This is a genomic window from Aeromonas sp. 600276 (assembly GCF_049175815.1).
GTDB lineage: Bacteria > Pseudomonadota > Gammaproteobacteria > Enterobacterales > Aeromonadaceae > Aeromonas > Aeromonas dhakensis.
Genome location: NZ_JAAKVU010000010.1, coordinates 1 through 57671, shown reverse-complemented (window position 1 = coordinate 57671; position 57671 = coordinate 1). Strand labels below are relative to the sequence as shown.

Below are 57671 nucleotides of genomic sequence, written 5' to 3'. Positions count from 1 at the left end.
CCAGACGTCAAGTGTAAAAAGAGAAGAGGGGAGTGGATTTCCGCTTCTCGCAGGGCTGCGAGCATGCGGCAGAGGATGACCTGCGGCTAGCTCGCGACCCGGGTACCGACGACGAGGGTCGGTCTACAACTGTCACTTGATGAGTTGCCCACTGATGGTCTCCGCTGTTGATGGACGGCCTGATGGTACTCATCCAGAGCGGTGGGGTAAAGCCTCATCGCCCATTTAGCAACATTTAGATACAAGTTCGTCAATAGTCGGGGCCGGCTGGCTACCTCCATGGCCATAAGAGGGCGGCGAGATGCCCCGCCCTCCTTATTTCGCCCCAGATGGCAGGTTTTTCTCTACCTTGGCGCGCCGCTATTTCAGCCCCAGCCGTTTGAGGATCATTGCGGCCGGGCAGAAGCCGGTGAAGGCGCTCTGGATCAGGTTGACCCCGACAAAGACGCTCAGCCAGACAAAGCCCGGGTGTACCCAGGCGGTGAGCAGCAGCGACAGCAGCAACATGCAGCCCGCGACCACTCTTACTCCGTTTTCTACTGTCATGACCTTCTCCTTATTTAATTTAGATATTGCTAATTTAGTGTCACTTTATACAATAGAACCAAATATCAGCAATTGCTAATTTACTCCCATGAGCCAATTCGACGAGATGAACAGACACGCGACGGCCGCCGCCTCCCTGCTCAAGGCGCTGGCTCATCCCGAACGCCTGATGGTGCTCTGTCAGCTGGTGGAGGGGGAGAAGGGAGTCGGGGAGCTGCTGGCCCGCAGCCAGCTCGGCCAGTCGGCCTTCTCCCAGCAACTGTCGGTATTGAAGCGCCAGGGTCTTGTTCGCTCGCGCAAGGTCTCCCAGCAGATCTACTACTCGCTGGTGAGCGAGGCGGCCGCCGATGTGCTGGCGGCGCTGCAAACCCATTTTTGTCACTCAGAAAATAAGGAATCTTGATGATGGAAAGCCAATGGCTGCTCTCCCTGGGGGGCGGCATGCTGGTGGGGCTCGCGGCCCTGATCCTGATGCTGTGCAACGGCCGGGTGGCCGGGATCAGCGGCATTCTGGCCGGTGCGCTGCAACACAGGGCGCCGTGGCGACTGCTCTTCCTGCTGGGGTTGGGAGCGGGAGCCTGGCTGGCACTGACGCTGGGTTGGGCCAGCATGCCTGCATTCACCGCGCTGCCCGCCTGGCCGCTGGTGCTGCTGGCCGGTCTGCTGGTGGGCATCGGCACGCGTTTTGGCAATGGCTGTACCAGCGGCCACGGCATCTGCGGCATGGGGCGGCTCTCCGTGCGCTCCATAGTAGCGACCCTCACCTTCATGGCAACCGGTGTGCTGACCGTGTTTCTGACTCATCATCTCTTCTAGGAGGCTATTGCGATGACCTTGCTGACAAGTCTGCTCGCCGGTTTGCTGTTTGGTCTGGGTCTGGCCATCTCCGGCATGATAGATCCCGCCCGGGTCACCGGCTTTCTCGATCTGGCCGGCGCCTGGGATCCCAGCCTGGGATTCGTGATGGGGGGCGCCCTGCTGGTCTTCATGCCGGGTTATTTCTTGCTGGTGAAGCCGCGGCGTCTGAGCCTGCTGGGAGAGCCCATGGCTGTGGTGCCTGCCCCCAAGCTGGATCGCCGCCTCATCGGGGGATCTGCCCTGTTCGGCATAGGTTGGGGATTGGTCGGTATCTGCCCGGGGCCTGCCTTGAGTCTCATTTCCAGCGGCCAGCCCATGATATTGTTGTTCGTAGCCGCCATGGTGGCCGGGATCTTGCTGGTTGATTGGGTCCTGGTGAAGGTGCGGGAGAAGCGCTGCCACGCCCGCTCCGCCTGAATGGATTGCCCCCGCAGCCGGGGAAGGAGGACTATCATGGAACCGATCCGCTTGCCGGGGGCCATTCTGCTGGCCGTGACCTCTGCGCTTGTCTCTCCCATGACGCTGTCGACGGCATGGTCTGCCGAGACGAATGGCGAGGCGGCCCTGATTCTGGCTCCCCGTCAGGTGACTGACTGGCTCACCCTGGATGGCACCGTCAGTGCCATCCATCAGGGGACGGTGGCGGCCCAGACTGGCGGTCGGGTCTCCCGCATGCTGGTGGATGTGAACGATGAGGTGGTGGCCGGGCAACCCCTGCTGGAGATCAGCGGCAAGGAGCAGTTTGCCGCCGTGACCGGCGCCGAGGCGCGACTGGCCCGGGCTCAGGCCCAGCAGGTGGAAGCCGAGCGCCAGCTCGCCCGCTTCCAGGCGCTGATAGCCAAGGGGGTGATCACCCGCGCCCAGCTCGACAGCGCCCTGTCGAGCGACAGATCTGCCCGCGCCGAGGTGAACGCCGCCGAGGCCGCCCTCACCCAGGCTCGGGAGGCCTACGGCTATACCCGCATCCTCGCCCCCTACGCCGGGGTGGTCACCAAGCGGCTGGTGGAGCTGGGGGAGACGGTGGCCCCCGGCACCCCGCTGCTCTCGGGCTTCTCCCTCGATGCCCTGCGGGTAGAGGTGGAGCTGCCCCAGTCCGCGCTGGCCCTCGCCGGCCAGCCGTCGGATGCGCAGGTGTTGCTGCCGGATGGCAAGGCCGTTACCCCCCTCAAACTGACCCGCTTCAACTATGCCGACAGCCAGAGCCACGCCTTTCGGCTGCGCCTCGACTTGCCGCCGCAAACCGCCGGGGTATTGCCCGGTATGTGGCTCAAGGTGCAGCTCAAGCAGGGCGAACGTCAGTTGCTGCAGGTGCCGGAGCAGGCCCTGCTCCGGCAGGGTGAGTTCAGCGGTCTCTACCTGAAGGAGGGGGATGGCTGGGTGCTGACGCCGGTGCGGGTCGGCCATTGCCAGGCAGGGCAGTGCGAGATCCTCGCGGGCGTCCAGAGCGGCGATCGGGTGGCACCGGATGGCTGGGCGCGCCAGCAGGCGGTGGCCCATGAGTAACGACGCTCACGACAACAAGAACAAACTGGGGCCGGCCGGCCGGTTGGCGGCCCTGTTTCAGGGCTCGGCCATCACCCCGCTGCTGGCGCTGGTGGGGCTCTTGCTCGGCCTGTTTGCGGTGCTGGTAACCCCCAAGGAGGAGGAGCCCCAGATCGATGTCACCTTCGCCGACGTCTATATCCCCTTCCCGGGGGCCAGCCCGGCCGAGGTCGAATCCCTCGTCACCACCCCTGCCGAGCAGGTGGTCTCCCAGATAAAGGGTATTGATACCCTCTACTCCTTCTCTCGCCCCGATGGCGCCCTGCTGGTGGTGGTGTTCAAGGTCGGGGTGAGCCGCGAGCAGGCCATCGTCGACCTCAACAACCAGCTCGACTCGAACCGGGACTGGCTGCCCCAGGGGCTTGGCGTCGGTCAGCCGCTGGTCAAACCCAGGGGGATCGACGATGTGCCCATCGTCAGCCTGACCTTATGGAGCAAAGAGGGGAGCAAGCAGCTGGGGGCCGCCGAGCTGACCCGGGTCGCCCACGAGCTGGAGACCGAGCTCAAGCGATTGCCCGGCACCCGCGATATCTACAGCCTGGGCGGCCAGCGCGCCGTGCTGCGGGTGATGCCGGATCCGGCGGCCCTCAGCGCCCACGGCATCAGCTGGGGTGAGTTCAACCAGCGGCTCGCCGCCGCCAACCAGGCGGGCAACGAGCAGGCCGTGGTGCAGGACAATCGGGAGATCAAGGTGCAGGTGGGGCAGTTCCTGCAGAGCGAGCAGGAGGCCCGCGAGCTGGTGGTGGGCCTGCACGATGGCAAGCCGGTCTACCTCGGCGAGGTGGCCCAGGTGTCCCTTGGGGAGGAGACCCCGGTGCAGCGCAGCTGGATGGGGCAGGGGGAGCAGAGCTATCCGGCAGTGACCCTGGCTATCGGCAAGCAGCCGGGGCAGAACGCGGTGGAAGTGGCCAAGCGGGTGGAGGCCCGGGTCGAGAGTCTCAAGAACCGGCTCATCCCGGGCGGCGTCGAGGTGACGGTGACCCGTGACTATGGCGTCACCGCCGAGACCAAATCCAACACCCTCATCGGCAAGCTCATCTTCGCCACCACCGCGGTGGTGCTGCTGGTGCTGGTGAGCATGGGGTGGCGCGAGGCGCTGGTGGTGGGCATCGCCATCGTCATCACCCTGGCACTGACCCTGTTTGCCAGCTGGGCGTGGGGCTTTACCCTCAACCGGGTGTCCCTCTTTGCCCTTATCTTCTCCATCGGCATCCTGGTGGATGACGCCATCGTGGTGGTGGAGAACATCCACCGCCATCGCGGCCTTGGCAAGGGTTCCCTCAAGGATCTCATTCCGGGCGCGGTGGACGAGGTGGGTGGCCCCACCATACTCGCCACCCTGACCGTGATCGCGGCCCTGTTGCCGATGGCGTTTGTAAGCGGCCTGATGGGCCCCTACATGAGCCCCATCCCCATCAATGCCAGTATGGGGATGCTTATCTCGCTGCTGGTGGCCTTTATCTTCTCCCCCTGGCTGGCGGGCCATCTGCTCAAGAGCGAGGGGCATGTCGCCCACGGCGAGGCCAAGGCTGGCCTCTTCCAGCGGCTGATGACCCCTTTCCTGATTGGCGCTGGCGCCAGGAGGGCCAGGCGCAAGCTCTGGCTGGTCATCCTGCTGCTGGTGGCGGGCGCCGCCGCCATGCCCATGGTGCAGTGGGTGGTGCTCAAGATGCTCCCCTTCGACAACAAGTCGGAATTCCAGCTGGTGCTCGACATGCCGGAGGGGGCGACCCTGGAGCAGACCGAGCGCACCCTGCTGGAGGTGGGGCGCGAGCTTGCCAGGGTGCCCGAGGTGAAGGATTACCAGATCTACGCCGGCAGCGCCGCCCCCATCAACTTCAACGGGTTGGTGCGCCACTACTTCATCCGCAGCGGCGCCAACGTGGGGGATATCCAGGTCAATCTGGTGAACAAGCATGAACGGGATCGCAGCAGCCACCAGATTGCCCAGTCGGTGCGGGCGCCGCTGCAGGCCATCGCCAGCGCGGCAGGAGGCAATCTCAAGGTGGTAGAAGTGCCCCCCGGCCCGCCGGTCTGGTCACCCATCGTCGCCGAAGTGTATGGCCCCACGCCTGCTGCCCGTGAAGCGGCGGCGCGCGCCGTAGAGGCCCGCTTCGTGGCGACGGCGGATCTGGTGGATGTGGACATCTATCTGATCGACCCCCAGCCCAAGTGGCGGCTGGTGGTGGATCGCAGCAAGGCGGCCCGCTTCGGGGTCGATCTCAGGGGTCTGGTGGCCACCCTCAATGGCGGCGTGGGCTATCAGGATGCCAGTTGGCTGCATGGTCAGGGCGCCAAGTACCCGGTACCGATCCGTGTCGAGCTCGCCCCCGGCGACAAGCGAGATCTGGCCGGCATCCTGGCCCTCAAGGTGCGCAGCCAGAGCGGCCAGCTCATCCGGGTCTCCGAGCTGGTGAGCCGCCGTGACGAGGTGGCTCCCAGCTATATCATGCACAAGAACATGCGGCCCATGGTGATGGTGGTGGCCGACATGGGGGGCCATGCCGACAGCCCCCTCTACGGCATGTTTGCCGCCGGGGAGGGCATCGAGTTGCCCCAGTACTATGTGCAGCAGCCCGATAAATTGGGGGAGGTGGCCCTCTTGTGGGACGGGGAGTGGAAGATCACTTATGAGACCTTCCGCGACATGGGGATCGCCTACGGAGTGGGGATGATCCTTATCTATCTGCTGGTGGTGGCCCAGTTCCGCTCCTATCTGGTGCCGCTCATCATCATGGCGCCCATCCCGCTCACCCTGATCGGAGTGATGCCGGGCCACGCCCTGCTGGGGGCCCAGTTCACCGCCACCTCGATGATCGGCATGATAGCCCTGGCCGGGATCATAGTGCGCAACAGCATACTGCTGGTGGATTTCATCGAGCAGCAGCGCAGCGCCGGCATGGCGTTCGAGCAGGCGGTGATCGGCGCCGCCCAGGTGCGGGCCAAGCCCATCCTGCTGACGGCGCTGGCGGCCATGGTCGGTGCCCTGTTCATCCTCGATGACCCCATCTTCAACGGCCTGGCCATCAGCCTCATCTTCGGCATTCTGGTCTCCACCTTGCTCACCCTGGTGGTGATCCCGCTGCTCTACTACAGCCTGATGTCGCGCCGGGCGGAGGGGGGCACGGCAGATGTGCCGGGCGCACAATGACAGAAGGGCCACCCGGGTGGCCCTTCTCGTTTCACACGTTCAGGGAGGAGATATGCCGGCTGGCGGGGCTCAGCGCCCCTTCATCAGCGGGAAGTAGCGCCGGTCGGCCTGGCTCATGTGGCCGACCACCAGCTCCTGAATGATGAAGTTGAGCAACTCGTCGTTGCCAAGGGTACCCGCCCTGGCGGCGGTCATCAGCTGGTCAGCCTTTTGCAGCAGCAGCTGGTGGTCTTGCTGGTGGCTGGTGAACTCGGGGTAACCCAGCTCGGCCAGCACCTGCTCTTCGAAGGTGAAGTGGTGGCGTGCCACGTCGAACAGATTCTCCATGCACTCCAGGAACAGGGCGGGGTGCTCCTGGTGATCCTTCATGTGCTCCAGCAGCCGGTTGGTCAGCACGAACAGCTGGCGATGCTCGGCATCGATGCGCGGGTGGCCACACTCGTGGCTGCTCTGCCACACCAGCGAGCCCTGTTCCGGATCCAGCCCGGCGGTATAGAGACAGACCCGGCCGCGCCCTCGTCCCTTGGCCTGATACATGGCCTGATCGGCGTGGTGCATCAGGGTCTTGGGGTCGGTGCCGTGCTCCGGGTAGAGGGCCACTCCTATGCTGCTGGAGATGCGCAGCTCCTGCTCCTCGTCGATGCGAAACGGGTGGCGCAGGCGCTGGTGCAGGTGGTCGGCCACCGTCAGCGCCTCGTCACCAGTATCGGGCAGCAGGATCACGAACTCGTCCCCACCCAAGCGGGCCACCAGATCCCGCTCCCGCACGCAGTGGCGCATCCGCTCGGCCACCATGTTGAGCAGCACGTCACCTGTCTCGTGGCCGAAGGTGTCGTTGATCGGCTTGAAGTGGTCGAGATCGATGAACAGCAGGGCGAGCTGGGCCACCTTGCCCTCCATGACCTCCTTCAGCCGCTGCTGCAGCAGGCGGCGGTTGGGCAGGTTGGTGAGCGGGTCGTAGAAGGCGAGCCGGCGCATCATCTCCTCGCGGGCAGCCCGCTCGGTGATGTCGCGGGTGACCCCGAGGATCGCATCGGGCTGGCCCTGCTCGTTGCCGTGCAGGGTGGTGATGGTCTCGGTGGCCACCAGATGTCCCTCCTTGTGACGCAGCTGGGTACGAATGACACAGCGGGTCTGCTCGTGATCGCCCCGTTGCCAAGCGGCGAGGGAGCCGCTCAGCTCGGCGCGCAGCTGCTTTCTGGATGTCTCCGGAATAAGCTGCCTGAGGGGGAGGGTGAGCACATCGGTGGGGTCGTAACCGCTGAGCGGCTGGATGGCGGGGCTGACATAGCGAAAGCGCAGGGTGGTGGTGTCCATGGTCCAGATGACGTCGGCACTGTTCTCCGCCACGAAACGGTAGTGCTGCTCGCTCTGGGCCAGCTCGCGGGTCAGTCGCTGTCGGCCACGCGCCTCCTGGCGCAGGCGCAGATAGAGGTAGCAGAAGATACCGAGCAGGGTCAGCAGGGAGAGGGTGATCAGCATGGCCACCGCCACGCTCTTGTCGAGCAGCTGGCGCTGCTGGCGGATCCGCTCCCGATCCGGGTTGTAGAGAAAGTGCTCCAGGTCGGGCAGGGCCGACAGCAGACCGGCATCGAGGTAGTTCCTGGCGATCTGCTGCCAGCGCTCCGGCTGCATGTAACCGGGCTCGACCAGATCGGGCTGCATCAGCTCCCGGGTGGTGTCGGCCTCGAACTGCAGCAGATCACGGCCGGCGCCGCTCGGGTACTTGGTCACGATCCAGTCGATCATCTCGGCCGGGTTGTCCATGGCGTAGCGCCACCCCTTGAGGGTCGCCTGCTGGAAGGCATAGACCCGCTCCGGCCGGCTGTTCAGCTCGCGCTCCGAGGTGAACAGGTTGTCACCATAGAAGTCGAAGTCGATGCTGCGGGGGGAGAACACCCGGTAGGGGATGCCCATCTTGGCCAGATAGAAGGGCTCTGTGGTGCTGTAGGCGCTGATGGCGTCGGTCTTGCCCGCCAGCAATGCCTTCAAGCCTTGCCGGTAGGGCTGCTTTATCCAGCTCTCCGGTGGCGTGTGGCGATTGAGGTAGATCTGCAGCTCCTGGGAGCCGGGCTCCAGCATCAGCCGCTTGCCCGCCAGATCCGCCGGCTGGCGAATGTCGGGTCGCTCCAGGGTGAGCAGCACCAGTGGCGAGTGCTGCAACATGGAGGCCAGCACCACGATGGGCTGGCCGCTGGCGCGGGCCAGCAGCAGATCACTGCCGCTGATCCCGAACTGGGCATTGCCCGACATCACCTCGTTGACCACATCGGTGCCGGTCATGGCGGGTCGCAGCGTGACATCCAGACCGGCGGCTCGATAGAAACCCTTGGCCTGGGCCGCGTAATAGCCGGCAAACTGGAACTGGTGTTGCCAGGGCAACTGCACTGTCACCTTGTCAATCACCGCCTTCGACGGCGGTGAAAAAAAGGCGCAAAACATCGCCGAGCCAAGCATTGGCAGGTACCAGAGCAGGCGATGAAGGGAGGAATTTACGACGCTCATACTCATTCCTCTCGGGAGACGATGGTCCGTCCTAGAGTCAAACAATTCCTTGTTGCCCGCAAGGGGGCGAAAGGGCGCTATAACAGGGGATGCGTAACAGAAAAAATGATTTCTGTGTCATTCATCACATTTGGCCTTCCTGCTCGTTATTTTTGGCAATTAAGCGAAGAATTACGGAGCCATATGACCTATAAAAATGGTCGCATTTTAGTCGTATTTGATTGTCGATTACCTCAATAAGCGCGAGTGTTTGGGCTCTTTTTAGCGCAATGCGTCAGTCTGTGTCGCCGTATCACGGGATACTTTCAACTTGCTGTCGAAATGTGTCGAAACTGCGATTATTACGTTATGAGTCAATTATTGGCGGGAGGGGGGAAGCGGATCCTTGCTGCCCGGGTGGTATGATAGCGGTTCTCCCATCCCGATGAGGCCTTCTCATGTCCCGATTGCGTCTGTTGTTGTCCGACTCCCACGATCCTTTGTTCAATCTGGCGGTGGAAGAGTGCATTTTTCGCCAGATGGACCCGCACCAGCGGGTGCTGTTTCTGTGGCGCAACGCCAATACCGTGGTGATCGGCCGGGCCCAGAACCCGTGGAAGGAGTGCAATACCCGCCGCATGGAAGAGGACGGGGTGACCCTGGCTCGCCGCAGCAGCGGTGGTGGCGCCGTGTTTCACGATCTTGGCAACAGCTGCTTCACCTTCATGGCGGGCAAGCCGGAGTATGACAAGAGTATTTCCACCGCCATCGTGCTGGACGCGCTCAAGCGGCTCGGGGTGAGCGCCTTTGCCTCCGGTCGCAACGATCTGCTGGTGGCGACCCCGGACGGGGAGCGCAAGGTGTCGGGCTCGGCCTATCGGGAGACCCATGATCGCGGCTTTCACCACGGCACCCTGCTGCTGGACGCCGATCTTGGCCGGCTCGCCAATTACCTCAATCCCGATCCCAAGAAGCTGGCGGCCAAGGGGATCAGCTCGGTGCGCAGCCGGGTGGCCAACCTCGGCGAACTGCTGCCGGGCATCGACCATGGCCAGGTGAGTCAGGCCCTGTGCGAGGCCTTCTTCAGTCACTACGGCGAGCAGGTACAGCCCGAGCACATCTCCCCCGAGCGGCTGCCAGACTTGCCCGGCTTTGCCGAGACCTTCGCCCGCCAGCGTAGCTGGGAGTGGAACTTCGGCCATGCCCCGGCGTTTACCCATCAGCTGGACGAGCGTTTCGGCTGGGGCGGGGTGGAACTGCACTTCGATGTGGAGAAGGGGGTGATAGGGCGGGCGCAGATCTTCAGCGACAGCCTGGAGCCGGCCCCGCTGGATGCGCTGGCCGCGCGCTTGCCCGGGGTGGCTTATCAGGTGGAGGCCATCGACGAGCTGCTGCGCCAGTGGCGCGGCGAGTTCCCGGCCCTGCAGACCGAGCTGGAGGCATTCTCGCGCTGGTTGCTGGCATCGCTGCGCTGACGCTTTTCTCGCCGCTGGGGCGGGTGGATCACAAAATCAAAAGAGGCGCTCGAAAGGCGCCTTTTTGCCAGCCGTTGTCCGCCCTCATGCATGACAAAAAGTAGGGGAGGCCATTAGTTATTGTCGCTGTTTCAAACGGCGACCCAGGGGTATAAGGGCAGCACATTTGCTGTACTAATGGTATAAAAATGAGTGACTTGGTCTATTTGAAAGATGAAGGCGTCAACGCCATCCACCCCGAATTCAAACGTCGTTTTGCCACAGTCAAAGCCAACTTTTTCTCGCGCAACCCCGATCTCTGGCCGGTCTTTCGTGAACCCGGTTTTGCCACCCTCAACGAGTTTCGCGCCCGCGGCCTGGCCCCGTCGGCGCGGCTGAACGCCTGGCCCGATGGTCGCGCCCGTCTCGCCGACTTGTGTGAGACCATGCCGGTGCCGCAAGCCATGCGTACGCCGGACGAGCCCATGGCGGAACTGCTGTTTGCCGGCGCCCTCTCCAAAGACTGGGAGAACCCCTCCAGCGTCGAGAACGTGGTCACCATGTCGGCGGATCCCGCCATCTACGGCGCCCAGATGGGGATCCTCGCCAACCCCAACCTGGTCTACTCCGAGTATGCCGGGGTGGCCGAGGAGCTGGAGAAGAAGGTGGTGCGCCAGATTGCCCTGCTGGCGGGTTACGACCCGGCCCGCGCCACCGGCATCTTCACCCAGGGGGGGACGTTTTGTAACCTCTATGGCTACCTGCTCGGCATCCGCAAGAGCCTGCCCGAGGCCAAGCACAAGGGGCTCGGTCACTATCAGGACTACCGCATCATCAACTCCCAGGGCGGCCACTACTCCAACATCACCAACCTCTCCCTGCTCGGGGTGGACATCGAGAACAAGACCATCCGCATCCAGGTGGGCGAGAACAACGACATCGATCTCGACCACCTGGAGCGCACCCTGACCGCCTGCTTTGCCTTGAAACACGTGGTACCCACCATCATGCTCACCATGGGCACCACCGACACCTTCGGGGTGGATCGGGTGAAACCCGTGGTCGAGCTGCGGGATCGCCTCTGCGAGCGCTTTGAGGTGGCGGTCAAGCCCCACATCCACGTGGACGCCGCCATCGGCTGGTCGATGATCTTCTTCCTGGACTACGACTTTGCCGCCAACCCGCTCGCCATCAACGCCGCCACCTTGGCTGGCATAGAGCGCAACGTGAGTCGCTTTGCCGAGCTCAGATATGCCGACTCCTTTACCGTCGACTTCCAGAAGTGGGGCTATGTGCCCTACACCTCCAGCCTGGTGATGATAAAAGAACAGGACGATCTCAAGGCGATGGAGAACGACCCGGAGAACTTCTCCTATTTTGAGCGGGACATCCAGGGTCAGACCCACCTGCAGTCCACCATCGAGTGTTCCCGCGGGGCGAGCGGCCTGTTCGGTGCCTATGCGGCCCTCAACTACCTGGGGGTCGAGGGGTATCGCACCGTGCTGGCCCACTGCCTGCAAAACGCCAACTACTTCCGCTTCCGGTTAAGCCAGCTCGGCAACGTCAAGCTGGTGGCGCAGGAGAACCAGGGGCCGAGCGTGGGCTTCAAGATCTACAACCCCGAGTGGGTAAGCGATCCGGAGGCCGAGTTCGCCTTCGAGCTGGCGCGCAGCACGGACCCCGCCTACAAGGCGCGCCTGCAGCGCAACACCGACTATCACCGCAGCCTGTTTACCGGGCGTGGCAAGGTGGGGCTCTATACCAACTGGGTGGAGGCCATCGCCCACTCCGACTACGACGCCCGCGGCAAGTACTCCTATATCGCCGGTGAGAAGGCGGTCTTCATGAACCCGGCCTGCGGCCGCGAGCAGATCGACGCCTTTATCGACCATATCCGCGGCTGAGTGGCGAACGGTATTTAAAGAGAACCGGACAGCAAAACGGCGGGATGATCCCGCCGTTTTTTATTGGTTCCGGTTACTGCTTCTGAAGAACCGTCACCGTCAGCTTGCCAGCCGGGCTTTCGGCGTGGAAGCGCACCGCATCCCCCACCTGCAGATCCTTGAGCAGGGCCGGGTCGGCTACTTGGAACACCATGGTCATGGCGGGCATCTTGAGGTTCGCGATGGCCTCGTGCTTGATGCCGACCTTGCCATTTGCCGCGTCGATGCGGCTGATGACTCCCTTGGTCATCACCCTCTCCTGCATTCCCTCCATCTGCTGCATGTCACCCATCTGGCTCATGTCATGGCCTTCGTGGTTCATCATCTCCTCGGCCTGCAGGCCGGTGTGGGTAGCAAGGCCTAGCAGCAGGGTCAGGGTCAGCGTCTTGTAGTTCATCTTGGTTTCCTTGTTTGGGTTGTCCGGTTGATCAGGGCGCAGTCGGGGTATCCGTCTGCGCAGTCGTGTGGTCGAGGGTCTTCAGGGTGCGGCTGCGCCAGAGGTAATAGGCTGCGGGCAGCACCAGCAGGGTCAGCACCAGCGCCGTCACCATGCCGCCGATCATGGGGGCGGCGATTCGCTGCATCACCTCTGAGCCGGTGCCCTGGCTCCACATGATGGGCAACAGGCCTGCGATGATGGTGACCACCGTCATCATTTTGGGGCGCAGGCGCAGGGCGGCGCCGTGGACCACCGCCCGGTGCAGGCCGGCCTGGTCCGGTTTGCCGCTGGCCACCAGATCGTCCCAGGCGTGGTTGAGGTAGACCAGCATCAGGACGCCCGTCTCCACCGCCACCCCGGCCAGGGCGATAAAGCCCACCCCCACCGCCACCGAGAGGTTGAAGTCGAGCAGCCAGAGGGTCCAGATCCCGCCCACGACCGCCAGCGGCAGAGTGGTGAGAATGAGCAGCACCTCCTGGAAGCGGCGAAACGCCAGATAGAGCAGCAGCACGATAATGGCGACGGTGAGCGGCACCACGTAGGTTAGTCGCTCCATGGCCCGCTCCATGTATTCGTACTGACCGGACCAGCTGAGGGCGTAGCCCGCCGGCAGCACCAGCTGCTTGCCCACCTCGGCCTTGGCCTCTGCCACAAAGGAGCCGATGTCGCGGCCGCGGATGTCCACGTAGACCCAGCCGTTGAGGCGCGCGTTTTCACTGCGCAGCATGGGCGCCTCGTCGCTGATGTAGACCCGGGCCACGTCCGCCAGGGCGATCCTCTCCCCCTTGGGGGTAACCAGGGGCAGCAATTCGAGGCTGGCCACCGAGTCGCGATAGCTCTGGGGATAGCGCAGGTTGATGGGGTAGCGCTCTCGCCCCTCTATGGTCTGACCCACGTCCATGCCGCCCACCGCGGTGGCGAGCACCGCCTGCACGTCGGCGATGTTGAGGCCATAGCGGGCCGCCTTGAGCCGGTCGATGTCCACCTTCACATAGCGGCCGCCCGCCACCCGCTCGGCGTAGACGGATGAGGCCCCCTCAACCTTGCCAACGATCTGCTCAAGTTGCTGGCCAAGTTGTTGAATGACCTTGAGGTCAGGCCCGGCAATCTTGATCCCCACCGGGGTCTTGATGCCGGTGGCCAGCATGTCGATGCGGGTCTTGATGGGGGGCACCCAGGCGTTGGTGAGGCCGGGGAAGCGGATGAGGGAGTCGAGCTCCTCTTTCAGCTTCTCCGGGGTCATGCCGGGGCGCCACTGATCCCGGGGCTTGAGCTGGATGCTGGTCTCCATCATCACCAGATCCGCCGGGTCGGTGGCCGAGTCGGCGCGCCCCGCCTTGCCGAACACGTTCTGTACCTCGGGCACGGTGCGGATGAGCTTGTCGGTTTGCTGCAAAATTTCCCGCGCCTTGCCCACCGAGATGTTGGCCGCGGTGGTGGGCATGTACATGATGTCCCCCTCATCGAGCGGCGGTATAAACTCGGAGCCCAGGTGCTGGAGCGGCCAGAAGCCCGCGATCGTGACCACCAGGGCGGCGGCGAGGGTGGTTTTGGGGTGAGCCAGCACGGCGTTGAGCAGCGGGATATAACCCTGGCTCAGGCCACGGTTGAGGGGATTGGCCTGCTCGGGCAACACCTTGCCGCGGATGAAATAGCCCATGATCACCGGCACCAGCGTGATGGCGAGCGCGGCGGCGGCGGCCATGGCGTAGGTCTTGGTGAAGGCCAGCGGATGGAACATGCGCCCCTCCTGCGCCTCCAGCGCAAACACCGGCAGGAAGCTCATGGTGATGATGAGCAGGGAGAAGAAAATCGCCGGCCCGACCTCTATGCTCGCCTCCGTGATGATGCGCCAGCGGTTCTTGTCGGTGAGCGCCTCCCGCTCCATGTGCTTGTGGACGTTCTCTATCATTACGATGGCCCCGTCCACCATGGCGCCAATGGCGATGGCGATGCCCCCCAGCGACATGATGTTGGCGTTGATCCCCTGCAGATGCATCACGATAAAGGCGGTCAAAATCGCGATGGGCAGGGTGATGACCACCACCAGCGACGAGCGCAGGTGGAACAGGAAGGCGAGACAGACCAGCACCACCACGGCGAACTCCTCCACCAGCTTGCCGGAGAGGTTGTCGATGGCGCGCTGGATAAGGTCGGAGCGATCGTAGACGGTAACGATCTCCACCCCCTCCGGCAGGCTGGATTTGAGCTCGGCCAGCCGCGCCTTGACCCCGTCTATGGTGTGTTGGGCATTCTCGCCGTAACGCATGACGATGATGCCGCCCACCACTTCCCCTTCGCCGTTGAGCTCGGCGATGCCGCGCCGCATCTGGGGGCCGGTGACTACGTCCGCCACGTCACCCAGCAGCAGGGGGGCGCCGCGCACATTGGTGCCAAGCGGAATCTGCTTCAGATCCTCCACGCTCTTCAAATAGCCATTCGAGCGCACCATGTACTCCGCCTCCGCCATCTCGATGACGGAGGCACCGGTCTCCTGGTTGCCCTGCTTGATGGCGGTCTCGATGAGGGAGAGCGGGATGCCGTAGGCGCGCAGCTTGTCCGGATCGACTCGCACCTGGTACTGGCGCACCATGCCGCCGACGGTGGCCACTTCGGAGACGCCGTTCACCGTCTGCAACTCGTATTTCAGGAACCAGTTCTGCAGCGAGGTAAGCTCGCTGAGATCGTGCTTGCCGGTTTTGTCCACCAGGGCGTACTGGTAGACCCAGCCCACCCCGGTGGCGTCCGGCCCGAGCTGGGGTTGGGCCCCGGCGGGCAGATTGGGGGCAACCTGACTCAGGTACTCCAGCACCCGGGCGCGGGCCCAGTAGAGGTCCGTGCTGTCGTCAAACAGCACATAGACGAAGGAGTCGCCGAAGAAGGAGTAGCCGCGCACCGTGGTGGCGCCCGGCACCGCCAGCATGGCGGTGGTGAGGGGGTAGGTGACCTGATCCTCCACCACCTGGGGCGCCTGGCCCGGGTAGGAAGTCTTGATGATCACCTGGACGTCGGAGAGGTCCGGCAGGGCGTCCACCGGGGTCTGCTTGACCGACCAGAGCCCCCAGGCGGTGAGCATGACAGTCAGCAGCAACACCAAAAAGCGGTTGCCGACGGACCAGCGAATGATGGAAGGGATCATGACTGGGCTCCTCTCATTCGGTGGGCTGGCAGCAGGTTGGGTTTGTACTCAACGCAGCGAAGCATGGCCGGGATCATGACTTATCCCCCATCTGGTGCTGGCTGTGATCCATGCCCTCCATGCCTGGCATCTCACCCTTGGCCTCTTTCATTGCGTCGCCCGCGGCCGGTTTATCTTCCACATGGATCTGGATGATGCGGTACTCGTCCCCCTCCTGCTCTACCTGCAGATGCAGGGCCTGGTTCGGTTTCAGCTGGCTGAGGTCCACATCGTCGGCCACGGTGAAGTCCATCTCCATGGCAGGCCACTGCCACTCGGGGATGGGCTGGTGGGCGACGCCGAGGGTACGCCCGGCGAGATCGATGTTCTGCACCTGGCCCTGGGTCCACACCTGCATGGGACGCACCGCCGTCATGCGCTGGAAGTCCGAATCGATGGCCGATTCGGAGTCGAGCAGGAACTGGGCCGAGCTGACGATGCTGTCACCGGCTTCGACCCCCTCGTCGATGGCGACCTTGTCACCAAACTGGGGGCCCAGGGTGACGGCCACCGACTTGAAGTTGCCATCCCCCAGCGCCAGTACAAGCCTGTCCTGGCTGCCGGTGCGGATCACCGCTTCGCTTGGCACCACCAGGCGGGGTTCCCCCTTGCCGGTGCCGATGCTCACCTTGGCGAACATATTGGGTTTCAAAAACTCGTCCGGGTTGTCAAAGCGCAGGCGTACCCGCAGGGTGCGGGTGCTGGCATCGAGCGTCGGGTAGAGGTAGTCCACCCGTCCCTGCCAGCGGCGGCCCGGGGCATAGTCCAGGGTCATGGTGACCGGATCGCCGACCCTGATCTGGGCGGCCTGGCGCTCGAACACCTCGGCGCTCACCCACACCTGCTTGAGGGTGCTGATGTTGAACAGGGGCGCGGCGGGTTCCACATACTGGCCTTCACGCACCTTGAGCTCGGAGACATAGCCGCTGCTGGGGGCGTAGATGCGCACCGTCTCCTGCACCTTGCGAGTGCGCTTGAGCGCCGCTATCTGATCCGCCGGTACCTGCAGCGACTTGAGCTTGCCCTCGGCGGCACGCAGCAGCAGGGGATTGGTGGTGCCCAGCGCCAGCAGGTATTCGTGCTGGGCGTTCACCAGATCCGGGGCGTAGAGATCGTAGATAAAGCTGCCCTTGGTCACCTGCTGCCCCTCGTTCTTGATGGCGAGGTTGCGGATCCAGCCCGCCATCCGGGAGTTGATGGCTTCGAGGCGCTCTTCGTCATAACCCACATAGCCCACCGTCTCGATCTGCTGGTGGATGGGGAGTTTTTCCACCTTGGCCAGCCGCACCCCCAGGTTCTGCTGGATCTCGGGGCTGATGGTGACGGTGCCGGGGGAGCCGCCCTGCTTCTCTTCATAGACGGGGATGAAGTCCATCCCCATGTTGTCCTTGGCGGGGGCATCGCGCTTGTCGCGGGGATCCATGGGGTTGACCCAGTAGAGCGGTGTCTTCTCCTTGGCAACCGCGGTGACTGTCTGTTTGGCCGCCCAGTAACCGCCGCCGGCCCCGAGGGCGAGCAGCAGGGTGGATAGCAGCAGGGTCCGGCTCATCGCACACCTCCTGTCCGGGACGGGTGGGGCAGGTAGGCGCAGTGGGCAAGAGGCGCGGGGCGGCCGTGTTCGGCCACGGGGCCGGGGATCGGGGCAAATGACATGATACTTCTTCTCTTCTGTCAAAGCGCCGGAGGGGGTGTGCAGGCAAGGCATCACCAGAGTCCGGGCGGCAAACGGGGCGCAGCTGAATGGTCAGCGTGCGCACGGCTCCCTGTGCCATGGCTTGGTCAGCCGGCGACACAGGGTCAGGCAAGGTGGGCGGCAACGGGCAAGGGCCGCCCCGAGAGAAGTGCTTTCTAGTGGCGCAGCACCGACAGCATCAGGTGTCGGCGCGGCCAGGAGGGAGGGTGGGTGCCGCGGGATCGCAGGAAGGGATCCCGCAGCCAGTTGTCCAGCCCGCTGCTGGCGGTCCCGAGGGGCAGCAGCAACAGCGGCAGGGCGAGCAGGGTCAGCAGGGCGGCCAGCAGCGGCAAGCCAGGGCTGCTGCTCGAGGTGAGCCCGCCGTGCATCTGGCACTCTTGGCTGGCGGCATCTGGTGCCCCGGCATCCTGGGATGCCCCGTGGCAGGAGAGTCCCTGCATGGGGCTGCTGCTCATGGCCTGATGCTCTTGCGCCATGGCGGCGTTGAGGGCATCCAGCCCGTGCCAGCCGATGCAGAGGGTGAGATTGCAGACGAGCATCAGCCCCAGCAGCAGCCGGGCAATGCGTTCTGTAGGCAATCTCGATGAGAGCATGGGGAAAATCCTGACAATAACTGGGGACACTGTAAACCTTGCCTTGAGGAGAAGGTCAATGGCCCCGGCCGTGCCAGAGATGGGCCTGATGAATCGTTAAGCGTCACTTAACGATGGCGTATAGCCAACCCTAATGAAGCCGGCTTCTTCTCTCGTTAGGATGCGTACCGGTCAGAGGTTGCCAGGGCGTCAAACCGGGTGTTTGAGCTGTCTCTCTGGCGAGTCTCCATCCAGTTCATTGTTCGGGAGTAACGATATGCAGCAACGACGGCTGTCGCTGATGCTTGCAGCCTTGCTGAGTCCCTCTGCCATGGCCGGCGGCCTTGCCTTGTATGAAACCAGCGCGGCCAACAGTGCCCTGGCCAACGCAGGGGCAGCCGCCCGCGCCCAGGGGGCGGAGACCATCGCCAGCAATCCGGCCGGCATGACCAGGCTGGCAGGTACCCAGTTGCAGGTCAATGGCGGCGCTGTATACGGCGACCTCGAGCTGGATCTGGACCAGGGGGGCAACAACGGTGGCAATGCCCTGCAGACCGCCCCGCTTGGCAGCCTCTATCTGACCCACGCCCTCGATGAGCAGTGGGTCGCCGGCCTCGGGCTCTTCGGCAGTCACGGGCTGGGGATCGATTATGGTGAGGGGTGGCAGGGGCGTGGCTATGTGCAGTCCGCCAAACTGACCGGGATCGCCTTTGCCCCCAGCCTGGCCTATCGCGTCGATGACCACTGGTCGGTGGGGGCCAGCCTGATCGCCATGCATGGGGCGCTGGAGGCCTCACTGGACATGATGCCGAACGGTTCAACCAGTCAGGTATTTTCCGACAGCGACTGGGCGTACGGTGCCTCCTTCGGGGTGCTCTACGAGCTGGATCACGACTCCCGCATCGGGTTGAGTTACTTCTCCGAATTGAAGTGGGAGCTGGACGATCAGCCGTTGCGCCGGCTGAATGGGGCCGGGCTGGGGGTGAAGATGATGATCCCGCAGACCCTGACCCTGAGTGGCTATCACCAGCTCAACCCGCAGTGGGCCCTGCTGGCCAGTGCCAATTGGCAGCAGTGGTCCCGCTTTGGCGAGGTGGATCTCGCGTCGGGACAGCAGAGCCGAACCCTTGATATGCAATACCAGGACACCTGGCACCTGAGCCTGGGTGCCCAGTTCGATGTGACGCCGGCCCTGCGCCTGAGCAGCGGCATCGGCTATGACAGCAGCGCCGTGGACGACGTGCACCGCACTGTTACCCTCCCGCTTGGCGAGAGCTGGCGCTGGGGTCTGGGGGCCAGCTATCAGCTGACACCAGCCACCAGGCTGGAAGCCAGCTATACCCTGGCCTGGCTGGGGGATATGGCAGTGGAGCAGGATGGGATCGGTCGCCCCCAGCTGTCAGGTACCTACCACAACAGCTACCTGAACTTCTTGAGCATCGGGGTGCAACACCAGTTCTGAGGCCTGACTTGTCACGTTGGGAGGTGGCCGGCTATGTGTTCTCTTGCCGGCGAACGTTGACGATAAAAAAAGCCCCTCCATGAAGGAGGGGCCGGGGCAGCGTGACTTGAGTGGTCAGGCCCGTTTTTCCGAGCTCCGCATGATGAGGCGGAAGAAGAGCGGGATGAAGAAGATGGCGATGAAGGTCGCCGCCAGCATGCCGCCGATGACCGGCCAGCCGAGGGCGTGGCGGCTCGCGGCGCCGGCGCCGCTGGAGGTGACCAGGGGCACACAGCCGAGGATAAACGCCAGCGAGGTCATCACGATGGGGCGAAAACGCAGGCGCGCCGCCTCCAGGGCCGACTCGATGAGGGTCATCCCTTCTTCATGCTTCATCACCGCGAACTCCACGATCAGGATGGCGTTCTTGGCCGCCAACCCCACCAGCGTCACCAGACCTATCTGGAAGTAGACGTTGTTGGTGAGCCCCACGGCCCAGGTGGCGAGCAGGGCGCCGAACAGGGCGAACGGCACGGCGGTGATCACCGCAAACGGCAGGCTCCAGCGCTCATACTGGGCGGCCAGGATGAGGAAGATCATCACGATGCCAAAGCCAAACGCCGTGGCGGCGCTGCCGGCGGCCGCTTTCTCCTGGTAGGCGGCGCCGGTCCACTCCAGCTTGGCGTCGTTGCCAAGGGTCTGGGCGGCGATCTCCTCCAGGGCGGCAATGGCCTGACCCGAGCTCACCCCAGGCGCCGGCTGGGCCATGATCTTGGCGGCCGGGAAGATGTTGAAACGCTCCACCAGTTCGGGGCCGGTGGCATCGCGCACCGTTACCAGGCTGGTGAGGGGGATCATCTCGCCGCTGTTGGAGCGGACATAGACGTTGCGGATGTCATCCTTCTTGGCACGGTAGTCCGCCTCGGACTGCAACTGGACCCGGTAGGTACGACCGAACTGGTTGAAGTCGTTGACGTAGACCTGGCCGAAAGTGGCCTGCATGGTGTCGAACACGGCGTTGATGGGCAGCCCCAGCGCCTTGGCCTTCTCGCGGTCGAGATCCAGGTAGACCTGGGGCACGTTGGCGCGGAAGGTGGTGCTCACGCTGGCGAACTCAGGGCGCTGCTTGGCGGCATCGATCAGGCGTTGCACCTCGCCCGCGAAGGCGTGCACGTCGCCGGTGCCGCGGTTCTGCAGATAGCCTTCGAGGCCGCCGGTGGTGGACATGCCCTGGATGGGAGGCGGGTTGAAGGTGGCGGTGAAGCCATCGGCCAGCCCCATCAGGCTCATCCCCTGGAAGGTCTTGGCCAGGGAGAAGGAGTCCTGCCCCTCGCCCTGACGCTCTTTCCAGTCTTTCAGGGTGATGAAGGTGAGGCCGCGGTTGCTGATGATGGAGCCGGACAGGATGTCAAAGCCCGAGAAGGTGACCACGTCCTTCACGCTGGGGTTGGCCATGGCCATCTTGTCAAAATCATTGGCAACCGCCTGGGTACGGGTCAGGGCGGCGGCATCGGGCAGCATCACGGAGCCGATGAGATAGCCCTGATCCTCGTCCGGCACCAGGGCGCCCGGCACCTTGTGGAACAGCACATAGCTGCTGGCGAGGATGATGGCGATGATGCCAAAGGCCACGCCGACCCGGCGGTTGAGGAAGGCCACCCCGCGCACATAGCGGCGGGTCAGTTGATCAAAGGCATTGTTGAACCAGACGAAGAAGCGGGCCGGCTGGTGGTGGCCCTCTTTGAGCAGGATGGCGCACAGGGCAGGCGACAGGGTGAGCGCCACCAGGCCGGAGATGGCCACCGACACGGCGATGGTGATGGCGAACTGCTTGTACATCACCCCGGTCATGCCGCCCATGAAGGCGACCGGCAGGAACACGGCGCAGAGCACCAGCACGATGGCGACCACGGGGCCGGAGACCTCCTGCATGGCGAGGATGGCGGCCTCCTTGGCGGAGCACTTCTTCTCGCTCATGATCCGCTCGACGTTCTCCAGCACCACGATGGCGTCATCCACCACGATACCGATGGCGAGCACCATGCCAAACAGGGTCAACAGGTTGATGGAGAAGCCCAGCATCAGCATGCCGGCGAAGGTACCGATGAGTGATACCGGCACCGCGATACAGGGGATCAGGGTGGCGCGCAAATTCTGCAGGAACAGGTAGACCACCACGAACACCAGCACGATCGCCTCGAGCAGGGTCTTGACCACCTCCTCGATGGAGATCTTCACGAACTCTGTGGTGTCGTAGGGGATCTGGTACTCCACGTCCTGCGGGAAACGGCCCTGCAGGCGATCCATGGTCTCGCGCACCTGATCGGCCACCGCCACCGCGTTGGCACCCGGTTGCAGGTAGGTGGCGATACCGATGGCCGGCTTGCCGTTGGCGCGGGCCAGCACGTCGTAGTCCTTGCCGCCGAGCTCGACCCGGGCCACGTCTTTGACCCGGATCTTGGAGCCGTCCGGCATGGCGCGGATGATGATGTTCTGGAACTCCTTCACGTCATCGAGGCGCCCCTTGGTCTGCACCGTGTAGGTGAAGTCGGTGGGGGTGCTGGTGGGCTGGGAGCCGATCTTACCCGCCGCGAACTGGGTGTTCTGCTCGCGGATGGCGCCTATCACGTCGCTCGGGGTGAGCTGCAACTGGGCCAGCCGGTCCGGGCGCAGCCAGATCCGCATGGCGTAGTCGGTACCGCCGAACAGGGAGGTGTCCCCCACGCCGGGAATCCGCTTGAGCTCGTCGATGATGTTGAGCAGGGCGTAGTTTGACAGATAGGTGGTATCAAACGAGCCGCTGGGGGACTGCAGGGTGATCACCTGCAGGATGGAGGTGGACTTCTTGCGCACCGTCACCCCCTGCTTCTTCACCTCTTCCGGCAGCTGGGCCATGGCGGCCGAGACCCGGTTGTTGACGTCGATGGTCGCCTGATCGGGATCCACCCCGATGTCGAAGTAGACGTTGAGGTTCATCTGGCCGTTGGAGGCGGAGCCGGATTGCATGTAGATCATGTTCTCGACCCCGTTGACCTGCTGTTCAATGGGGGCGGCCACGGTCTGGGAGATCACCTCCGGGGTGGCACCCGGGTAGAAGGCGGTCACCGAGACCACGGCGGGGGTGATCTGGGGATACTGCTCCACCGGGAGCGCGCGCATTGCCGCCATCCCGCCCAGCACTATGATGATCGAAATCACGCTGGCGAAGATGGGGCGTTCGATAAAGAACTTGGAAAACATGGGGGCTCCTTATTTGCCAGCGGCACCCTGGGTGATCTTGGCGTTGATCGCCTTCATCTCCTCGGCGGAAACCGGTTTGACCACGGCGCCGGGACGAGCCTTCATCAGCCCCTCGACGATGTAGCGATCGCCGGCCTGCAGGCCTTTGTCGATCAATACGCCGCTGTCGACCACCGACCCCAGCTTGACCGGACGGGGCACCACCTTGTTGTCGGCATCCACCACCATCACCATGCGGTCGGCCTGGGACTGGACGATGGCGCGGGGCGGCACCACGATGGCGTTCTTGCGGGTGCCCAGATCGATGGTCATGCGCACGAACTGGCCGGGCAGCAGAACCCCGTTCTTGTTGTCGAAGATGGCGCGGGCGCGAATGGTGCCGGTGGCCGGGTCGACCCGGCTGTCGGAGAAGTTGAGCTTGCCCGCCTGGGGATAGACGGAGCCGTCGGCCAGCCGGATGTGGGTACGCCAGTTGGTGGCGTCCTTGGCTTCAATCAACCCTTGCTTCACCGCATTATCGAAGTTGAGGCGATCCTGCTCCGAGTAGGAGAAGTTGACGTAGAGCGGGTCGAACTGGGTGATGGTGGTGAGCAGGCCGTTCTCGCCGCTGGTGGAGATGAGGCTCCCCTCGGACTGGGAGCTCTTGCTCGCCATGCCGTTGATGGGGGCGGTGACCTGGGTATAGCTGAGGTTGAGCTCGGCCTCTTTCACCTTGGCCTGGGCGGCCTGGTGGCTGGCGACGGCGGCTTCGTAGTTGGCGATGGTGTCGTCATAGTCCTTGCGGCTCACCACCTGACGCTTGAACAGCGGGATGATGCGATCGCGGTCGGCGCGAGCCTTGTTGAGGCGCGCCTGCTCCTGGGCCAGGGTGCCCTTGGCCTGCTCCAGCGCCACCTTGTAAGGCTCGGGGTCGATCAGGAACAGCGCCTGACCGGCGGTGACCGGCTGCCCTTCGATGTAGGTCCGTTTGAGCAGGATGCCGCTCACCCGGGAGCGCACGTCGATCTCGCGAAAGCCGGCGGTCTCGCCCACCATCTCGGTGGTCAGCGGCACGTCGGTCAGCTTGACCTCGGCCACCACCACGGGCACCGGCGGCAGTGCCTGGGCACCGGCGGCGGGTTCATCACCACAGGCGGTCAGTGCGCTGGCCAGTGCCAGGGCGATACAGCCGCGCTTGAACATCTCTTCCCTGACGGATTGCACCTTCATCATCACACTCCTGTGGGATGGTGCACGATTGCCGCGCCCACCCTTTCTCTTCATGAACATGGTTAACTGCATGGTTACAAATTTAACTTATTGGATTACTGACAGTTTTTTAATGATAAAGCACGAATATTGAACCCAAGCTGCTCGGCAGTGAAAGTTGTCTGCATCTGGCGGCATGGGGGCGAGGGGCCAGCGACAGTCGGTGTCAGCCCGCAGGCCTCTTTCGGCGTGGTGTTGCCCGGATGCGAGGGCTCAGGGAGAAATTATAAGAAGGAAAAAACGGGGGAAGTGGGGGCTTGGTCACAGAGGGGGCGTCAAATGCCCCCTCAGTTGTCATTGTCAGGCGAAGCAGGCCCAGATGGGGGCGTGGTCGGAGGGCTTCTCGATGCCGCGCAGCTCGTAGTCGATGCCGGTCTCGGTCACCTTGTCCTTGAGGGCGTCGGAGGCCATGATGAGGTCGATGCGCAGGCCGCGGTTCTCGTCAAAGCCCTTGGAGCGGTAGTCGAACCAGGAGAAGCGCTCGCACTCGGTGGGGTTGGCGGCGCGGAAGGTGTCGGTCAGGCCGAACCCTTTCAGACGCTCCATCCACTCGCGCTCGATGGGCAGGAAGGAGCACTTGCCATCCCGCAGCCAGCGCTTGCGGTTCGCCTCGCCGATGCCGATGTCGAGATCGGTGGGGGAGATATTCATATCCCCGATCAGCACCAGCTGGTCACCCGGGGTGTGATTGGTCTCGAGGTAGTGCTGCAGATCCTCGTAGAACTTCTGCTTGGCCGGGAACTTGGTCTCGTGATCCTGGCTCTCACCCTGCGGGAAGTAGCCGTTCATCACCTTGATGAGGGAGCCGTCTTCGCGCTCGAAGGTGGCCATGATCATGCGGCGCTGGGCCTCTTCATCGTCGGTGGGGAAGCCTTTCTCCACCTTGACCGGCTTCTGCTTGCTCATGATGGCGACCCCGTAGTGGGCCTTCTGGCCGTGGAACTCGACGTGATAGCCCATGGCCTCCACGTCGGCCAGCGGGAAGGCTTCGTCGTGTACCTTGATCTCCTGCAGGCCGATCACATCCGGCTGATGCTTGTCGATGATGGCTTGCAGCTGGTGCAGACGGGCGCGCAGGCCATTGATATTGAAAGAGATGATCTTCATGTCCGGGATGCTCATGTCATTTTTATAAGTGGCTATTGGACTAGGAATCCGCCGTGGATGCAAGTTCGGGGGCTGTGACTGGCGCAGCTGCTCGGTAACCTGTTCACGAGCCGTCGCGAGAGGTTGTCAGCGGGTCATCTTCTTGACAAACACCACCACAAACAGCGCCAGGGTAAAGCTGCCGGTGAAGGCCTCGAAGGCGGCGAAGATCCGCGACAGCCCGACCGGGGTGAAATCCCCGTACCCTAGCGTGGTGAAGGTCACCACGCTGTAGTAGAGGCACTCCAGCAGGAAGATGGCGTTCTGCTCGAAAGGGGCGCCGGGCCGATAGACGAGGTGGTTGCCGTTGAAGCTCAGGCCAAAGAAGAAGTAGAAGAGGCTGCAGATGAAGATGAGCAGCAGGGAGAAGAGCACCACCCGCATGGGGGCCTCGCCGTAGCCGCAGAAGAGATCGACGATCCAGGAGGTGAAGCGGCGGCCGGACCAGAATGGCAGCTGCAGCCGGCGCATGGTGAGCTCCTGCTGGATGTAGCGGCCGGACATGGTGAAGATGCCCTGGGCTTCCGAGGCCTTGCGCAGATCCCGGTAGGTCTCCTCGGCCTCCTTGAACCAGATCCGGGCCTGCGCCGGGTCCCGCTCGCGGCGCCCCTTTCTGTCCTGCATCAGCCGTTTGCCGGTATCCAGGTTGTCGAGGCGGGTGTTGTGCCAGCGGATGCCGAGCAGGTTGACGTCGTCGAGGGTGGCGCAGTGCAGGTTGGCATCGCTCAGATCGGCCTTCATCAGGCTGCCCCCCTTCATGCGCAGGCCGTAGAGGTGAGCCCCCTGCAGATTGGCCCGGTAGAGATTGCACTGCTCCAGCAGAAAGCCGTGCGGCGCGCCCTTCTTCACCAGATTGAGCCCGGCCAGGTTGGCGCGGGCCAGTTGCAGGCCGTGGCACAGGCCGCCCTGGTGGACGTAGTGCTCCAGCTCGCGGGCGGTGTGGGGATCCTGATGCTGGCCATGGGGATCGTGCCAGCGGCACAGATCATGCTCCCCCGCCTCTTCGCTGCAGTGGCGGCCATCCGCCACCAGATATCGACACATGGCCATCGCCCGTCTCCTCCCCTTGCCGAGTCAGTATCAGCATAGGCGAGCGGCCGGCGAGCGGGGTCAGCTGAGCTGGGTAAACTCCTGACGCAGCTTGCGAAAACGGTCCTGCTGGGCCGGGTTGAGGGGGATACCGTCCAGCACCTCCAGGGTCTCCTTGCACTCGGCGCCAAACTCCGGGCTCTTGCGATTCTTCTGCATCAGCTGCAGCAGCACCTGGATCTTGTTGAGGGCGGCGCCGGTGTTGGCGGGGGCCCGGCGCAGGGCCTCGCGAAAGTGGCCGAGCGCTTGTTCCAGCTCGCCACTCTGATAGGCCTTGATGCCCAGCTCGTTGAGCTGCTGGTAGCGCTGGCGGCGTTCCAGCACCGTCTTGTCGTCGCGGGTGGCCTGGATGCAGGTGGTGAGCAGCCGATCCTCGTCTTCGGCCAGCAGTGCCTGCAGGCTCTCGGCGTATTCGAACTCGCCGAGCTGATAGAGGGCGAGTATGGTCTCGCCCAGCAGGCTGGGGGGCATGGTGGCCGGCTGATCGAGCCAGTTCTGGTTGGCGCGGTAGAGCATCTTCTTGCCCTTGAGCAGCTCCCCCAGGGCGATCTGCACCCGGGCCTGGCAGATCTGCTCGAATACCGGGTAGTTGAACTCCGCCATCATCAACGAGTCGCGAATGCGCGACAGGGCAGAGTTGACCTGCTTTTGCAGGTTGGCGATGTGGTAGATGTCGTTGCTGTTGAGGGCGTAGAGGGTCAGCGCCTGGATATAGGCCCCCAGATAGTGGGGGGTGCGGTGGATCGAGTTGCGCGACAGGTCGATGAGGGAGAGCAGCACGTCCTTGGCCTGGGCGTAGTCGTGGCGCAGCAGGCACACCTCCGCCAGCCGGCGGGAGAGCTGTACCGACTGGGGCGAGATATCCACCGCCCGCTTGAGCTCCTGTTGGGCCTGCTCGTCATTGCCGAGCGCCAGCAGGGATTCCGCCAGCCAGAGGTGGGCCTCCACCATCAGCGGGGTGTTCTTGAGGGTCGCCTGCAGGTGGCTCACCGCCTCCTCGTGCAGACCCAGGGTGTGGCACGCCTTGCCCAGTGTCAGGCGGGCCCAGCTGTTCTCCTGGCCGGCCAGCAGCTGGCGCATCAGGCTGCGGGCCTCCTTGGCCTGGCCCAGCTTGAGCTGGGTATCGGCCTGCAGACAGCGGCAGAAGTTGGCAAAGCGCGGCACCGCATCGGCCCGCTCGGCGCAGGCGGCGAGCAGGGTGGTCAGGTTCTCCTCGGCGAGGGCGCTGAACACGCTCTCCAGCGCCTGACGGCGGGCGAGGGCACGTTTGAGGCGAAACGAGAACTGCTCCTGGGAGAAGGGCTTCATCAGGTATTCGTCGGGCTCGGCCTCCAGCGCGCTCAGCACCATGGCGCGGGAGCTGTCGCCGCTCACCATGATCACCACGCTCTGGGGCGGGATGAGCTTCTGGTCGCGCAGGCTCTCCAGCAGCTGGCGACCGTTCTCGCCAACCCCCAGCTCGTAATCGATGAGGTAGATGTCGAAGGACTCTTTCTGGCAGCGCCGTCTGGCCTCTTCGGCCGAGTTGACATAGGTGATGCGACTGATGCCGATGTTGATCAGCATCGCCTTCATCATCACCTGAAAGGAGCGCTGTTCATTGACCAGCAGGATGCGCTTCGGTTTGGGTGGGGCTTTTTTCTCTGGCTCGGATTCCGGTGTCTGCATCTGTCTGGTCAGGGCGCTACGGGCGGATAACAGAAGTGTGCCACCAAAGCGCGCAGACAGGCAATTGAACATCCATGCCGCCGCCGTTTTTCCTCTGGCAAGGGGGCGCCGGGCCTGAAAAAAACCGCCGCGGCCCTTGATCCCGGTCAAGCGGGCGCTGGATTGCACTGGCGGCGCCCACGCCGGTTTTTAGACTGAAAAGAGGCGGGCCGCGGGCCTGCCTTCGACCATCCAGTGACCACAAGGAGGAATCAAATGAGTTTGCTACCAGGCCGTACCAGTCTGTTTGATGACCTGTTTCACGACATGGCCTCCGGTTTCTACATCCGGCCCCTGCACGGGGATCCGCTGCCGAGCCAGATCAAGCTGGACCTCAAGGAGAGCGACGGCGGCTATCTGCTGCAGGCGGAACTGCCCGGGGTGGCGAAGGAGGACATCCACGTGGATGTGCACGGCAAGCTGGTGACCCTGAAGGCGGAGATCCGCCAGCACGACAGCCAGAGCAAGGATGAGCGCACCCTGCGCAGCGAGCGCTATTTCGGCAGCGTATCGCGCACCGTCGAACTGCCGGTGGAGGTGACGCCGGAGCAGGTGGTCGCCCGCTTCGACAACGGTATCCTCACCCTGCAACTGCCCAAGCAGGCGGTGACCCCGGCGCCCCACCGCATCCCCATCGAGTAGCGCCGGCTTGCACACCACGAGGCCCCGCAGTGCGGGGCCTCGCTCTTTTATGGCGGTTGGGGAGCAGGCCGGGGAGAGGGCAGGGATAGCTGGCGGCGACCCCGACTCGTTCCTGATCACAAGGCCGCCCCCGCTCGGCTCCGGCACAGCCCCTCCGGGTGGATTTTTTCAGAAGGGGATTGTGCAAGTGGGTTTCTTTTGATACCACTGAATGCTTTCCCCTGCGGATCAGCCACCATTGCGCGACAAGGAGTTCCCATGCGCCTGCCACCCTTTCCCCCGCTGGTCTGGATCGTGATCCTGGGCACCTTCATGGTGCGCACCAGTTTCTTCATGGTCTGGCCCTTCCTCTCCATCCTGCTCTACCGGGAGTATGGCCTGTCAGCCTCCGGTATCGGGATGCTGCTGGGTGGCGCGGCCGTGCTCTCCTGCCTCATCGGCTTCTACGTCGGCTGGCTCTCCGACCGGCTCGGCCGGCGCACCATACTGCTGCTCGGCTGCGCCCTGTCGTGCGGTGCCTACCTGTTGCTCGGATTCGGCCACTCCCTCTGGCTCATCACCCTCGGGGTGTTTGGGTCGGGGCTCTCCTACGCCTTTATCGACACCCCGGGCAAGGCGCTGATGGGGGATCTGCTGCCCGAGAAGGCGCTGCGGGAGCTGGCTCTGCACCTGCGCTACTTCCTGCTCAACGTGGGGGCAGGGGTGGGGCCCCTCATCGGCGTCATGGTGGGGCTGGGTGCGCGCCAGGAGACCTTCGTGGTGACGGCCGCCAGCTATGGCCTGCTCGGCATCGCCTTCCTGCTCGGCTTTCGTCGCGACTGCGCCAGCCGGCCGGATGCGGGTCTCTCCCTGGGGGCCATGCTCAGGGTGGTGGGGCGGGATCGCGCCTTCATGCTGTTCATCCTCGCCAACCTGCTGATGAATCTGGTCTATGCCCAGGTGGAGTCGCCGCTGATCCAGTACCTGACCCGCGCCGGCGCCCCCGAGGTGGAGACGCTGGTGGCCCTGCTGGTGGCCACCAATGCGCTCACCATCATCACCTTGCAGTTTCCGCTGCTGCACCTGACCCGGCGCTGGCGGGTGAGCCTGCGGCTGCAGTTCTCCATCCTGCTGATGGCATCGGCCCAGGTGATGTTCGCCCTGTCGAGCCCGGCCCTGCTGTGGCCCTGGCTGGTGGCGATGTTCTTGCTGAGCGTGGGGGAGGCGGTGCTGTTCCCGCTCTTCAACGTGCTGATCGACCAGATGGCGCCGGCCCACCTCAAGGGGAGCTACTTCGGCGCCAGCGCCCTGGCCGGGCTCGGTTGGGCGTTCTCGCCTATGGTGGGGGGCTGGTTCTTGCAAGTGTGGGGTGGCCCGGCCCTGTTCGCCGTGATGACCGCGATCTGCATGCTGGTGTTTGCCCTCTACGGGATGGGTCGCCGGGAGGCGCGTCCGTCGGCCGGGCCTGCCGGCTGCGAGGAGTAACACGCAGCGCGTTGACGGCGCTCACTGGTTTGCTGTCGCCGAGGGGATGCGCCAATGCCTCACTGCATTCCCATCGAATCACGCCGGCTTGAAAACAACGAGGCCCCGCACTGCGGGGCCTCTTTTTTATGGTGGCTGGGTTATGGCTGCCAGTTTATGGCTGTTTGGCCACCAGATAGGGGGCGAACTGGGGTGTATGGCTGGCGGCGAAGCCCTGCTCGGTCTTGACGATGAGGTAGACCGCGAGCCCATGCGCCCTGGCAAAGGCCATCGCCTGCTCCGGCCCCATCACCATGAGGGCGGTGTCGAGGGCGTCGGCCTCGAGCGCAGTCGGGGTGATGACGCTGGCGGAGACCAGCTTGTGGGTGATGGGCTGGCCGCTGGCAGGGTCGATGATGTGGGAGTAGCGCTGGCCGTCGAGCTCGTAGTAGTTGCGATAGCTGCCGGCGGTGCTGAGGGCCATGCCGTTGGGGATCACCACGTCCGAGAAGGCGCCGGGCTGGTCGGACGGCTCGACGATGGCCACCCGCCAGGGTTTGCCCTTGGCGTTGTTGCCCTTGCTGCGCACGGCGCCGGCCACCTCGATGAGGTAGTTGTGCACCCCCTTTTGCTCCAGCAGGCCGGCAATCTCGTCGGAGGCCGCCCCCTCGCCCAGGGTGGAGAGATCGAGGTAGAGATCGGGAATGCCCTTGCCGAGCAGGAAGTGATCCCCCTCTGGGGTCAAGGTCAGCCGGTCGATGCCCACCTTCTGGCGGGCGCTGGCGATCTGCTCGGCGCTGGGGCGCTTGATGGGGCGTTTGTCCGGCCCGAATCCCCACAGGTTGACCAGCGGGCCCACGGTGACGTCGAGCTTGCCTTTGGTGAGATGGCCGGCATCGATGCCCTGCTGCACGATTTTGGCCATGGTGGCGGGAATGGCCATAGGTGGCTGGCCGCTGCCCTGATTGAAGCGGGAGATGAGGGAGTTCGGGTCGTAGGTGGAGATCTCGTGATTCATGCGCGCCAGCAGGGCGTCGACCTCCTGCTGCAGTGCAGGCTCCCCGCCCGGGAAGGGGTCGCTCAGGGTCACCGCATAATAGGTGCCCATGGTCTTGCCCTGGATGCGGGTCTGGGTCGGGGCTGGCTGACAGGCGGTCAGCATCAGCAGCAGGGTCAACAACAGGCCGCGGGGGGCCGGGCGAGCAAGGAGCGACATACGGGATCTCTCTGGCTAAAAACGGATGGCTCGGGCCTTGGCCGCGTGCCGGGGTCGCCAGCTTAGCCAAGGGCGCAGCGGCGGGCGAGCGTCGGCTGGAGAAAAGCACGGGAGATAATTAAACAAAGAGTGGTTAATGGGCGGCGCGGCCGGTTTGTCCAGTCAAATAATGGGAACAATCTGGTGACCTGACCCGCAGCTTTGCGCTAAAGGCATAGCCGAATGACGACAGTTGAGTAGAATAAGGTCGATTTTGACAGCATGTTTGCCAGCCATGGTGCGAGCCTGCAGGCAATTGTGTTGCCATCTATTGCCAATCAAAGGAGAGGATGATGAAAAAGGCGATTACCCTGCTGTTTCTGAGCACCCTGGCTGCCCCGGCTCTGGCCGATGAGTGCGCGTTGGTCATCGAAGGCAATGATGCCATGCAGTACAACCTCAAGGAGATGAGCGTACCGGCCACCTGCAAAGAGGTGACCGTGACCCTGAACCATACCGGCAAGATGCCGGTGACCGCCATGGGCCACAACTGGGCGCTGGCCAACACCGCCGACTATCAGGCCGTTGCCACCGCGGGCATGAGTGCCGGTGCCGAGAACAACTACCTGCCCAAGGATGATCCCCGCGTACTGGCCCACACCAAGCTGGTGGGCGGCGGCGAGAGCACCAGCGTCACCTTCAAGACCGACGGCCTGGCCGGCAAAGACCTCACCTTCTTCTGCTCCTTCCCCGGTCACTTCGCCATGATGAAGGGCACCTTCAAGGTCGGCTAAGCACGTTGTGCCGACTCAGAAGCCGGGCAGTGCCCGGCTTTTTTGTGGCCGCTTGCCATGCCGTAGGGAACCCTGGCTCTGCACCGGGAGCTGTGTGCCGTTTTATGATCCGGCGCGGGGTGAGTGGGGAGCATAGCGGGTAAGATAGGCCCCTTTCGGGCCTGATGGTCCGCGTGAGAGGAGTCGTTTGTCGTGAGATACGCCATCAACTGGGTGGTCGGCTGTTGCCTGCTGCTGGTATGCGCCATTGCGCTGGCAGCGGAGCCGCCGGTGAAGAAGAGCCGCAACGGCATCTGTCATCCCAAGGGGGGGACCTACTACAGCCGCACCAAGCACTACACCCCCTATGACTCCATGCAGGCCTGCCTCGACAGCGGCGGCCGGGCGCCGAAACGCTGACCGGCGCCAGCCACCTACCTGGGCTGCAGGGTAAAGAAGGCGATGGCGCTCTTCTTCTGGCAGTCGAACTGGATGCTCTGCTCGCCGCTGATCAGCAGGGTTTCGTTGACCGCCATGGGCTGGCCCGCCGCCGTGAGCTGGCCGCTCAGCAGGTAGCAGAGATAGGTCTTGTCCGCTTCCAGGGTGAGGCTGAGCGGGAAGGGGAGGTTGAGCACCCGCACATTGGCGCTGAGGCGGGCCGGATCATAGATGAGCCCCAGATCCGTCACCTCTTTTTTCAGCAGCTCGCAGTGGGTGTCGTCATCCCCGCTGAAGTGGGCCGCCTCGAAGGTGGCGTAGGGGTGGCCGTTGAGCACGAAGCCGGCCCCGCTGATGGGCAGCAGGATGCGCTGATAGCCGGGAAATTTCGAGAAGGGGCCGGCCCCCTTGATGGGCGCCGAGCTCAGCCGATAGGCAAAATCGAGCTTGTCGAGGCTGGCGCCGGCAGGGGAGATGAGGATCTGGGCTGTGGTGCCCTGCTTGTTCTTCCAGGGCATCTTCAGCTGGTCGGACTCTTTTATCAGGGTGATCAATGGCGCCTCGGCAGGTGGTGAGCGGAGTGAATTGTGTGGCCCAGTGATACCATCCCGCCCGCCGGCCCACAAGGTTGCGTCTGCCTGTCCAGCACTGCCCGCCCACTATTTCATCAGTTTCATCAGTCAGGCCAGCCATCGCCCTTGCGTTGGCTGCTTGTCCGTCGCGGCTGTATGAAACGCAACCACTTTTGCGGGGCGGCGGGAGGGCAAAACGGCAGGCTGTGATCCCGTCGCTGTTAAAGCGGCGGCGGCTCGCTACACTGGCGGTTCTGTTGCCCAAGGAGGCCCCATGACTCACAAGATCATTCTGGATACCGATCCCGGTATCGATGACGCCATGGCAATTTTGTTTGCCGAAGCCCACCCCGCCATCGAGCTGCTTGCCATCACCACGGTATTTGGCAATGCCACCATCGAGAACGGCACCCACAACGCCCTCTGGCTCAAGCAGCAATATGGCATGAAGGCGGATGTGGCGCAGGGGGCGGCCGCCCCGCTGCGGCGCGAGCCGGTGGGCCCGACCACTGTGGTGCACGGCCCGAGCGGGTTTGGCGACGTGACGGCGGGGGAGGTGACCCTGGCGCCGGATCCCCGGCCGGCCTGGCAATACATAGTCGAGGCGGTGAAGGCCGCTCCCGGCGAGATCACTCTGGTCACCATAGGGCCGCTCACCAACCTGGCGCTGGCGCTGCAGGCGGCCCCCGAGATTGCCGGCCTGGTGAAGCAGGTGGTGGTGATGGGCGGCGCCTTCGGCGTCAACGGCCATCGCGGCAATGTGACCCCCTATGCCGAGGCCAACATCCACGACGATCCGGATGCCGCCGACCGGGTATTCACCGCCCGCTGGCCTGTGGTGATCATCGGGCTGGACGTGACCCAGCAGAGTTTCTTCAGCAGCGCCTATCTGGACGCACTGCGCGACGAAGCGGGCGAGCCGGGCCGTTTCCTGTGGGATGTCAGCCGCTTCTACCTGCGCTTCTACTCCGAGCGGATCGGGCTCGACGGTTGCCACGTGCACGACCCGTCCGCCATCGCCTACGTGATCGATCCGACCCTGTTCACCTTGCGCGCGGGGCCGGTGCGGGTCATCAACGAGGGCCCAGCCATCGGCCACACCCTGCAGAAATTTGACGGCAAGTCCCACCCCCACGACGAGTGGGCCGATCATCCGGCCCAGCAGGTCGGGGTGGCGGTACGGGATCAGACGCTGCTGGCACTCTATCGGGAGACGCTGGTGGCCTGGGGTCGCAACCGCTAGAGGGCTCGGCGAGCAGGGTGGCTTGCGGTCGGACTTGAGGTACGGCTGTGATCCGCACCAAACAATCGGGGGCCAGTTGCGGCTTATACTGACAGCAACCGTGTGAAGAAGGAGAAACAGGATGGCCTGGTTGTCGTTGCTGGTGGCGATTGCCCTGATCTGGTGGTTGATGAAGCTGGGGCGTGGCGCCCTGTTCGAGATCCGGCTTGCCCCCGGCAAGGTGCAGGTCAAGCGGGGCAAGGTGTCGCCCGCATTCATCGAGCATGCCAGACAGATCCTGCGTCACGAGACGGTGCGCGGGCGCATCCTGGGTCAGCGCGATGGCGATGGGGTCAAGCTGGTCTTCTCCCGCTCCATTCCGGAGCCGGTGGCCCAGCGTTTTCGCAACATCTTCCCCTATGGCGATTACCGGCTGGGGGCGGTGCCGCTCTCCGGCTCCAAACCGCGCAAGGGGTGAGTTGTCACTCACACAGCAAACGGGCCTCCACTGGAGGCCCGTTTCGTTATGGTCGGCGTGACCTATGGGTGCAGGGTGCGCTGGGCCTTGACCGTCTCCGGCTTGATGGCCACCCCTTCATTGCCCCAGGAGGCGCGCAGGGTGTTGACCAGCTCGGCGATCTGCTGGTCGTTGAGGGTCCAGCCGTAGCCCGGCATGTGGTAGCCGATGTGGCCCTGGGTGACCGGGGTCTCGGCGCCGTGCAGCAGCACGTTGAGCAGGCTGCTCGGGTCCTCGGCCAGCACGGTCTGGTTGCCGACCAGGGAGGGGATGACGTGGTCGTTGCCGCGCCCGTCGTTGCCGTGGCAGGTGGAGCAGTACATGGCGTAATCCGCCTTGCCGCCGGCACTGGCATAGGCCCGGTTGCCCCTGGCGGCCGGTGCATCGTCATCCAGCCCGGTCAGGTAGGTGGCGATGCTGGCCAGATCCGCGTCGCTGAAGTACTGGCTGCTGTGAGTGATCACTTCCGCCATGGGGCCGCTGACGGCCTGATGCTGGCTGCGGCCGGTTTTCAACAGATCGATGAGGGCCTGCTTGTCGTAGCGGCTGCCACGAATGTCGGGGGCATACCAGCCATCCAGGGTGGCGCCGCTCAGATAGAGGGGATCCGCCTCGGTCAGGGCTTTCTCCTGCATGCCGATCCCGCGCGGGGTGTGGCAGCTGCCGCAGTGGCCCGCTCCCTGCACCAGATAGGCGCCACGGTTCCACTCCTCGCTCTTGCCGGCGACCGGGGTGAAGCGGCCGTCATCGTGATAGAGCCAGTTCCAGCCCCTGAGGGGCCAGCGCATGTTGAGCGGCCAGGGGATGTCGCTCGCCTTGTTGGCAATGGCCTGCGGCTGCACATCCTGCATCAGGTAGTGGTAGAGGGCGGTGAGATCCTCATCGCTCATCTTGGCGTAGGCGGTGTAGGGCATGGCCGGGTAGAGGGGGTCGCCGCTGCGGGTGATCCCTTCGCGCATCACCTTGATGAACTCGGGCAGGCTGTAGTTGCCGATGCCGTGGGTCTTGTCCGGGGTGATGTTGGTGGCGTAGACGGTGCCGACCGGGGTGGGGAAACCCTTGCCGCCGGCGAGCGGCTTGCTCGCCTCGCTGGTGTGGCAGGCGGCGCAGTCCCCCAGCTTGGCCACGTATTCACCCGCCGACATGGCGGGGGCGGCTTGCAGGGCGAAGGTGGGCAGGGCCAGCAGCACGGCACTGGCAGTCAGGGAACGGATCATTTGGCACCTCCCTTGGTCAGGGCGACCAGCTCGTTGACGGCGCGCCACGCCTCGTCGATGGCGGCGTGGGCATAGGGGCTCCAGCCCGCGTCCGAGTTGGCGATGGTGATGTTGCCTACCGGCTGGCGACCCCGCTCAATGAAGCGCTCCGACTGCTCTTCATCGTCAAACAGGGAGTTGGCGATGTAGGAATAGCCGTGGGACCAGCGGTTGACCGTGATGGCGAGGATATCCTGCTCATGGTTGAAGCCGGCCTCGCCCAGCATGGCTTGCAGCTGCTCGCGGATCATCTGCTCGTGCTGCTCGAACGGCATGCCGAGGAGCATGGCACGCCCCTTGCGGGACTGCTCGCGGGCCGAGAGGCCGCTGCCCGGCAGGGTCGGCACATAGACCATGTGCAGGCACATGGGCTGATCCGGGTTCTTGGGATGCTCATAGCCGCCGAGGTCGACCGGGTAGTCGAGCTTGACCCGGCTGTAGGGGGCGGCCGGGGCATAGACCTCGTGCACGCCGAGTTTGACGAACGGCTGCCAGTTTCTGATCACCACCTTGGTGTAGACCAGCGGCGCCTTGACGTTCTGGCGCAGCGCCTCCTTCTGGGGCGCCGGCATCTCGGGCACCAGGTAGGGGATCATCATGTTGTAGCCGGCCATGATGCACTGTCTGGCCTGCACCCGGTGCAGCTTGCCCTCCTTGATGTAGGTGACGTCCACCCCCTGTTTGCCGTCCTTGAACGGCACGTTTCTGGCCTGCAGCGCCGTGCTGCCAAGGCGCAGCTGCACCTTGTGCTCGGGGCGGTCGAGCTGGCTGTAGTCGAACCTGGCCAGCACCACGTCCTGCATGGTGTGGCCCGGGGCCACCTGCGGGATGAGCTTGCGCACCATCAAGCGGGTGAGGCCGGCGTTGCCATCCGGGAAGTGGAAGATGTAGGGGTCGTCCAGCTCGGCCTGGGATTCCGCATCGAGCGGGGTGAGATCCATGCCGGCAAAGCCCGGCAGGGCGCACAGGCGCGCGTCGGCGCAGGAGGTGGCATCGATGCCGACTGCCTGGAAGTCGTCGGTACGCTGCTGGAAGAAGGTGATGGCCCGCTCGCTCAGCCCTACCTTGTCGCGCAGGAAGGTGGTGTAGCTGTTGCTCTCCATCCAGGCGTCTTTCTGCTCGCGAGTCATGCCGTGCAGGTAGTCGGTCTTCTCTTCGTGCAGCGCCAGCAGGGCGGCCTTGTCGGTGTCGTCGAACGGGAAGTCGCCGATGAACTCGGCCAGCGGCCGGCCGTTCAAGCGATCGCGCGGGATGTCGTCGGCCACGCTGTGGCCCGGGTCGCCGCTCACTATCTTGTTGACCCCGAAGTGCTTCTCGTCAAAGAAGACGCCGCGGCTCAGGCCCAGATCCGGGTAGAAGGTCTGCTGGAAGCCTTTGGCCAGCTCGTCGATGTTGACCTCGAGCGCCTTGAGCAGCCCCAGCGCCACCGGGCTGTAGACGGAGCGCGGCGATTGCAGGGATTCGCTGCCGCCGTAACCCAGCCGCAGGCCATCCGGGGTGGTGAACTCGTTGCGCTTGGCGTGGCCACCGAAGTCGTCGTGGTTGTCGAGCAGCAGGATCTTTTTGTCCGCCCCGAGCAGTTGCTGGTAGAAGCAGGCGGCGGAGAGGCCGCTGATGCCGGCGCCGACGATCACCAGATCGTACTCGCCCTCCAGCGGGAGGTGGGCGAAGTCATACTGCTTGCCATCGCGGGCGATGCTGTGAGCCGGCTCGAAGGAGCCCGGATGGTTGCCGCGCAGGCCGGTGAGAGCGGGCGGATAGACCAGCGTCTTCTCGGCCAGCGCCTTGCCGCCTTCGGCTGCCTGCAGCAGCTGGATGGGGGCGACGCCGGCCGCAATGGCAATGGCGACGCCGTTGAGAAAGTCTCTGCGTGTGATGCTCATGGCAATCCCTGTAAATGAAGAGTCGAATGAGAAGTGGGATAGGGTTGAATTCGTGACTGACGAGTAACGAAGGGGCGCAACCTACCGCTATATCCCGATGGAGTCCATGGCTTTGATAATAACTTATTAAACAAAATGGGGGATCATGTGATGGTCATGGCGGTGAGATGGATGAAATATGCATGTTTGTGGGGCAAAGGCACATCAATACCAAGGAATTAATTGAAATTTAATTTGATTAATTATGGTTAATTTCGAGTCTCACCTTTATTCGGCCATGGTCGACAAACAGGGCCTGATTATCGCCTGATTTTTCACCGCAAGGCCACCAAATGACGCCCTTTATCCTTGTGAAATAAAAGGTTAAACGACGAAGTGGTCATTTAATCAACGCTGATTGAGTAAAATTGAGCCAGCCGCTGATTAATTGAGAACGGCCCGATATGGATAAATTCAGCGGCGTCAAGCCATTAACATGCGACACACAGAAATCGCAAACCGCACACAAGTGAAAGATTAATTTTTCATGTTGTTCACATCCCCCCCCGGTGAAATAGAATGCTGCGTTTTTCTTACCACTTTAGCCTTGCGAAGATGAGGACATTGCATGAGACCTTTTGATGTAAAGAGGGGCTTGGGCGCTTTGCTGTTGCTCGCGACTGCCGGCTTGCTGAGCGGCTGCGACATGGCGCTGATGAGCCCCAAGGGGCAAGTTGGTCTGGAGCAGAAGTCACTGATATTGACCGCACTCGGCTTGATGCTGATCGTGGTGGTGCCCGTGATCGTGATGGCAGTGGCGTTCGCTTACAAATACCGAGCGTCCAACACCAATGCCACCTATGCGCCTGACTGGGCCCACTCCAACAAGATTGAAGCGGTCGTCTGGACCGTACCCGTCATCATTATCGCCATCCTGGCGGTGATTACCTGGAAAACGTCCCACTCTCTGGATCCCTACAAACCATTGGAATCCGAGGTGAAACCGATCCAGGTCGATGTCATCTCCCTTGACTGGAAATGGTTGTTTGTCTATCCGGAGCTGGGTATCGCCTCGGTCAACGAGCTGGCATTCCCGGTCAACACCCCGGTCAATTTCCGGGTGACCTCCGACACCGTGATGAACTCCTTCTTCATTCCCCAGCTGGGCGGCCAGATCTACGCCATGGCGGGCATGCAGACCAAGCTGCACCTGATTGCCAACGAGGCAGGCCAGTACAAGGGCATCTCGGGTGGCTACAGCGGCGCCGGTTTCTCCGGCATGAAGTTCAACGCCATCGCCACGCAGGATCAGGCCGGTTTCGACGCCTGGGTCGCCAAGGTGAAAGCCTCTTCCAAGGCGCTCAACACCATGGATGAGTTCAATGCCCTGGCCAAGAAGAGCGAAAACCACCCGGTGGAGTACTTCGCCAGCGCCGATCCCAAGCTGTTCGTCAACATCATCAACAAGTTCATGGGCGACATGAAGCACGGCGAGCACGCCGCCATGCAGCACGGCGAAGCGCAGGCCGCGATGCCGCATGATGCCTCCATGAGCCACGAAGGCATGGAGCATGACGCCTCCATGAGCCATGAAGGCATGGAGCACGGCGACGCCATGCACCATGAGGCCCAGGGCGAGCAGATGGACCACGCCGGTCACATGCCGGCCGACAAGACTGTGAAAGCGGGTACTAACTGATGTTTGGAAAATTAACTCTCGATGCCATTCCGTACCATGAACCCATCATCATGGTCACGATCGCCGGCATCATTCTGGGTGGGCTGGGTATCGCCGGTCTCATCACCTATTTCGGCAAGTGGCAATATCTGTGGAAAGAGTGGCTGACCTCGGTCGACCACAAACGCCTCGGTATCATGTATCTCATACTCGGCATGGTCATGCTGCTGCGCGGCTTCGCCGATGCGGTGATGATGCGTACCCAGCAGGTCATGGCCTCGGCCGGGGGCGAGGGCATACTGCCACCGCACCACTACGACCAGATCTTCACCGCCCACGGCGTCATCATGATCTTCTTCGTGGCCATGCCGCTGGTGATCGGTCTGATGAACATAGTGGTGCCGCTGCAGATCGGTGCCCGTGACGTCGCCTTCCCCTTCCTCAACAACCTGAGCTTCTGGTTCACCGCCGCGGCCGTGGTGCTGATCAACGTCTCCCTCGGGGTCGGTGAATTCGCCCAGACCGGCTGGCTGGCCTATCCGCCCTTGTCGGGGCTGGAGTTCAGTCCGGGGGTCGGGGTCGATTACTGGATCTGGAGTCTGCAGATCTCGGGTCTGGGGACCTTGCTGACCGGCGTGAACTTCTTCGCCACCATCATCAAGATGCGCGCCCCTGGCATGACCATGATGCGCTTGCCGGTGTTCACCTGGACCGCCCTGTGCGCCAACGTGCTGATCATCGCCTCCTTCCCGATCCTGACCGTCACCATCGCCCTGCTGACCGCAGACCGCTACCTGGGTACCCATTTCTTTACCAATGACATGGGTGGCAACATGATGATGTACATCAACCTGATCTGGGCCTGGGGTCACCCCGAGGTGTACATCCTGGTACTGCCGGTGTTCGGGATCTTCTCCGAAGTGGTGGCGACCTTCTGCAAGAAGAAGCTGTTCGGTTACACCTCCCTGGTGTGGGCGACCATCGCCATTACCGTGCTCTCCTTCATCGTCTGGCTGCACCACTTCTTCACCATGGGCTCCGGCGCCAACGTGAATGCCTTCTTCGGCATCACCACCATGATCATCTCCATCCCGACCGGGGTGAAGATCTTCAACTGGCTGTTCACCATGTACCGCGGTCGCATCGAGTTCACCTCACCCATGCTGTGGACCGTCGGCTTCATCATCACCTTTACCGTGGGTGGCATGACCGGGGTACTGCTCTCCGTGCCGGCCGCCAACTTCGTGCTGCACAACAGCCTGTTCCTGATCGCCCACTTCCACAACGTCATCATCGGCGGCGTGGTGTTCGGCTGCTTCGCCGGTATAACCTACTGGTTCCCGAAAGCGTTCGGCTTCAAGCTGGATGACGTCTGGGGCAAGCGCGCCTTCTGGTGCTGGATCACCGGCTTCTTCGTCGCCTTCATGCCGCTCTACGTGCTGGGCTTCATGGGCATGACCCGTCGTGTCAGCCAGAACATCGATCCCGAGTTCCACGGCTGGCTGGTGGTGGCTGCCTGCGGCGCCGGCCTGATTGCGCTGGGCGTACTGTGCCAGGTGATCCAGATCGTGGTCAGCATCCGCGACCGCGAGAAGAACCGCGACCTGACCGGCGATCCCTGGGGTGGCCGTACCCTGGAGTGGTCCACTTCCTCGCCGCCCCCCTTCTACAACTTCGCCATCGAGCCGAAGATCAAAGGGCTGGATGCGTTCTGGGAAGCCAAGCAGGACGGTTCTGCCTATCAGCAGCCCAAGCACTATGACCCGATCCACATGCCGAAAAACTCCGGAGCCGGCGTCATCATCGCCGCCTTCAGCACCCTGTTCGGCTTTGCCATGATCTGGCACATCTGGTGGATGGCCATCGCCGGCTTCGTCGGCATGATCGCCACCTGGATCATCCACAGCTTCAATGACGACGTGGACTACTACGTGCAGGTTGACGAGATCGAGCGGATCGAGCGTCAGCATTTTGAAAATCTCAACAAGGTGGCTTAATTCCATGGCGACTGACGTTCTACATCACACTCACGGTGCCCATGAGGATGGGCACCATGATGCCGGCGCCAACAAGGTATTCGGCTTCTGGATCTACCTGATGAGTGACTGCATCCTGTTCGCGACCCTGTTCGCGACCTATGCGGTCCTGGTCAACGGCACCGCCGGCGGCCCGAGCGGCAAGGACATCTTCGAACTGCCGTTCGTGTTTGCCGAAACCATGCTGCTGCTGCTGAGCTCCATCACCTTTGGCTTTGGCATGCTGGCCATGAACAAGAACAAGGTGGCGGCGGTCAATACCTGGCTGTTCATCACCTTCCTGTTCGGTGCCGGCTTTATCGCGATGGAGATCTACGAGTTCCATCACCTGATTGCCGAGGGCTACGGTCCGGATCGCAGTGGCTTCCTCTCCGCCTTCTTCACCCTGGTGGGTACCCACGGTATCCACGTGACCAGCGGTCTTGTCTGGATCATCGTGATGATGGTGCTGGTAGCCAAGAAGGGGCTGACCGATCGCAACCGTACCCGTCTGATGTGCCTGAGCCTGTTCTGGCACTTCCTCGACGTGGTGTGGATCTGCGTCTTCACCGTGGTCTATCTGATGGGGGTCATGTAATGAGTCATTCCGTTGACAATCACGGCGCCAGCCACGGCAGCGCCAAGAGTTACCTGATCGGCTTCGTGCTGTCCCTGATCCTGACCGCAGTGCCGTTCTGGATGGTGATGGACGGTTCTGCCTCCCACACTACCGTGCTGGCCACCGTGGTCGGCATGGCGGTAGTGCAGATCTTCGTGCACCTGGTCTACTTCCTGCACATGAACACCTCGTCCGAGGAGCGCTGGAACCTGGTGGCACTGATCTTTACCGTGCTCATCATCGCCATCGTGGTCGTGGGTTCCCTGTGGATCATGTACAACCTCAACATCAACATGATGGTTCACTGAGCAGGTTGGCAATGATGATGAAGCAATACCTGCAAGTGACCAAGCCGGGCATCATCTTCGGTAACCTCATCTCGGTTATCGGAGGGTTCCTGCTGGCCTCCAAGGGGAGCCTGGATGTGCCCCTCTTCATCCTGACCATGGCTGGTGTATCACTGGTGGTCGCCTCCGGTTGCGTGTTCAACAACTACATCGACCGGGACATCGACTGCATCATGGAGCGCACCAAGAACCGTGCTCTGGTGAAGGGTCTGATCGCCCCCGGCGTATCGCTCTGGTACGCGAGCGCCCTCGGCATTGCGGGCATTGCACTGCTCTACTTTGCGGCCAATCCGTTGGCCGCCTTGCTGGCAGTGCTGGGCTTCATTGTCTATGTGGGGGTCTACAGCCTCTACATGAAGCGTCACTCGGTCTACGGCACTCTGGTCGGCAGCCTCTCCGGCGCCGCGCCGCCGGTCATCGGCTACTGCGCGGTGAGCGGTCAGTTCGACTCGGGGGCGCTGATCCTGCTGGCGATCTTCAGCCTGTGGCAGATGCCGCACTCCTATGCGATCGCCATCTTCCGCTTCAAGGATTACCAGGCGGCCAACATCCCGGTACTGCCGGTGGTGAAGGGGATCCCGGTGGCCAAGCTGCACATCACCCTCTACATCCTGGCCTTTATGGTGCCGACCCTGATGCTGTTCCTCGGCGGTTATGCCGGTTACAAGTATCTGGTGGTGGCCACCGCGGTCAGCGTCTGGTGGCTGGGGATGGCGCTGTCTGGCTACAAGGCGGCGGTGGATGACTCCCTCTGGGCGCGCAAGCTGTTCATGTTCTCCATCGTCACCATTACCTGCCTGAGCGTGATGATGTCGGTGGACTTCCAGCCGGAGGCAGAGCCTGCGGTGCTGGTGAGTATGCTGCCCTGATAGTGTGACTTGCCCCCCTAAAATGCATGAAATCCAGAGCCGGGAACCTTCCCGGCTCTGTTATTATGGGGCCGCCCCGTCGGGCACTTTTCCCTTGTGTCGGGTGTGGCAAGCCCAGTGTCGGCCACTCCTTGAGTCTTCCTTTTTCCTGACCTATCGAGGCCATCATGAATGATTTCACCATGACGAGGGGCGAGCGCCGTGCCACCTGGGCGCTCGGCTCCGTCTTCTCGTTGCGCATGCTCGGCATGTTTATGGTGCTGCCGGTGCTGACCACCTACGGCATGTCGCTGGCTGGCGCCTCCGAGGCGCTGATTGGCCTGGCCATCGGCATCTACGGCATGACCCAGGCGCTGTTCCAGATCCCGTTCGGTCTGCTCTCCGACAAGGTGGGCCGCAAGCCCCTCATCGTCGGCGGCCTGCTGATGTTTGCCCTTGGCAGCGTGATCGCGGCGCTGACCCACTCCATCTGGGGCGTGATCCTCGGCCGTGCCCTGCAGGGTAGCGGCGCCATCTCCGCCGCCGTGATGGCGCTCTTGTCGGATCTCACCCGCGAGCAGAACCGCACCAAGGCGATGGCCTTCATCGGGGTGAGCTTTGGCATCACCTTCGCCATCGCCATGGTGACCGGCCCCCTCATCACCCATGCGCTGGGGCTCAGTGGTCTCTTCTGGCTGATCGCCCTGCTGGCGCTGGCGGGTATCGCCGTCACCCTCTGGCTGGTGCCGACCCCGAGCGGCCACCTGCTCAATCGCGAGTCCGGCATGGTGAAGGGGGGGATGCGCACCGTGTTGACCAACCCGCGCCTGCTCAAGCTCAACTTCGGCATCCTCTGCGTGCACACCCTGCTGATGTCGAGCTTCGTGGCGCTACCACCGTTGCTGGAGCGCGCCGGCCTGCCCCGCGACAGCCAGTGGCAGGCTTATCTGGTCACCATGCTGATCGCCTTCGTCAGCGTGGTGCCGTTCATCATCTATGCCGAGAAACGCAGAAAAATGAAGCGGGTGTTCCAGATCTGCGTGCTGGTGATGCTCATCGCCGAGCTGGTGCTCTGGCAAAGCGGCCTGCAGCTGTGGGGCCTGCTCGCCGGGCTGCAGATCTTCTTCATCGGTTTCAACGTGATGGAGGCGCTGCTGCCTTCTCTTATCAGCAAGGAGTCGCCCCCCGGCTACAAGGGCACCGCCATGGGGATCTACTCCACCAGCCAGTTCATCGGGGTGGCCATCGGCGGCAGCCTCGGCGGCCTGCTCTACAGCCTGGGGGGCGGCGCCCTGGTGTTTGGCGGCTGCGCCGCGCTGGCGCTGGTCTGGCTCGGGGTCAGCCTCACCATGGCCGAGCCCCCCTATGTGAGCAGCCTGCGCATCGTGCTGCCGGAAGGGGTGGAGGCCGACGCGGCGCTCGAGCAGAAGATCCGCGCCTGCGAGGGGGTGAGCGACGTGCTGCTGGCCGCCTCGGAGCGCTCCGTCTATGTGAAGGTGGACAGCAAACGCCTGAGCCGGCGCGATCTGGAGTCGCTGGTCGCCGCCTGAGGACGCCGACCAGCATGAAAAAGCCCGCCAATCCGGCGGGCTTTTTATTGGGCTGTGCTCAGCTGGGCCGTATTCAGCTGGATTGTGCCCAGCTGTGCTTGGTAGGGCTGGGCTCAGTCGGCCAGGCAGCGCTGCTCGGCGGGCAGGCTCGCGCCATCTCCCAGCAGCAGGGTGCTGAGGGCCGCCCGGGCGCAGCGGGAGCTGTTTAGCTGACCATGCTGGTTGCTCTGCGTCACCTGCACCATTCGCGCGGCGCTGCCAAAGGCGGCCTGCATCTGGCGGGCGCCGGTGAAGGGGGTATTGGGATCGTATTCGGCGCCGAGCACCAGGGCCCTGGCATCATCCGGCAGCTTTATCTCGCCGGCGCCGTAGCTGGTGATGGGCTGGCGCGGATAAGGCCAGTCGGCGCAGGTGTTGAAGCTTTTGGCCAGCAGCAGGGCACCGGCCCCCTGGAAGGCGGCATCTTCCGGATCCAGCCCCTGCCAGCCATAGGGCTCGCTGTTGTCGGTGCAGTGGATGGCGCTGAAGAAGGGCATCTCCTGCAGTTCCTGATAGGGGTTGTCATCGTCCTGCCCGGCGAGGCGGGCCAGCAGGGGGCCGGCGTCGTCCTGCTGCCAGAAAGTGAGCTGATCGTCGCGCTGGCTGCCGCTGATGGCATCGCCCAGCACCGCCACCCAGCTGGCGCGGTCGAGCACATTGCCCTGATTGTCCACATAGCGGCCGTTGTCGCGCACCTGGCGGGTCACCGCCATGCTGCGCTGCAGCGCCTGATCCCCGAAGCGCCAGGCCAGGATGCGGTTGGCATTCTCGCCATCGCGGCGAAAGATGGCCGGGTAGCGGCTCTCGGCGGGAGACATCGGCGAGTCGACCACCAGATTGGCCACGTGGCTCGGGTAGCGGGCGGCATAGAGGGCCGCCAGGCGAGTGCCGTAGGAGAAGGTGATGGGGGTGATCCGCTCGCGCCCCAGGTGCTGGCGCAGGCGCTCCATGTCCTCGACCACGGCCCGCGAGCCCAGGTGCGGCGCATGTAGCCGCAACGGCTCGTCGCAGCGCTCCAAGAGGGCCGTGCTGAAGGCCTTGCCCTGATCCGCCCTGCTCTGGAGCGCCGGCAGGGCGCCCTTGTCCCGGCTGGCGAACAGCTGGGCGAGCTGCGCCGGGGTCATGTCCGGCCGCACGCCTTGCTTGTCGGTCAGCAGGCAGCTGCGCAGTTCGTGGCCGAGGGCGCTGTAACCGGCCCCGCGGGGATCCAGGGTGACGATGTCGTAGTGCTCAAGGATGGCGGGATTGGCGCTGCGCAGCATGTCGAGCAGGAGGCCAAGATCCGGGGTGGCCGAGGTGGGGCCGCCCGGGTTGTAGAACAGGGTGCCGCGATAGTCGCCGCTGGCGCGATAGTGCAGATAGAAGATATCCAGGGTGTCGCCCTTGACCGTGCGGGTCTCCTGTTTGACATGGGGTCGGACGGGCTTGTCCGACCAGGAGGAGAAGCGGGGGCTGTTGTCGGCGAAGAGGGAACTGCCGGCGCGTGCAGCGGAGCGCTTCTCCCACTTGGTCTCCTTGATCTGGACCCACTCCTTGTCGTAATCGAGCGGCACCGTCAGGTAGTGGCAACTGACCTGACTGGCGGGAATGGCGATGCCGTCCTCCTGCCAGCCCTGGCGCAGCTGTTGGCAGACCTGGCCGGCGTCATAGCCGGCGCGAATATGGCGAGCCTGGAAGGGCTCCTCTTTCTTTTCCAGATTGCAGCCTGCCAGCAATGCCGGTGCCAGCAGGGTCATGAGCAGCGAGTATTTCATTGTCTATTTCCATTTATCTAGCCTGAACCCCGAAATAGTACGGGGAGGGGCCGACCGGATGGCAGCCGGAAGTTGTATAGAAATATTGCAAGGTGTGTCGATTTACATATTTCTGGTGATATCTGGTGGTCTCATTGATCTATTTGAAAATAATGACCGGCAACGCGCACCGTTATTTTATGCGGGATCAATAACGGCGGCGCAACCGGTCGGTGCAGGGGGAGGTCCTGGCGTTACGCGGACGCGCGCCAGAACGGCTTGTCCCCCAGCACGGTGGCCCGGTGCATCACTCGTCGGGCCGGCAGATAGTCGGCGTTGGCGTAATGCTGGGTGACCCGGTTGTCCCAGATGGCGATGTCGTGCTCCCGCCAGCGCCAGCGAACCTGATACTCGGGCTTGGTGACATGGCGAAACAGGAAGGCGAGCAGCGCTTCGCTCTCTTGCGCCGGCAAATCGGGCAGGCGGGTGGTGAAGCCCTCATTGACGAACAGTGCCTGCCGGCCGCTCAAGGGGTGGGTGCGGATGACAGGGTGGCGCAGCGGCGGGTGACGGGCCGCCGCCTCCTGCCAGCGCTGGTACTCGGCCGGGCTGGCGCTGTGGCGATGGGCCGGGAACGACTTGGTGAAGTCGTGCTCGGCTTCCAGCCCTGCCAGCAACTGCTGCAGGCGGGGGGAGAGCCCCTCGAAGGCGGCGATGCCGCTGGCCCACAGGGTATCGCCCCCCACCGGCGGCAGCTGCTTGGCGGCCAGAATTGCCAGGGCCGGCGGCGTCTCGATGAAGGTGACGTCGGTGTGCCAGTTGTCGTTGTCCGGCGGGTTGTCGTCGTGGGTGTCGAGCACGATGATCTCCTCGGCCTCCGGCGCGTGGGGATAGACAGGGTGAATGTGCAGATCGCCGAAGCGGTTGGCCAGCGCCCGCTGCTGGCGGGGATTGATGGGCTGATCCCGAAAGAACAGCACCTGATGGGTCAGCAGGGCCTGCTGCAACTGCGCGAACTGACCCTCATCGAGCGGCCCTGCCAGGCTGAGGCCGCTGATCTCGGCGCCGATGTGGGGGCCAAGGGGGGTGATATGCAGGGAATTGCTCATAGTCCTTCTCCATGCCACGGCGTCAGGCGACGCTGCAGCGCACGTAAACCAAGTTCCAGAGTGAAGGCGATCAGGGCGATCACCAGAATGCCCGCCAGCACCACGTCGGTGGCGAGAAACTCGCCGGCGGCTTGTACCATAAAGCCCACGCCGCGGGTGGCGGCGATGAGCTCGGCTGCCACCAGGGTGGACCAGCCGACCCCGAGCCCGATGCGCAGCCCGGTGAGCATGTCCGGCAGGGCGCCGGGCACGATGACGTACCAGAGCACCTGCCAGCGGTTGGCGCCGAGCGCCCGGGCGGCCCGCAGACGCACCTGCCTGGCGCCCTGCACCCCGGCCAGAGTGGCCATGGCGACCGGCGCGAAGATGGCCAGATAGATGAGCAGCACCTTGGAGGTTTCGCCGATGCCAAACCAGATCACCATCAGCGGCAGGTAGGCAAGGGGCGGCACCGGCCGGTAGAGCTCGATCAGCGGGTCAAGCATGCCGCGCAGGGTGGGGCTGAGCCCCATGGCGAGACCCACCGTCACACCGCACAGGGTGGCGGCCGCGAGGGCGATGAGGATGCGCTGCAAACTGGCGGCGAGGTGCTGCCAGAGGGTGGCGTCCATGAAGCCTTGCGGCCCGGCGAGGGTGACAAGCTGTTGCAGCACCTGGGCGGGTGGCGGCAGGAACAGCGGGTTTATCAGCCCGAGCCGGGCCACCAGCCACCAGAGCGCCAGGAGGGCACAGAGGGTCAGCAGGCTTATCCCAAGCCGGCGCGGCAGCGGCCAGCGCAGGCGTATCCGGCGGGCAGGGTCGAGCGGACGGGAGAGGGTGAGGCTCATGCAAACACCTCCCGCTCGGCAAAGACCCGCTCCAGCACGTACTCGCGCTGCGCGATGAAGGCGGGATCCGACTTGATGCTGCGGCAGGGCTCGCCAGCGGCGAAGCGGCGGCCGAAGTCCAGGGTCAGCCGCTCCATGACTCGCCCCGGCGCCGGGGAGAGCAGCACCAGTTCGGTGGCCATGAACACCGCCTCCTCGATGTCGTGGGTGATGAGCAGCACCTGCCGGCGCTGCTCGTGCCACAGGCGCAGCAGCAGGGTCTGCATCTGCTCGCGGGTAAAGGCGTCGAGGGCGCCGAAGGGCTCGTCGAGCAGCAGCAGTTGCGGCTGGGTGGCCAGCGCCCGGGCGATGCCGACCCGCTGGCGTTGACCGCCGGAGAGCTGCCAGACCGGCTTGGCCTGGGCCTCCTCCAGCCCCACCTTGCTCAGCATGGCCAGCGCGCTGGCCTCGCGTTCGCGGCGCGGCACGCCGGCCAGCTGCAGCCCGAAGGCGACGTTGTCCAGCACGTTGCGCCAGGGCAGCAGCCCCTCGTGCTGAAAGACCACCCCTCGCTCGGCGCCGGGGCCGCGCACCGGCCGCCCCTGCAGGCTGATGGTGCCCTGCTGGGCGCTCTGAAAACCGGCGATGAGGTTGAGCAGGGTGGTTTTGCCGCAGCCGGAGGGGCCGAGCACCACCATCAGCTCGCCCGCATCCAGGGTCAGGTTGATGTTGTCGAGGACTCTGCGTCCGGCGTAATCGGCGCAAAGGTGGGTGAGCTGCAGCATGCATGCCTCCTTGTTTTGCGGGGTTAGCGGGCGTGAGCCTTGACGAAGCGGTCGGTCACGTAGTCGCGATAATCGTTGCCGGCGCTCTGTACCTTGCCTTGCTCCTTGAGAAAGCGGCTGGTGTCCACCAGGGTCTGGTTCACCAGCTCCCCCAGTTCGGCGCCCTGCTGGCTGGCGCTCAGGTAGCTGTTGCCCCTGACCAGCGCGGGCACGTCGCTGGCCGGCACGCCGCTCAGTTTGGCCAGCTTGGCGAGGTTGTCCGGCTTGGCGAGCCAGCCGTCGGGGTTGGCCAGGTAGTCGCGCTGGGCCGCCAGGGTGCTGTCGACGAAGGCCTGTACCAGTTCGGGATGGGCCTTGGCGAACGCCTTGCGTACCACCCAGACATCTAGGGTGGGGGCGCCCCACTCGCCCACCTGGGCCGAGTCGGTCAGTACCTTGCCGTCCTTGGTCAGCTCGTTGAGGGCCGGCGCCCAGACATAGGCGCCATCGATGTCACCCCGCTGCCAGGCGGCGATGATGGCCGGCGGCTGCAAGTTGACGATCTGCAGGCTGGCCGGATCCACTCCCCAGTGCCGCAGCGCGGCCAGCAGGCTGTAGTGGGTGGTGGAGGTAAAAGGCACGGCGATGCGCTTGCCGGCCAGGGCTGCGGGGGAGGTGAGCCCGGGCTTGACCACCAGCGCTTCCGAGTTGCCGAGCTGGGAGGCGAGCAGGAACACCTCGATGGGCACCTGCTGGTTGACGGCCACCGCCAGCGGGCTGGAGCCAATGTTGCCGATCTGCACGTCGCCGGAGGCGAGCGCCCGCACCACGCTGGCGCCGCTGTCAAACTTGAGCCACTTCACCGTGGCGCCGCTGCTGCGGGCAAAGGTGTCGTCGGCCTGGGCCACCTTGGCCGGTTCGGCAGAGGTCTGGTAGGCCACAGTAACGTCCACGGCCCTGGCTTGCAGGCTGAGCAGGGTGAGCGCCGCCAGCCAGAGGGAATGTCCTTTTCCTGTCATGATATTGCTCCATCGGGGGAATGAAGGGGCAGTTTTCCCATTTATCGGGGCGCTGAGGAAAGACCGAAAATATATGGCTGATGAAATATGATTCTTAGAAAAAGAACGGCAATAAAATCCGTTTATTCATATATCTCAATATGGCAAGTCGATATTTGATGGCTGGCAATGGGTGTTGAAAAAATGCTGAAAATATCGGCAAGACTATTCATATATGGCAATGCTTGCCCATTTATTGAATATCGAACCGGTTTGGCTTGTTGGGCGGATAAAATAAAACCCGCCGGTTGGGCGGGTTGGTATGGGGCAGGGGATGCCGCTGAGGCAAGACGCGCGTTGGCAACGGGCCGGGCGAGCGCGGCGTGCCTGAACTCAGCGCTCCAGCAGGGGGGCGGAGCGGTAGCTCCAGAGCCCGTAGGTGCGCAGGGCGTCGCGGTAGATGCCGAGCAGCTCGCTGTCGCTCACCTTGGCAAGTTCGGAGAGTGGCTTGTCGGGGTAGCTGACGCTGTCTATCCGGATCCCGGCCGGCCCGCTCTGCCAGCAGGCGATCTCAAGCAATGTCTGGCCCCGGCGCACATGGCTGGCGGAGCTCACCAGAGTGGCGTACTCGATCTGATGGCGGGCGAGGGCATAGCCGCTGTAGAGGGCGTTCTCCACCGTGCTGGTGGCGTAGTTCTCCTCGATGATGCGGGAGCGATCTATCCCCTTTTTCACCAGCCAGTCGGCCATCAGCTTGCCCTCGGTCTGACGGTTCTGGGGCACGCCGCCGGTCAGGATGATGAGGGCCGCCGGGTTGGCCTTGGCCAGCGCCCGGGTGGTTTCCAGCCGGCCCAGCAGGATGTCGTGCATGGAGCCGTCGGGATTGAGGGCATAACCCAGGGTGACGATGGCCCGGTTGCCCGGCTTGGGTGAGCGCTCACCCTGCTCCTTGAGCGGGGTGGCGACGACGCGATCGACCGTGTCGAAGATGCGCTGCAGATCGGCCGCCCGGCCGGGGTTGAGGGTTGCCAGCTTGCTCTGATACTCCTTGGCGGCGGTCTCGTTGTGCTTGAAGGTCTGCCAGGTGGCGAGGTAGGTCAGCAGGTCGATGTCATCGGGCGCGGTGCTGAGGGCCTGCTCGAACAGACCGATGGCCTTGTCCACGTTGCCGTTGTAGATCTGGGCGTTGGCCGCCGAGATGAGCAAGTCGGTGCGATAGGGCTCGAGCTGGTAGGCCTCTAGCAGCAGCTCGGTCACCTGCTCCATGTTGCTCGGCATCTTGGCGGTGAAGCCGGCGGTGGAGATGCGGGCGGGGGATTTGAAGATCTGCCAGGCGTCCGCCAGCAGCTGATCCACCACCTGGCGCTTGCTGATGTACTGGTCGTAATTCTGCTCCTTTTGCAGGGAGCGTACCGGGGCAGCCCAGGCTTCGGAAGGGAGCACGGCAGGCAGTGTCAGCAGGCCGGCCAGCGTCAGGGCAATCGCGGTTCTTTTCATCATGATGGCGTTCCACCGAAGGTTGATGGCTCCAGGCCATTCCAGGACCATGGGGCTTTTTCAATAAAAACATAAACTTGGTGATTGGTCAGTGTACCGCGTTGGGGCGTGAAAAAACGTGAACCGCTTCGGTTATCCGGGGAAGGGGGCGGTGTTTGCCCTATTCGGGGGGAGCGAGGTGTGGTTGTCCTGTGAAGTGGCTCAGTTGTGGCGCAATCCTGCCGCGTTTTCGGCGAAAGGGACCTTGGCCGTGAAAAAGTTGACGGTGCCAATCGTTTTACCGCTTTTTCTGTGACGGCGATCACTGTACCATCGCCGCCCGACCTGCCACCTGGCGCGCGGCTCCCTGCGTTCTGGTTGGCGTCACCCGATACTCGCTGTCACCCGGAACGTGAATGACCCCAGGATGGGACCCGCCACTAACCTGTAGGTTTGTGGTCTGCGTGTCGCGGGGTCGGCACCTCTCCCGCCCGCTCCCTGCGATGCCTGTCTGCAGACTTGCCGTATGAAACTTCTCTCTTCATAGGTGCAAGATGACGCTGTTATTGAGTCTGGTCGGTATGCTGGCCCTGATGTTTATCGCCTGGCTGGCCAGTGAAAACCGCCGTGCCATCCGCTGGCGGACCGTGCTGGGGGCGCTCGCCCTGCAAACCGGCTTTGCCGCCCTGGTGCTCTACTTCCCCCCCGGTCAAATCATGCTCGGCGCCATGAGCAACGGCGTCTCCGCCCTGCTCGGCTTTGCCGACAGCGGCATCCGCTTCGTGTTTGGCGATCTGGCCAGCAACGGCTTCATCTTCGCCGTGCGGGTGCTGCCGCTGGTGATCTTCATCAGCGCGCTGATCGCCGTGCTCTATCACTTCGGCATCATGCAGTGGGTGATCCGGGTGCTGGGGGGCGGCATTCACCGCCTGCTCGGCACCAGCCGCGCCGAATCCCTGGTGGCCACCGGCAACATCTTCCTCTCCCAGGGTGAATCGCCGCTGCTGATCCGCCCCTTCCTGGCGGGCATGACCCGCTCCGAGCTGTTTGCGGTGATGACCTGTGGCATGGCCTCAGTGGCTGGCTCTGTGCTCGGTGGCTACGCAGGGCTGGGTGTGGATCTGAAATACCTGATCGCCGCCTCCTTTATGGCGGCGCCGGGGGGCCTCTTGATGGCCAAGCTGCTGGTGCCTGAGCAGCAGCAGGTGAACGATCAGGCCGAGATCACCCTCGACAAGAGCGACTACAGCAATGCCATCGACGCCTTGGCGGGTGGCGCCATGAGCGGCATGAAGATCGCGGTGGCCATCGGTACTATCCTGCTGGCCTTTGTCAGCGTGATCACCATGATCAACGCCGGTCTCACCACGGTGGGCGAGTGGTTCGGCTGGGCTGATCTCTCCCTGCAGCAGCTGCTGGGTTACCTGTTTGCCCCGGTGGCCTGGCTTATCGGCGTGCCGGCCAGCGAGATGATGGCGGCAGGGTCACTCATCGGCCAGAAGGTGATCATGAACGAGTTCGTCGCCTACCTGGACTTTGCCAACATCAAGCAGGATCTGAGCGCCCACACCCAGATCATCATCACCTTCGCCCTCTGTGGTTTTGCCAACCTGGGCTCCATTGCGGTGCAGCTCGGCTCCATCGGCACCATGGCGCCGGAGCGCCGCCACGACGTGGCGAGCCTCGGCTTCAAGGCGGTGCTGGCCGCGACCCTGGCCAACCTGATGAGCGCCACCCTGGCGGGGCTGTTCGCTTCCCTCGGCTAAGCGACCCTTGCCTCCATGCACACCCCGTCTCGCCACTGGCGCGGCGGGGTGTCGTTCATCTGGCGCCAGCCACTGACGCCTCGGCACGGCGTGGGCTCGACAGGGGCGGGCGCAGGCGGTAGCGTGATGACGCACGGCCAGTCCGCGCCCGTTCAGGCATTCATATAACAAGGAATCACACCATGACCCGTCTCTCTCGCGCATTGGCGCTCTCCCTGCTGCTGGTCGGCGCCGCGCCGGCGTTTGCCGCCGCCACCTATACCTCTGATCTGCTGCTGTCGGCGGACTTCAAGGCCACCTGGGCCAAGGCGACCCAGGGCATCAAGAACCTGCCCAAGTGGGTGCGCAGCGGCAACGGCACCAGCTCCCCGCTCGAAGCCGTGGCCGGCACCCCCTATCAGAGCGGTTCGGTCTGCAAACCTCACGACTGCGCCAGCCACTACATGCAGCTGCTGGTGGATGCCAAGGCCAAACGGGTGTGGGGCGTGCTGATCGACCTGCCGGATAGCGATGCCGCCCGCGAAACCCCGTCCAAGTTCGCCCGCTACACCTGGCTCGGCCAGCCGGACAAGGGGATGCAGGCCGCCCTGATGAAGCAGGTTGAAGCCGACCCCAACTGGCAGTAAGCCTCGAAAAGCAAAAACCTCTGCCCGGGCAGAGGTTTTTTTATGGCGAAGAGGTGATGGGGCAGGGCGTTAGCGGCTCAGGATCCGCACCGAGCGGATGCGATTGTTGAAGTCGGTTGCCTCCTGATCGCCGCCCTTGCGGGTGTAGTAGCCACCGCGAAAATCGGTCTCCTCGAAGAAACGCACCACCCAGCCAGCCGGCACGGTGAAGGAGGAGATGCGGTTGGCAAAGCCGTAGCGGCCGAGATCCGCAATATCCCGGTCGATGCGCAGGGCGTCGCCGCTCTGGTGGGCGCCGTCAAACACCAACAGGGTGCTGGCGTCGTCCCCTTCGTCCAATCGGGTTGTCAGGCAGCTCGCCTTGGCAGGTTCGCAAAACAGGCTGTTGTTGCCTTGGCCCTGCTGGCAGCGGCGGCTCACCTTCTGGCGCGCCAGCCATTCGCTGCGCCCCGCATCGGCATAGACGCTGTTGAAGGGGGTCAGGGTACAGATGTGGATACGCCCGCCACCCTGGCTCTGGCCGTTCACCACGATCTGGGGATTGATAAGGATATCGGCGCGGGCCGCTGTGCTCAGGGTCAACAGCGCCAGCAGGACAAACAGCTTGTTCATGGATGAGATCATGCCAGTTCAAGGGGCGGCAAGGATTGCCGAGACGCAGGCCCGATGCAAGTGGGGGCGGCGCCCGCTGCGACACTCTTTGCCCGCCATCGACACAAAGATGCAGGGCCCAAAGCAGAACACCGGCGCAAGGCCGGTGTTCTGAACAGCATGGCGGCGGGCCCGGCGGGGCGCGCGGTCAGGGCGGCTTAGGCGTAGAAGGCCTCAACGGTGCCCTTGACGGTGATCAGCATGGGGTTGCCATAGCGATCCTTGGCCTTGGGGGAGGGGATCTTCACCCAACCTTCGCTGATGCAGTACTCCTCGACATTGGTGCGCTCCTTGCCGTTCACGCGAATGCCGATCTCGTGCTGGAAGCACTCTGCCACATGGTGCGGGCTGCGCGGGTTGGCCGCCAGACGGTCGGGCAGGGCAGGTTTGTTGTCGCTCATTTTATTTACCTGAGTGTGATAAAAAGTGGGTCATTGTAGGCAATGCCCGTCATGGGCTCAAGGCTGGGTTACGTCCCATGGGGGTGGGCAAGGTTTGGCTATAGCTGCAGTTCGGGCAACAGCCCCGCCTGCTCCTGAAAATGGTGGCAACGGCGCTCAACGTCATCTTTATAGCGTGCCAGATAATCCAGCTCGGCGGGATGGTCTGTCTCGACCATGGCTATAGCGGCATCCAAATGGTGGAGGATGTCGCTGGCTATCTTCTGCAAGGTCTGTTGCAGTAGGCGTTCGGGCAGGTCACATGCCTCGGCCATTTCCAGCAACTGCCATGCGTTGATCGCCTCGGGAGCAAATTCGTCGCCTATGGCCATGGCCAGATGCTGGTTGAACTCGGGGTAAAGCCCCACATTGACCAGATCGTACCAAGGGGTGGGCGTCAGCCCTGCTTTTGATACGAAGAAGCTGTAGTTCTTGCCGTGGGCATCGTGATTGTTGACGCAGAGGTTGAAGAGCAGCCATTGCAGCATGTCCAGTCTGGCCTGCGCTGGATTGACGCAGAGAGCGCTAAGGCTGAACAGCCGTGGTAGGCTCACCCCTTCCCGAATATGGGCCACGTCCCGACCATCACCGAAGTTGCGTTCATATTTTCGGGCGACGGGGAACCCCAGCCCCTGACAGGCATCGATCATGTGGCGACGGCGGACCCTCATGCCATCCTCATCAAGACGACGGTCGAACCGTTCCACCAGCAAGCTTCTGTGGGACTTCTCACCCTGACCCACAGTATGCAGTTCGACCCGCGCCACCGGCATGCTAAGCTGTGCGGCCAGCTGCATGGTTACAAATTCATTGATCACCAGATGAGGGTGATGCTCGAACTTGAGGAGGTGGGTTGAACAGAGTTCACCTTCGCCAAATCCTAGCCTCCCCTCGAGTCGCAGCAGGTTGAGTTTGGCCTGCACACCCGCAACCGAGAGTCGGGGGCGGCCATCCCAGACTTCCAGTGGCCAAATCTCGGGTTGATCGAGGCGCAGCATCAACTCCTCTGGTGTGATGGGGCGAAACCGGGTGGGAATGTCGGGCTCTGCGGGTAGGGTGAAGGTGACAGCCCCGGATACATCGCGGCCGATACCGTGGATCAGGGCAAAGAGATTGCTGCGCGAAACGGAGAGTACCTCAATCAGATGATCCAGCCCGCGATTTTCTGGCAGTAAGTTGCCGAGATACGCCCGGATCTGAGCGCTGCTGGCCGAGCCATCCAACGCCAGTGGCGGTGAGAGTGGGAATCCGCGCGCTTGCCACTCTGGCAGATAGCCGAGCTGAAACGAATCCCGGTTGGAGTCATATTCGAGATGGCCGATCAGCTGATTACCCAGCCGAAGTTCCAGCCGATGGTGCTCAGAACCATTCATCATCACCGACCTCTGGTTGGCTGTAGCTGCTCATTACCTGTGATCCCGCTTCTTGCACCAGTTGCAACCTCAGTCCCAGCGCCTTCATCACCTGCAGCAGGGTCGAGAGGTAGACATCCCCCCCTTTTTCAATCTTGATCAGGGTTTTCTTGGAGATGCCGCACAGTGAGGCCGTCACCTCTTGGGTCATCTTGGCTGCTTTGCGTCTCTCCCGTATCGCCAGTCCCAGCGAGGCGGGATCCAGTTCTTTCGTGCCGGTTGGCAACGGTGTATCTGTCATCATGATCACGGAAAAAGTGTAGGTTGTTACACCTTAGCTCATGGTAAGAGCAAACAGCAACAAAAAGTGTACGATGGTGCACTTTTTATAGTCTCAGCGTTGTTTTCGATAAAAAAGTGTAGAAGTGTTCACCTTTTAGAACAGAAAAGGTGGTTAGGGAGGGTCTGGGAGATGATAGAGGGGCCGGGAGGATGTTGTGTGCAGAGCCGCATTGCACTTCACCTTCACTTCACCGAGCGGGGGTAGGGTAGGCTTACGTCTTCAGTTGGAGCTTTATTCTATGCCCACCATGGTCACTCACGCTGCCGTTCCTCTCTGCCTTGGACTCGGGCTGGGCAGCCGGATCATTCCGCCGCGTCTGCTGCTGGCGGGGGTTGCCATCGCCATGCTGCCCGATGCAGATGTGCTCGCCTTCAAACTGGGGGTTGCCTACGGCCATGTCTTTGGTCACCGCGGCTTTACCCACTCCCTGCTGTTCGCCTTTGTCCTGCCTACCCTGGCCATGCTGTTTCACCGCCAATTTCGGGCCAGCGCTGCTACCGTCTGGTCGTTTCTGCTGGTTTCTCTGCTCTCCCACAGCCTGCTCGATTCCCTCACCACCGGCGGCAAAGGGGTGGGCTGGCTCTGGCCGTGGCGTGACGAGCGTTTCTTTGCCCCCTGGCAGGTGATCCGGGTCGCCCCCTTCAAGCTGGAGGCCTATTTCACCGCCCGAGGTGAGGCGGTGATCCTCTCCGAACTCTACTGGGTCTGGCTGCCGGGGGTTGTATTGATGCTGGGATTGATGGGATGGCGGGTGTGGGGATGGGGAGATAGGTATTAATTGTTATGTATGGAGATGGTATTCACCTGACAGTTGCCCACAAAAGGGAGTGGTCATACGGCTTCAAACCGGATAACAAAAC

At 63.4% G+C, this 57671-nt stretch carries 48 protein-coding genes; 23 read left to right on the top strand and 25 right to left on the bottom strand.

Features of this window, described 5'->3' with window-relative positions:
• Positions 1–360: 360 nt before the first annotated feature.
• Positions 361–546 (bottom strand): YgaP family membrane protein, encoded by a 186-nt coding sequence (locus G5134_RS11715; RefSeq protein WP_005302992.1) that lies wholly within the window; start codon positions 544–546, stop codon positions 361–363.
• A gap of 88 nt (positions 547–634) precedes the next feature.
• Between G5134_RS11715 and G5134_RS11710 the strand changes: the two genes are divergently transcribed.
• From G5134_RS11710 to G5134_RS11690, 5 genes are read left to right on the top strand one after another with little or no spacing between them, the layout of a single operon-like run.
• Positions 635–949: an ArsR/SmtB family transcription factor gene (locus G5134_RS11710; RefSeq protein WP_010633372.1), complete on the top strand. Its 315-nt coding sequence runs from the start codon at positions 635–637 to the stop codon at positions 947–949.
• Positions 949–1362, top strand: a complete 414-nt coding sequence (locus G5134_RS11705; protein ID WP_010633373.1) for a YeeE/YedE family protein — start codon at positions 949–951, stop codon at positions 1360–1362. The genes G5134_RS11710 and G5134_RS11705 overlap by 1 nt, the downstream gene beginning before the upstream one ends.
• Positions 1363–1374: 12 nt before the next feature.
• Positions 1375–1821, top strand: a complete 447-nt coding sequence (locus tag G5134_RS11700) for a YeeE/YedE family protein (RefSeq protein ID WP_065016945.1) — start codon at positions 1375–1377, stop codon at positions 1819–1821.
• A 36-nt stretch (positions 1822–1857) separates the two neighbouring features.
• Positions 1858–2907 (top strand): efflux RND transporter periplasmic adaptor subunit, encoded by a 1050-nt coding sequence (locus tag G5134_RS11695; protein ID WP_017784839.1) that lies wholly within the window; start codon positions 1858–1860, stop codon positions 2905–2907.
• Positions 2900–6097 carry an efflux RND transporter permease subunit gene (locus G5134_RS11690; protein ID WP_065016946.1) on the top strand — a complete coding sequence of 1066 codons (3198 nt, stop codon included), beginning with the start codon at positions 2900–2902 and terminating at the stop codon, positions 6095–6097. The genes G5134_RS11695 and G5134_RS11690 overlap by 8 nt, the downstream gene beginning before the upstream one ends.
• A gap of 69 nt (positions 6098–6166) precedes the next feature.
• On the opposite strand, the gene G5134_RS11685 is transcribed toward G5134_RS11690, so the two are convergent.
• Entirely contained in the window at positions 6167–8602 is a 2436-nt protein-coding gene (locus G5134_RS11685; RefSeq protein ID WP_025201398.1) for a diguanylate cyclase domain-containing protein, read from the bottom strand.
• 437 nt (positions 8603–9039) lie between these two features.
• On the opposite strand from G5134_RS11685, the gene G5134_RS11680 reads away from it, so the two are divergent.
• Both G5134_RS11680 and G5134_RS11675 read left to right on the top strand, forming a co-directional pair.
• Positions 9040–10056 (top strand): lipoate--protein ligase A, encoded by a 1017-nt coding sequence (locus G5134_RS11680; protein WP_065016947.1) that lies wholly within the window; start codon positions 9040–9042, stop codon positions 10054–10056.
• Positions 10057–10244: 188 nt separating this feature from the next.
• Entirely contained in the window at positions 10245–11939 is a 1695-nt protein-coding gene (locus G5134_RS11675) for a pyridoxal phosphate-dependent decarboxylase family protein (RefSeq protein WP_421232020.1), read from the top strand.
• A gap of 73 nt (positions 11940–12012) precedes the next feature.
• Here G5134_RS11675 and G5134_RS11670 read toward each other — a convergent pair whose 3' ends face one another.
• The 4 genes from G5134_RS11670 to G5134_RS11655 all read right to left on the bottom strand — a co-directional run bounded on the left by G5134_RS11670 (position 12013) and on the right by G5134_RS11655 (position 17881).
• Complete coding sequence (locus G5134_RS11670; RefSeq protein WP_017765692.1) at positions 12013–12375, bottom strand: copper-binding protein; 363 nt, start codon at positions 12373–12375, stop codon at positions 12013–12015.
• Positions 12376–12406: 31 nt separating this feature from the next.
• Positions 12407–15556, bottom strand: coding sequence for an efflux RND transporter permease subunit (locus tag G5134_RS11665; RefSeq protein WP_065016949.1), 3150 nt, complete (start codon positions 15554–15556; stop codon positions 12407–12409).
• A 73-nt stretch (positions 15557–15629) separates the two neighbouring features.
• Positions 15630–17144 (bottom strand): efflux RND transporter periplasmic adaptor subunit, encoded by a 1515-nt coding sequence (locus G5134_RS11660; protein ID WP_043172027.1) that lies wholly within the window; start codon positions 17142–17144, stop codon positions 15630–15632.
• Between the two features lie 299 nt (positions 17145–17443).
• Positions 17444–17881: a hypothetical protein gene (locus tag G5134_RS11655; RefSeq protein ID WP_042005438.1), complete on the bottom strand. Its 438-nt coding sequence runs from the start codon at positions 17879–17881 to the stop codon at positions 17444–17446.
• 256 nt (positions 17882–18137) lie between these two features.
• On the opposite strand from G5134_RS11655, the gene G5134_RS11650 reads away from it, so the two are divergent.
• A complete protein-coding gene (locus G5134_RS11650; RefSeq protein ID WP_279971998.1) occupies positions 18138–19322 on the top strand; it encodes an OmpP1/FadL family transporter in 1185 nt (394 codons plus the stop codon).
• A 114-nt stretch (positions 19323–19436) separates the two neighbouring features.
• Here G5134_RS11650 and G5134_RS11645 read toward each other — a convergent pair whose 3' ends face one another.
• The 5 genes from G5134_RS11645 to G5134_RS11625 form a co-directional block, all read right to left on the bottom strand.
• Positions 19437–22541, bottom strand: a complete 3105-nt coding sequence (locus tag G5134_RS11645) for an efflux RND transporter permease subunit (protein ID WP_065016951.1) — start codon at positions 22539–22541, stop codon at positions 19437–19439.
• Between the two features lie 9 nt (positions 22542–22550).
• Positions 22551–23750: an efflux RND transporter periplasmic adaptor subunit gene (locus tag G5134_RS11640; protein ID WP_005302965.1), complete on the bottom strand. Its 1200-nt coding sequence runs from the start codon at positions 23748–23750 to the stop codon at positions 22551–22553.
• A 339-nt stretch (positions 23751–24089) separates the two neighbouring features.
• Positions 24090–24896 carry an exodeoxyribonuclease III gene (xthA, locus tag G5134_RS11635; protein ID WP_005302963.1) on the bottom strand — a complete coding sequence of 269 codons (807 nt, stop codon included), beginning with the start codon at positions 24894–24896 and terminating at the stop codon, positions 24090–24092.
• A 126-nt stretch (positions 24897–25022) separates the two neighbouring features.
• Positions 25023–25985: an ion channel gene (locus G5134_RS11630; RefSeq protein WP_017765686.1), complete on the bottom strand. Its 963-nt coding sequence runs from the start codon at positions 25983–25985 to the stop codon at positions 25023–25025.
• Positions 25986–26045: 60 nt separating this feature from the next.
• Positions 26046–27692: a tetratricopeptide repeat-containing response regulator gene (locus G5134_RS11625; protein ID WP_010633387.1), complete on the bottom strand. Its 1647-nt coding sequence runs from the start codon at positions 27690–27692 to the stop codon at positions 26046–26048.
• Between the two features lie 255 nt (positions 27693–27947).
• On the opposite strand from G5134_RS11625, the gene G5134_RS11620 reads away from it, so the two are divergent.
• Together G5134_RS11620 and G5134_RS11615 are read left to right on the top strand one after the other, a co-directional pair.
• Positions 27948–28373 (top strand): Hsp20/alpha crystallin family protein, encoded by a 426-nt coding sequence (locus G5134_RS11620; RefSeq protein ID WP_065016952.1) that lies wholly within the window; start codon positions 27948–27950, stop codon positions 28371–28373.
• Between the two features lie 258 nt (positions 28374–28631).
• Positions 28632–29837, top strand: coding sequence for an MDR family MFS transporter (locus tag G5134_RS11615; RefSeq protein ID WP_065016953.1), 1206 nt, complete (start codon positions 28632–28634; stop codon positions 29835–29837).
• A 154-nt stretch (positions 29838–29991) separates the two neighbouring features.
• Here G5134_RS11615 and G5134_RS11610 read toward each other — a convergent pair whose 3' ends face one another.
• A complete protein-coding gene (locus G5134_RS11610) occupies positions 29992–31032 on the bottom strand; it encodes an FAD:protein FMN transferase (RefSeq protein ID WP_065016954.1) in 1041 nt (346 codons plus the stop codon).
• A 332-nt stretch (positions 31033–31364) separates the two neighbouring features.
• Here G5134_RS11610 and azu point away from each other — a divergent pair, with 332 nt between their 5' ends.
• Both azu and G5134_RS11600 read left to right on the top strand, forming a co-directional pair.
• Entirely contained in the window at positions 31365–31805 is a 441-nt protein-coding gene (gene azu, locus G5134_RS11605; RefSeq protein ID WP_005302949.1) for an azurin, read from the top strand.
• A 192-nt stretch (positions 31806–31997) separates the two neighbouring features.
• On the top strand, positions 31998–32204 hold the full coding sequence (locus G5134_RS11600; RefSeq protein ID WP_010633391.1) for a hypothetical protein: 207 nt from the start codon (positions 31998–32000) through the stop codon (positions 32202–32204).
• Between the two features lie 14 nt (positions 32205–32218).
• Here the strand turns inward: G5134_RS11600 and G5134_RS11595 are convergent, their stop codons facing one another.
• On the bottom strand, positions 32219–32776 hold the full coding sequence (locus G5134_RS11595) for a HutD family protein (RefSeq protein WP_065016955.1): 558 nt from the start codon (positions 32774–32776) through the stop codon (positions 32219–32221).
• A gap of 292 nt (positions 32777–33068) precedes the next feature.
• On the opposite strand from G5134_RS11595, the gene G5134_RS11590 reads away from it, so the two are divergent.
• Positions 33069–34037, top strand: coding sequence for a nucleoside hydrolase (locus tag G5134_RS11590; RefSeq protein ID WP_421232019.1), 969 nt, complete (start codon positions 33069–33071; stop codon positions 34035–34037).
• A gap of 121 nt (positions 34038–34158) precedes the next feature.
• On the top strand, positions 34159–34494 hold the full coding sequence (locus tag G5134_RS11585) for a DUF3634 family protein (RefSeq protein WP_017780689.1): 336 nt from the start codon (positions 34159–34161) through the stop codon (positions 34492–34494).
• Between the two features lie 62 nt (positions 34495–34556).
• Here the strand turns inward: G5134_RS11585 and G5134_RS11580 are convergent, their stop codons facing one another.
• Both G5134_RS11580 and G5134_RS11575 read right to left on the bottom strand, forming a co-directional pair.
• Positions 34557–35750, bottom strand: a complete 1194-nt coding sequence (locus tag G5134_RS11580) for a cytochrome c (RefSeq protein WP_368160567.1) — start codon at positions 35748–35750, stop codon at positions 34557–34559.
• Entirely contained in the window at positions 35747–37672 is a 1926-nt protein-coding gene (locus tag G5134_RS11575) for an NAD(P)-binding protein (RefSeq protein ID WP_421232018.1), read from the bottom strand. Before G5134_RS11575 ends, G5134_RS11580 begins: the two co-directional genes overlap by 4 nt.
• A gap of 607 nt (positions 37673–38279) precedes the next feature.
• Here G5134_RS11575 and cyoA point away from each other — a divergent pair.
• The 6 genes from cyoA to G5134_RS11545 all read left to right on the top strand — a co-directional run bounded on the left by cyoA (position 38280) and on the right by G5134_RS11545 (position 44708).
• Positions 38280–39350, top strand: coding sequence for a cytochrome o ubiquinol oxidase subunit II (gene cyoA / locus G5134_RS11570; protein WP_082038360.1), 1071 nt, complete (start codon positions 38280–38282; stop codon positions 39348–39350).
• Positions 39350–41326 carry a cytochrome o ubiquinol oxidase subunit I gene (gene cyoB, locus G5134_RS11565; protein ID WP_005302935.1) on the top strand — a complete coding sequence of 659 codons (1977 nt, stop codon included), beginning with the start codon at positions 39350–39352 and terminating at the stop codon, positions 41324–41326. The genes cyoA and cyoB overlap by 1 nt, the downstream gene beginning before the upstream one ends.
• A 4-nt stretch (positions 41327–41330) precedes the next feature.
• Positions 41331–41942, top strand: a complete 612-nt coding sequence (locus tag G5134_RS11560; protein ID WP_005302934.1) for a cytochrome o ubiquinol oxidase subunit III — start codon at positions 41331–41333, stop codon at positions 41940–41942.
• A complete protein-coding gene (locus G5134_RS11555) occupies positions 41942–42271 on the top strand; it encodes a cytochrome o ubiquinol oxidase subunit IV (protein WP_005302933.1) in 330 nt (109 codons plus the stop codon). The genes G5134_RS11560 and G5134_RS11555 overlap by 1 nt, the downstream gene beginning before the upstream one ends.
• An 11-nt stretch (positions 42272–42282) precedes the next feature.
• Positions 42283–43179 (top strand): heme o synthase, encoded by an 897-nt coding sequence (gene cyoE, locus G5134_RS11550; RefSeq protein ID WP_095592355.1) that lies wholly within the window; start codon positions 42283–42285, stop codon positions 43177–43179.
• 167 nt (positions 43180–43346) lie between these two features.
• Positions 43347–44708 (top strand): MFS transporter, encoded by a 1362-nt coding sequence (locus tag G5134_RS11545; RefSeq protein WP_017783241.1) that lies wholly within the window; start codon positions 43347–43349, stop codon positions 44706–44708.
• A 113-nt stretch (positions 44709–44821) separates the two neighbouring features.
• Here G5134_RS11545 and G5134_RS11540 read toward each other — a convergent pair whose 3' ends face one another.
• The 6 genes from G5134_RS11540 to G5134_RS11515 form a co-directional block, all read right to left on the bottom strand.
• Positions 44822–46501, bottom strand: coding sequence for an alpha/beta hydrolase (locus G5134_RS11540; protein ID WP_421232017.1), 1680 nt, complete (start codon positions 46499–46501; stop codon positions 44822–44824).
• Positions 46502–46734: 233 nt separating this feature from the next.
• Positions 46735–47589, bottom strand: coding sequence for a taurine dioxygenase (gene tauD, locus G5134_RS11535; RefSeq protein WP_065016961.1), 855 nt, complete (start codon positions 47587–47589; stop codon positions 46735–46737).
• On the bottom strand, positions 47586–48416 hold the full coding sequence (gene tauC, locus G5134_RS11530; protein ID WP_065016962.1) for a taurine ABC transporter permease TauC: 831 nt from the start codon (positions 48414–48416) through the stop codon (positions 47586–47588). The genes tauD and tauC overlap by 4 nt, the downstream gene beginning before the upstream one ends.
• Positions 48413–49180 carry a taurine ABC transporter ATP-binding subunit gene (gene tauB, locus G5134_RS11525; protein WP_065016963.1) on the bottom strand — a complete coding sequence of 256 codons (768 nt, stop codon included), beginning with the start codon at positions 49178–49180 and terminating at the stop codon, positions 48413–48415. Before tauB ends, tauC begins: the two co-directional genes overlap by 4 nt.
• A 23-nt stretch (positions 49181–49203) precedes the next feature.
• Positions 49204–50178 carry a taurine ABC transporter substrate-binding protein gene (tauA, locus tag G5134_RS11520; RefSeq protein WP_065016964.1) on the bottom strand — a complete coding sequence of 325 codons (975 nt, stop codon included), beginning with the start codon at positions 50176–50178 and terminating at the stop codon, positions 49204–49206.
• A gap of 372 nt (positions 50179–50550) precedes the next feature.
• Complete coding sequence (locus G5134_RS11515) at positions 50551–51705, bottom strand: ElyC/SanA/YdcF family protein (RefSeq protein WP_197495579.1); 1155 nt, start codon at positions 51703–51705, stop codon at positions 50551–50553.
• A gap of 482 nt (positions 51706–52187) precedes the next feature.
• Here G5134_RS11515 and G5134_RS11510 point away from each other — a divergent pair, with 482 nt between their 5' ends.
• Both G5134_RS11510 and G5134_RS11505 read left to right on the top strand, forming a co-directional pair.
• Entirely contained in the window at positions 52188–53399 is a 1212-nt protein-coding gene (locus G5134_RS11510; RefSeq protein WP_017765670.1) for a NupC/NupG family nucleoside CNT transporter, read from the top strand.
• 182 nt (positions 53400–53581) lie between these two features.
• Positions 53582–54025 (top strand): inhibitor of vertebrate lysozyme family protein, encoded by a 444-nt coding sequence (locus tag G5134_RS11505; protein ID WP_017765669.1) that lies wholly within the window; start codon positions 53582–53584, stop codon positions 54023–54025.
• A gap of 69 nt (positions 54026–54094) precedes the next feature.
• Here the strand turns inward: G5134_RS11505 and G5134_RS11500 are convergent, their stop codons facing one another.
• From G5134_RS11500 to G5134_RS11485, 4 genes are all read right to left on the bottom strand, one after another.
• Complete coding sequence (locus G5134_RS11500) at positions 54095–54637, bottom strand: beta/gamma crystallin-related protein (protein ID WP_065016966.1); 543 nt, start codon at positions 54635–54637, stop codon at positions 54095–54097.
• A 197-nt stretch (positions 54638–54834) separates the two neighbouring features.
• On the bottom strand, positions 54835–55077 hold the full coding sequence (locus G5134_RS11495) for a DUF3297 family protein (RefSeq protein WP_005302916.1): 243 nt from the start codon (positions 55075–55077) through the stop codon (positions 54835–54837).
• Positions 55078–55175: 98 nt separating this feature from the next.
• Positions 55176–56492, bottom strand: a complete 1317-nt coding sequence (locus G5134_RS11490; protein ID WP_017765666.1) for a HipA domain-containing protein — start codon at positions 56490–56492, stop codon at positions 55176–55178.
• Complete coding sequence (locus G5134_RS11485) at positions 56476–56769, bottom strand: helix-turn-helix domain-containing protein (protein ID WP_041202615.1); 294 nt, start codon at positions 56767–56769, stop codon at positions 56476–56478. Before G5134_RS11485 ends, G5134_RS11490 begins: the two co-directional genes overlap by 17 nt.
• A gap of 280 nt (positions 56770–57049) precedes the next feature.
• On the opposite strand from G5134_RS11485, the gene G5134_RS11480 reads away from it, so the two are divergent.
• The gene (locus tag G5134_RS11480) at positions 57050–57589 is read left to right on the top strand and encodes a metal-dependent hydrolase (RefSeq protein WP_279972039.1); all 540 of its coding nucleotides are present in this window, start codon (positions 57050–57052) and stop codon (positions 57587–57589) included.
• The last annotated feature ends 82 nt before the right edge of the window (positions 57590–57671 follow it).

Coding starts and splice junctions, on each gene's coding strand:
- G5134_RS11665 (WP_065016949.1), bottom strand. CDS start 15,556: ATGATCCCTTCCATCATTCGCTGGTCCGTCGGCAACCGCTTTTTGGTG.
- G5134_RS11670 (WP_017765692.1), bottom strand. CDS start 12,375: ATGAACTACAAGACGCTGACCCTGACCCTGCTGCTAGGCCTTGCTACC.
- G5134_RS11675 (WP_421232020.1), top strand. CDS start 10,245: ATGAGTGACTTGGTCTATTTGAAAGATGAAGGCGTCAACGCCATCCAC.
- G5134_RS11490 (WP_017765666.1), bottom strand. CDS start 56,492: ATGATGAATGGTTCTGAGCACCATCGGCTGGAACTTCGGCTGGGTAAT.
- G5134_RS11690 (WP_065016946.1), top strand. CDS start 2,900: ATGAGTAACGACGCTCACGACAACAAGAACAAACTGGGGCCGGCCGGC.
- G5134_RS11660 (WP_043172027.1), bottom strand. CDS start 17,144: ATGAGCCGGACCCTGCTGCTATCCACCCTGCTGCTCGCCCTCGGGGCC.
- G5134_RS11555 (WP_005302933.1), top strand. CDS start 41,942: ATGAGTCATTCCGTTGACAATCACGGCGCCAGCCACGGCAGCGCCAAG.
- G5134_RS11700 (WP_065016945.1), top strand. CDS start 1,375: ATGACCTTGCTGACAAGTCTGCTCGCCGGTTTGCTGTTTGGTCTGGGT.
- G5134_RS11650 (WP_279971998.1), top strand. CDS start 18,138: ATGCAGCAACGACGGCTGTCGCTGATGCTTGCAGCCTTGCTGAGTCCC.
- G5134_RS11560 (WP_005302934.1), top strand. CDS start 41,331: ATGGCGACTGACGTTCTACATCACACTCACGGTGCCCATGAGGATGGG.
- tauD (WP_065016961.1), bottom strand. CDS start 47,589: ATGAGCAATTCCCTGCATATCACCCCCCTTGGCCCCCACATCGGCGCC.
- G5134_RS11580 (WP_368160567.1), bottom strand. CDS start 35,750: ATGATCCGTTCCCTGACTGCCAGTGCCGTGCTGCTGGCCCTGCCCACC.
- G5134_RS11620 (WP_065016952.1), top strand. CDS start 27,948: ATGAGTTTGCTACCAGGCCGTACCAGTCTGTTTGATGACCTGTTTCAC.
- tauC (WP_065016962.1), bottom strand. CDS start 48,416: ATGAGCCTCACCCTCTCCCGTCCGCTCGACCCTGCCCGCCGGATACGC.
- G5134_RS11625 (WP_010633387.1), bottom strand. CDS start 27,692: ATGCAGACACCGGAATCCGAGCCAGAGAAAAAAGCCCCACCCAAACCG.
- cyoA (WP_082038360.1), top strand. CDS start 38,280: ATGAGACCTTTTGATGTAAAGAGGGGCTTGGGCGCTTTGCTGTTGCTC.
- G5134_RS11685 (WP_025201398.1), bottom strand. CDS start 8,602: ATGAGCGTCGTAAATTCCTCCCTTCATCGCCTGCTCTGGTACCTGCCA.
- tauA (WP_065016964.1), bottom strand. CDS start 50,178: ATGACAGGAAAAGGACATTCCCTCTGGCTGGCGGCGCTCACCCTGCTC.
- G5134_RS11480 (WP_279972039.1), top strand. CDS start 57,050: ATGCCCACCATGGTCACTCACGCTGCCGTTCCTCTCTGCCTTGGACTC.
- G5134_RS11495 (WP_005302916.1), bottom strand. CDS start 55,077: ATGAGCGACAACAAACCTGCCCTGCCCGACCGTCTGGCGGCCAACCCG.
- G5134_RS11610 (WP_065016954.1), bottom strand. CDS start 31,032: ATGTCGCTCCTTGCTCGCCCGGCCCCCCGCGGCCTGTTGTTGACCCTG.
- G5134_RS11645 (WP_065016951.1), bottom strand. CDS start 22,541: ATGTTTTCCAAGTTCTTTATCGAACGCCCCATCTTCGCCAGCGTGATT.
- G5134_RS11705 (WP_010633373.1), top strand. CDS start 949: ATGATGGAAAGCCAATGGCTGCTCTCCCTGGGGGGCGGCATGCTGGTG.
- G5134_RS11585 (WP_017780689.1), top strand. CDS start 34,159: ATGGCCTGGTTGTCGTTGCTGGTGGCGATTGCCCTGATCTGGTGGTTG.
- G5134_RS11680 (WP_065016947.1), top strand. CDS start 9,040: ATGTCCCGATTGCGTCTGTTGTTGTCCGACTCCCACGATCCTTTGTTC.
- G5134_RS11710 (WP_010633372.1), top strand. CDS start 635: ATGAGCCAATTCGACGAGATGAACAGACACGCGACGGCCGCCGCCTCC.
- G5134_RS11630 (WP_017765686.1), bottom strand. CDS start 25,985: ATGGCCATGTGTCGATATCTGGTGGCGGATGGCCGCCACTGCAGCGAA.
- G5134_RS11515 (WP_197495579.1), bottom strand. CDS start 51,705: ATGGTCCTGGAATGGCCTGGAGCCATCAACCTTCGGTGGAACGCCATC.
- G5134_RS11540 (WP_421232017.1), bottom strand. CDS start 46,501: ATGAAATACTCGCTGCTCATGACCCTGCTGGCACCGGCATTGCTGGCA.
- G5134_RS11575 (WP_421232018.1), bottom strand. CDS start 37,672: ATGAGCATCACACGCAGAGACTTTCTCAACGGCGTCGCCATTGCCATT.
- xthA (WP_005302963.1), bottom strand. CDS start 24,896: ATGAAGATCATCTCTTTCAATATCAATGGCCTGCGCGCCCGTCTGCAC.
- G5134_RS11510 (WP_017765670.1), top strand. CDS start 52,188: ATGACGCTGTTATTGAGTCTGGTCGGTATGCTGGCCCTGATGTTTATC.
- G5134_RS11505 (WP_017765669.1), top strand. CDS start 53,582: ATGACCCGTCTCTCTCGCGCATTGGCGCTCTCCCTGCTGCTGGTCGGC.
- G5134_RS11500 (WP_065016966.1), bottom strand. CDS start 54,637: ATGAACAAGCTGTTTGTCCTGCTGGCGCTGTTGACCCTGAGCACAGCG.
- G5134_RS11695 (WP_017784839.1), top strand. CDS start 1,858: ATGGAACCGATCCGCTTGCCGGGGGCCATTCTGCTGGCCGTGACCTCT.
- azu (WP_005302949.1), top strand. CDS start 31,365: ATGAAAAAGGCGATTACCCTGCTGTTTCTGAGCACCCTGGCTGCCCCG.
- G5134_RS11545 (WP_017783241.1), top strand. CDS start 43,347: ATGAATGATTTCACCATGACGAGGGGCGAGCGCCGTGCCACCTGGGCG.
- tauB (WP_065016963.1), bottom strand. CDS start 49,180: ATGCTGCAGCTCACCCACCTTTGCGCCGATTACGCCGGACGCAGAGTC.
- G5134_RS11590 (WP_421232019.1), top strand. CDS start 33,069: ATGACTCACAAGATCATTCTGGATACCGATCCCGGTATCGATGACGCC.
- G5134_RS11615 (WP_065016953.1), top strand. CDS start 28,632: ATGCGCCTGCCACCCTTTCCCCCGCTGGTCTGGATCGTGATCCTGGGC.
- G5134_RS11485 (WP_041202615.1), bottom strand. CDS start 56,769: ATGACAGATACACCGTTGCCAACCGGCACGAAAGAACTGGATCCCGCC.
- cyoE (WP_095592355.1), top strand. CDS start 42,283: ATGATGATGAAGCAATACCTGCAAGTGACCAAGCCGGGCATCATCTTC.
- G5134_RS11640 (WP_005302965.1), bottom strand. CDS start 23,750: ATGAAGGTGCAATCCGTCAGGGAAGAGATGTTCAAGCGCGGCTGTATC.
- G5134_RS11655 (WP_042005438.1), bottom strand. CDS start 17,881: ATGCTCTCATCGAGATTGCCTACAGAACGCATTGCCCGGCTGCTGCTG.
- G5134_RS11715 (WP_005302992.1), bottom strand. CDS start 546: ATGACAGTAGAAAACGGAGTAAGAGTGGTCGCGGGCTGCATGTTGCTG.
- cyoB (WP_005302935.1), top strand. CDS start 39,350: ATGTTTGGAAAATTAACTCTCGATGCCATTCCGTACCATGAACCCATC.